Origin of the sequence: Butyrivibrio sp. NC2007, from assembly GCF_000421405.1 — a bacterium.
Lineage (GTDB): Bacteria > Bacillota > Clostridia > Lachnospirales > Lachnospiraceae > Butyrivibrio.
Genome location: NZ_ATWY01000008.1, coordinates 1 through 57,671, shown reverse-complemented (window position 1 = coordinate 57,671; position 57,671 = coordinate 1). Strand labels below are relative to the sequence as shown.

The window sequence follows — 57,671 nt, the reverse complement described above, 5'->3', positions numbered from 1 at the left end:
AGACATGACGTCAATTACTGTATCTATGATGAGATGCTAAGAGAGAATCTTCGCAAGCAGCAGTACGTCATTGACCATATTGATGAGGCAATCGAACAGGAATACATAAAGGTCTTTTACCAGCCCGTGATCCGTGTTAAGACCGGAGAAATCTGTGGCTACGAGGCACTTGTACGCTGGATAGATCCAAGAATGGGAATGCTGTCTCCAGGCGATTTTATCAACACCCTTGAGCAGTTCCATCTGATCCATCTGGTGGATACCTTTGTGGTCAAGCGTGTCTGCAAGGACTACGTGCAGATGAGAGATGAGGGAAAAGAGCTTGTTCCTATCTCTATAAACATCTCAAGACTGGACTTTGAGCTGTGCGACATCTTCGGAGTCGTGGAAGAGACAAGGTCTGAATATGATGTTCCAAGGGATATGCTCGATCTCGAGATCACAGAGAGCTCTCTCAATGAAAACGAGGGATACATAAGGTCTTCCTGCGACAAGATGAGAGAAATGGGCTATCACGTTTGGATCGATGATTTCGGAAGCGGATATTCATCCCTGAACACAATAGCTAACTATAATTTTGATGTCCTTAAGCTGGACATGGTATTTCTTAGAAGCTACGACAACAATCCCAAGACCGGCAAGATCATGGGATATATCATAAAGGGAGCCAAGGCTATGGGTGTTAGCCCGCTCTGCGAGGGCGTTGAGACCGAAGTGCACTTTAACTTCCTTAAGGAGATAGGTTGTGAAAGGGCACAGGGCTACTATTTTGGAAAGCCAATGCCTATGGAAGAGAGCAGAAAGTTCACTTCCGAAAAAGGACTTGTATGGGAAAAGGTGGAGTAAATGCTTGGAGGAATTGAAGCCGGCGGAACCAAAATGGTTGTTGCGATAGGCGATGACGACTGCAATATCATTAAGAAAAAAGAGATACCGACGAAGGCGCCCGAAGAGACCATTCCTGAAATCCTGAAATTCTTTGATGAAAATGATGTCAGTGCCATAGGAATCGGAGCCTTTGGACCTGTCTGCCTTGACAGAGATTCAGAGGACTACGGCAGGATCGGTAAGACACCGAAGCTTTCATGGGTCAACTTCTCCTGGAGTGAAGCCTTTAGAAGCAGTGGGATTCCTGCTGCTGTTGATACAGACGTAAACGCAGCAGTCCTTGGCGAAGTTATCTTTGGCAACGGAAAAGGTTTTTCGGATGTGATCTACATCACCATAGGCACGGGCATCGGAGCCGGAGTATATTGCCGTGGTCAGCTCCTTCACGGAATGCTTCATCCGGAAGCAGGGCACATTCTTCTTATGCTTAATGAGAATGATAAGTTTGAAGGCGCATGTCCCTACCACAAAAACTGCTTTGAAGGACTGGCATCCGGACCTGCCATCAAAAAGCGCTATGGCACAGAAGCCTTTAATCTTATTGACAGGGAGGATGTCTGGGAGCTGGAAGCTGAGTATGTGGCAAAGGCGCTGATGCAGTATATATGCTGCTACAGCCCAAAGAAGATCATTCTTGGCGGAGGCGTTATGCATGTGGAAAAGCTCTTTCCACTTATCAGGAAGAAGACTCTTGAGTACATGAACGGCTACATAGATACTGCGGAACTTAGGGATGTAGACAATTACATTGTTCCGGCAGGACTTGGAGGCGAGCAGGGAATAAAAGGCGCTTTATACCTTGCAAAGGAAAGCTCTGTATTGACAAAACGCTGAAAGAGGCTAATACTTTGGGGAGTATGAAACGCGTAGATTTTGAGAACGGAAAAACTTTTAATAATATTCTGGCCACAGCGATCCCTATGCTTGTGGCTCAGATCATAAATCTTTTGTACAACATTGTTGACAGGATATACATTGCACGTATACCTGAGATAGGAACAGTGGCCCTTGGAGCAGTTGGACTTTGCTTTCCTCTGGTCATACTTATCACCGCTTTTACCAATATGTATGGAAGCGGTGGAGCGCCCCTGTTTTCTATTGCAAGAGGACAAAAGAATGAACAGAGGGCGAGGGAGATTCAAAATACCTCGTTCTTTTTACTGCTTGTAACTGCGATAGTTTTGATGATCGTGGGCGAGGTCTTTGGAAGACCCATTCTGTCAACCTTTGGAACATCTGAAGCCGCCATGGTATATGCGCTTCCATATCTTCGCATCTACCTTCTTGGCACGATCTTTTCAATGATCGCAACGGGACTTAATCCCTTTATCACAGCCCAGGGTTATTCAATAGTTGGAATGACCACCATCCTGGTGGGTGCTCTTGCCAATATTATCCTTGACCCGATATTTATCTTTGTATTTGGCTTAGGACCAGAGGGAGCGGCCATAGCAACCGTGATATCACAGGCTCTTTCAGCCTTTTATGTCCTTAGATTTTTCTTTGGGAAAAAGTGTGCGTATAACCTTAAGATAATGTCTTTTGACGAGATAAAGAAGTGCGGAAGGACAGCAGGATCCATAGCGGGTCTTGGAAGCGCGGCGTTTATCATGCAGTTCACAAATGCTATGGTTTCCGTATCGTGCAACAGTGTTCTCGCTGATGTGGGAGGAGATCTCTACGTCTCCATAATGACTATGGTTAACTCTGCAAGACAGATGATGGAGACTCCTATCCTTGCTATCTCCGAGGGTACATCGCCTATCATCAGCTATAACTATGGCGCTAAGAGGTATGACAGGATAAAGAGATCAATAGCCATAATGGTTGCCATGGACTTTGGCTACACTTTGATAGTATGGCTCTTTATAAGACTCTTCCCGGCAGCAGTCATAGGGGTATTCAGCAACGACAAGACCATACTTGCAGATGCGATACCTGCGTTTAACCTCTATTTTTCAACCTTTATATTTATGACGTTCCAGCATTCGGGACAGGTCGTGTTTAAATCTCTTGGAAAAAAGAACCACGCCATCTTCTTTTCTTTATTCAGAAAAGCATTTATTGTGGTGCCTTTAACATATTTGCTTCCTTATATGTTTAACATGGGAACAAACGGCGTCTTTGCAGCTGAGCCAATCAGTAACGTGATCGGAGGCAGCGCCTGCTTTATTACCATGTTGTTCACTGTAAGGGGCATAATCAGAGCCGGTAAGGCTAACGATTAAAATAAAAAAGTGGCGTAGATGATCTTTTATTCATCCCGCCACTTTTATATTAAGCTTACTGTTATATTCGCGTTTCTTCTCGGCTACAAAGAGTGTGAGGTCGCTGCTTATGCCACTTAAGACGCATCCGGCAGCATTGTACTCGCCGACTTTAAAGAGCCTTACAACCTTGCACTTGACGTTGATCCTCTTCATGACTCCGGTCTTGAAAAAGCTAAGCTCCAGTTCATCGCCTGTGTTTATGGTCTGATCCTTGCCAATAAGAAGAGATATTCCTCTCATGGATATGTCATTGACGATGACGTTTATGGTCTTTCTCTTGTTGACCACTGCCTGGCCCATGACCTGAACCATATATCTTTCGGCTTTCCTCATTCTGGAGGAAAGTAAAATCTCTTTTCCCCTGATGACATGGAAATCGGTGCCGTTAAAATCGGTTCTTGCAATAGAGTCTGACTCGAAGATGTGTACATGGCCTGTTGAAGGATTCTTGTACTCAATCTTTGCATGGGAGCAGTAATCCAGGATCTGATCTCCGAAAGTTATTGGAGTAACCAGGATTCCGTCGCCGTAGGCAGTCAGCACTCTTGTTTTTACCGAGCACTCAGCATCATTATGAACCATTTTTATGGTTATTTCTGCCATTTGTGGTATGTTTGCGATTCTCATGGGGCTTATATTAATACATCGCAAAACAAAAGTCATTAAATTTTTATAAAAATTTTGCCAAAATTCGCTAAATTTGAAACCGAATTTCATTGCCTGTTTGGAAACTGAAACTTTGTTATCAGTATTGCCTTGATTTTGCGGACAAAAGACTCATAATTAGAGTGTTGGAAAGGCGGTAATATATGAAAACAGATTATTCCATAAGAACAGCTACGCCCGAGGATGCAGAAGAACTCGTAGCTATATATGATTATTATGTAAAAGAGACTGCGATCACCTTTGAGTATGAGACTCCCTCAGTGGAGGAGTTTAGAGGCAGAATTGAGAAGGTGCTCACGAAGTATCCTTATATTGTAGTAGAAAGAACTCTTCCTGAAACCGGGGCAAAAGAGATTGTCGGATACGCCTACGCAAGTACCTTTAAGGACAGGGATGCATATCAGTGGAGCGTAGAGCTCAGCATTTATATTCAGAAGGATGCAAGAAGAGAAGGGCTTGGAAGACTTCTATATGAAGAACTTGAAAGAAGGCTCAAGGATCAGGGAATTTTGAACCTCTACGCCTGCATCGGATATCCTGACACGGAAGATGAGCATCTAAATCGTGACAGCGTCAGATTCCACGAGAAACTGGGCTTTTCACTGATTGGAAAATTCAATAAATGCGGCTATAAATTCGGTACCTGGTACAGCATGGTCTGGATGGAGAAGATGATCGGAGAACACAAATGATTGTGTGCGATTTATTGCATTAAAGTGTTTGAATTGATATTATACAACTAACGTTTTTTATTGGAGGGAAATAATGAGCACAATACCTTATAAGATTTACCTTGAAGAATCAGAGATGCCAAAGGCCTGGTACAACGTAAGGGGCGATATGAAAAAGAAGCCTGCTCCGATTCTCAATCCGGCTACGCTAAAGCCCGTAACAATCGACGAACTTTCGGGTATTTTCTGCCGCGAGCTTGCAGAGCAGGAACTCGATGATACATCTACATATATTGAAATACCTGAGGAGATCAGAAACTTCTACAGAATGTATCGTCCATCACCTCTTGTACGTGCTTACTGTCTTGAGGAGAAGCTTCAGACACCTGCACATATCTACTATAAATTTGAGGGCAACAATACATCAGGAAGCCACAAGCTCAATTCAGCAATAGCTCAGGCATACTACGCTAAAAAGCAGGGCCTTAAGGGTGTTACTACTGAGACCGGTGCAGGTCAGTGGGGAACAGCTCTTTCAATGGCATGTTCATACTTTGATCTTGACTGTCAGGTATATATGGTTAAAGTTTCTTACGAGCAGAAGCCTTTCAGGCGTGAAGTAATGCGTACCTATGGCGCTAAGGTAACACCTTCTCCGTCAATGGAGACAGAGGTTGGAAGAAGAATCAACGCAGAGTTCCCCGGAACAACAGGTTCACTTGGATGTGCTATTTCAGAGGCCGTTGAGGCAGCTACAAGCCAGGAAGGCTATCGCTATGTTCTTGGATCTGTACTTTCTCAGGTACTGCTTCATCAATCAGTAATCGGTCTTGAGACCAAGGCAGCTCTTGATAAATACGGAATCAAGGCAGATATGATCATCGGCTGCGCAGGCGGCGGATCAAACCTTGGAGGACTTATTTCTCCATTTGCAGGAGAGATGCTAAGAGGAGAAGCTGACTACGAGATCATCGCAGTTGAGCCTGCTTCATGTCCTTCACTTACAAGAGGAAAATATGCTTACGACTTCTGCGATACAGGTAAGGTTTGTCCTCTTTCCAAGATGTACACTTTGGGAAGCGGATTTATTCCATCAGCAAACCACGCAGGCGGACTTAGATATCACGGCATGAGCAGCGTTGTTTCAGAACTCTATGATCAGGGGCTGTTAAAGGCAAGAAGCGTTGAGCAGACCAGCGTATTTGAGGCAGCTGAGATGTTTGCAAGAGTTGAGGGTATATTACCTGCTCCTGAGAGCAGCCATGCAATACGTGTTGCCATCGACGAGGCACTTAAGTGCAAGGAGACAGGCGAAGAGAAGAACATCGTATTCGGACTTACAGGAACCGGATACTTTGATATGGTTGCTTATCAGAAATATAATGACGGTGAAATGTCAGATTACGTTCCTACAGATGAGGAGCTTGCAAAGTCTTTAGCAAAGCTTCCAAAGGTAGACTAAATCAAATTCGGGAAGGAGAATGTTATGTCAAAGATAGCAAATCCTGAGCAGTATGCACAGTCAACAGAGTCCAAGGGAGAGCTCAAATACAGGGAGCGTAGCAGATGGCTTTTATTCGGCCTTCCATGGACCTTTACCAAATACGAGATCAGAGAGAATGACTTTACCATCATCAAAGGCTTTTTTACCGTGAGGGAAAATGACTGCTACATGTACAAGATCAGTGATGTAGAGATAACAGCAAGTCTCCTTCAGAGGATGGCAGGTCTTTCTACCATCGTGCTCTATACTTCAGATGTTACGGACAGAACCATCGTCATGAAGAATATCAAGCACGGCCGTGAGATCAAGGACTTTATTCTTCAGGCTTCTGAGGCTGCTCGCATCAAACGCCGCACCATGAACATGCAGAATATTGGTTTCGGAGCCAGTGATATTCATGACGTAGATGAAATGGATGATATGGTTTAAACAAAACAAGGGCTTAACATGCTTGCATGTTGAGCCTTCTTTTATGTCAAAAAATTTTTAAAAAATTCTCTTGCTTTTTTTATTTGATTGTGTATAATCTAATTTCGTCAGCGTTCTGCTGATACAAGTCACAGGTATTCGCCTGATGATTTTCCACTATTTTTACTATTAACATGTAGCGGGGAAGTCATGTCTTTCTTTGAGTCCCTTGCTGCCAAAAACAAAGAGGGAGAAGTTATGAGTTTTAAAGAAAGAATGTCAAAACAGAACAATTCAATCAAGGTGCTTTTGCGCAAACTGAAAAGGCACGACACCATTGTTGTTGCTATTGCGGTTGTGATAGCGCTTGCGCTTAGCGGAGGACTTATTTATCTTACAACTCCGGCTGTTACTGCATCTGCCAAACAGGAGCTTGAGCAGACGGAAAAAGAGAACAATGAAAAGACCATTGAAAAGCTGGATGAACTTAGCAGCTACTTGGATGGACTTGATAAATCACTGGAAGAGAGCCAGAAGAGCATCAACTCTTTTAGCGAGCTTAGCAGTGCAGAAAAAGACGCCGTAAAAGAGTATAGCGAGAAGAATACTGAAAAAATTACAAATACAGTTACTGATAAGGTTACAGGGCTTGGCCATGACCTTACAACACTTCACAATACCATTACAAATACACAGACTAACATTGAAAAGCTAAAGGAAACAATCGAGAAGGAATCCGGAGAGATGACCAGTGAGCAGAGTGAGAGCTTTGCTAAGATAAATTCCGACCTTGATAATATAAAAGCAGAATACGGAAAAGCCCAGGAGAATACAAAGAGTCTTATTGAAGAACTTGAAAAGCAGATAAAGGCAGGAGATGAGAGTCTTTCAAAGGATATGGCAGACAAGTATCAGGACCTGCTTGATAATCTCAATGGTATGAATTCTCAGTTTGAGAAAGATAATGCTGCAGCCATTGACAGTTTCAAGAGTGAGCTTGGAAGCCTTGAAACAAAGATAAATGGACTCTTTGAGAAGATTGATGCACAGGTGAGCCAGTCAAACGAGGAGCTTACAAATAAGTTTGATACCAGTTTTAATCAGGTAAACACAACCATCGACAATAAGTTTGAGTCCATGAACGGCTCTGTTCAGGGCAATTTTGAGGAGCTTAAAAATCATATAAATACTAAGATGCAGGACATTGACAATAAGTTTAACCAGGTTTTTACATCTGTGGGTAATGGTAAAAGGCTTTTGGCATCCGCGTTACTCACTAAGAATGTCGTTATAAATGAGGATGCCAGATTTGAAGATATTGCCAGAGCTATTGAAGGGATTCCTGTAGAGATTGTTCTCGACAACGGCGATGTTGCGGGAGAAATTGAATATGACTACCACTTTCACTCAGATGGAACGGGAAATCAGACGAACGAGGATCTTGTCTCTGAGGACAGACAGGGCGGTTGTTATACGGAAGCTAAATATCATGAGCATAACTATGAATGCTATAAAATAAGCTTTAGGTATTATTACTGGACGCCTAATGGGGTAGTGGATCAGGGTGAAGCCTTTACCGGAGGACCGGGTGAGAATTTCCATAAATTCTATTGTCCTTATTGCGGAGCGACATTTTATCGTACAGACCCCGGACACACAGAGGTGACGAGCGATTACAACTATATGATGTCCAGAGGGGGAAGACCTGAGAAGATTGAAGAGATAAGAGATGTGATCTGCGGCAAAGATGAAGGATCCCTGGAAGGCTATAAGACAGCCTGTGGTCTGGTACATGGACAGGTTGTGGCAGCAAGAATCACTTTTGCCAAAGAGTATTCTTCCTATAACACTACACAGCCAAATGCATCAGGTGATGTCAATGATGGTGAAGAGGATGAAGAAACTACAGAGATTACGGAGAATGTAGAGAATGCAGAATCAGCAGGTGAGGAGCTTCCTTGACATTCCCACCCCATCTGCATAGAATAAATGTGTTGTAGTGGTTATAGCACAAAAAATGTGCAGATTGGAGAAAAAATGACAAAGATTGATATTATTTCAGGCTTTTTGGGAGCCGGAAAAACTACACTTATAAAGAAGCTTCTTAAGGAAGCTCTTGCAGGAACTAAGGTAGTTCTTATAGAGAATGAATTTGGTGAGATCGGAATCGACGGAGGCTTCCTTAAGGAGTCAGGAATCGAGATAACAGAGATGAATTCAGGTTGTATCTGCTGTTCACTGGTAGGAGACTTCGAGACATCACTTAAGCAGGTAATGGAGCAGTACGCACCTGAGAGGATCCTTATTGAGCCATCAGGTGTAGGTAAGCTTTCAGACGTTATGAGAGCTATCCAGAACATCGCCGATGCTGATGATAACATGGAGCTTAACAGCGCCGTTACAGTAGTTGATGCAACCAAGGCCAAGGTTTACATCAAGAATTTCGGTGAGTTCTTCATCAATCAGATTGAGAATGCCGGAACCATCATTCTTACAAGAACAGACAAGGCTGATCAGGCCAAGATTGAGACAGCAGTAGAACTTATTCGTGAGCACAACAAGAAGGCAACTATTATCACAACACCTCTTGCTGAGATCACAGGAAAAGAGATCCTGGACACTTTCGAGGGTAACAACGACCTCGAGGCAGAGCTCTTAAAGCTCGTTATGGAGCAGGAACATCATCATCACCACCATCATCACGATCACGGCAGCCACAAGACTGTAGCAGAGGACGGCTCTGTAATCTACAGTGCACATCCCGACGGAGAGTGCGATGATGAGGAGTGTGAGTGCCATCATCATCACCATGATCATGACCATGATGAGCATGATCACGAGCATGAGCATGAGCACCACCATGACCACGACCACGATGAACACGATCACGAGCATGAGCACCACCATGATCATGACCACGATGAGCACCACCATGACCACGATGAGCAGGAACATCATCATCACGACCATGATGAGCATGATCACGACCACGACCATGAGCATCATCACCACCACGATGCAGATGATATCTTCATGAGCTGGGGTATGGAAACTCCTCTTAAGTACACTAAGGAAGAAATCGAGGCAATGCTTTCTAAGCTTGAGGATGAGGAAACTTACGGTATCGTTCTTCGTACAAAGGGCGTTGTTCCCTCTACTGATGGATCATGGATCGAGTTTGACTATGTTCCCGGCGAGTCTGATGTAAGAACAGGAGCAGCTGACGTCACAGGTAAGTTCTGCGTAATCGGCTCAGAGCTCAACGAAGATAATCTTCAGAAACTCTTTAGAAGACTTGCATAAGGTCTTTTGCCAATGATTAGGAGAACCGAATTTATGAAACCTGTATATATTATTAATGGATTTTTGGATGCGGGAAAGACTGACTTTTTCCGCTATACAATAGCTCAGCCCTACTTCAGGACAAAGGGCAAGACCCTTCTTATTGTCTGTGAAGAAGGTGAGAATGACTATGATGAGAAGCTCCTTAAGAGCACCAACACTGTAATCGAGTACATTGAAGAGGAAGAGGATTTTAATCCCAATCAGCTTATCGCACTTGATGCCAAGCATAATCCCGAGCGTATTCTTATCGAGTACAACGGAATGTGGAACTTCAAGGAGATGAAGCTCCCTGTTATGTGGAATCTTGAGCAGCAGATCACAGTTATTGATTGTTCAAGCTTTGAACTCTATTTTAGCAATATGAAGTCTCTTCTTGCAGAGCAGATAAGAAATTCAGACCTTATCCTGTTTAACAGATGCGACGGACTTGCAGATAAACTTCCCGCATACAAGAGAAATGTAAAGGCCATCAATCAGAAGGCAGATATTATCTTTGAGGATCAGGACGGAGAAGTGGACGTAACTCTTGATGAGGACCTTCCGTTCGACCTTAATCAGGATCCTATCGAGCTTAACAACTACGGATACGGTATGTTCTATCTGGATGCTCTTGATCACGTTGAGAGATATGAGGGCAAGAATGTAAGGTTCAAAGGTCTTGTACTTAAGCCAGAAGAGTTCCCGGATAACAGATTCGTTCCGGGAAGAATGGCTATGACATGCTGCGCTCAGGATATGCAGTTCCTTGGATTTGCATGCGAGTATGACAAGACAGCTGAGCTCAATGAGAAAGACTGGGTCACAGTAACTGCCAAGGTAGTTAAGCAGTTCGTTCCCGAATATAAGGGAGAAGGCCCCGTACTTCAGGCTATTTCTGTTGAGAAGACAACAGAGCCTGAGAATCCTGTAATTGATTTTTCAAATCCACAGCAGTGACTCTAGGAGATAGTAATGTTTAATTATCAGCCAATGCAGTGGCTTTTCCTGTTCTTTTTTTACAGCCTTTTCGGCTGGATATTTGAGACAATTTATGTGTCGGTACATGAAGGGCATTTTGTAAACAGAGGGTTCGTTCGCGGACCCTTTTTGCCGTTGTATGGATGTGGGGGAATAATGATGCTCCTAGCATCCAAGCCTTTTTATGAAAATGTGGTCCTGGTCTTTATATCAGGATGCATAGGGGCGACGGCGCTTGAGTATGTAACTGCGGTTGTGATGGAAGCTCTTTTTAAGGTCAGGTACTGGGACTATTCACACAAGAAATTCCATTTTCAGGGACGAATCTCTCTGGAATCAACAATTGCCTGGGGCGTGTGCACGGTAGTGTTTACGCACTATCTGCAGATACCTATTGAGAGACTTCTTTTATCTATTCCGTATAATTTCGTTACCGTGGTGACGACAGTTGTTGTAGTGGTATTTACATGTGACTTCATGCTGGCATTTAAGACGGCACTTGACCTTAAGGATGTTCTTATCTATATGGAGAAGGCTAAGGACGAAATGGCAAGGATGCAGAAGAGACTTGATGTCATCATCGCTTTTAAGGGTGAGGATATGCGTGAGAGCATCGGTGATAAGATCGGTGATATCGGAAACACCGTGGGCAGTACAGTAGGAGCTATTGGATCAGGTATCACAGACAGGCTCGACAGTATCAGCGATTCTCTTGAGAACTCCTTTAAGCTTGTGAAAGACAAGATAAATCTTGATCCTACATCGTATGTAGGTAATGTAAGAGAAGAGGTTTTGGAACTCTATGCCAAGTACAAAGTCATCATGGCAAGATTCACTCCGGGACCTGTTAAGAACTTCTTTGTCTGGTACAGAGAGAGGACCATCGAGGGAAATCCTACTATGTCATCCGATTCCTATAAGGGAAATCTTGAAGAAGTAAAAGAGAAGATAAGAAATATCAGAAAGAAATAAAAAACAAGACCTTAAGCAGCAGCCGTGCTTAAGGTCTTTTCTTTATCGTTATGATTTATGAAAGCTTGTTAACAGCAAGAGCGAGTCTTGAAACTTTTCTTGAAGCTGTGTTCTTCTTGATAACACCCTTTGACTCAGCCTTGTCGATTGCTGATGTAGCAGCAAGAAGTGCCTTAGCAGCCTCTTCCTTGTTACCAGCCTCAACAGCAGCTCTAACCTTCTTGATCTCTGTCTTAACTGCAGACTTGATCATCTGGTTCTGTGCAGCCTTCTTCTCGTTTACTAAAACTCTCTTCTTGGCAGATTTGATATTAGCCATAATTACCTCCGATAATAATCAATGTAATAGTTTTTATTATAATGTTCGTGTGTGCATTAAGCCGGACACGGACAGTTAATGCCACATACGTAGAAATATTTTAGATGAAAATGATGGCGATGTCAATAGAATTAATGTTATAATTCAGCGTACAACATTTATAAAAGAACATACAGAGGAATTAATTGTGGATCAGAGTAAGATAAGAAATTTTTGTATAGTTGCCCATATTGACCATGGTAAGTCTACACTTGCTGACCGTATGATCGAGAAGACAGGTGTCCTTACACTTAGAGAGATGCAGGCACAGGTTCTGGACAATATGGATATAGAGAGGGAGAGAGGTATAACCATCAAGTCCCAGGCTGTAAGAATGATCTATAAGGCGAAGGACGGACAAGAGTATACCTTTAACATGATCGATACTCCCGGACATGTAGACTTTGGATATGAGGTTTCAAGGTCTCTTGCAGCATGTGACGGAGCTATCCTTGTAGTTGATGCAACTCAGGGTGTTGAGGCTCAGACCCTTGCCAACGTATATATGGCACTGGATCATGACCTGGATGTATTTCCTGTTATCAACAAGATCGATCTTCCCAGCGCAATGCCTCAGGAAGCCAAGGATGAGATTGAGGACGTCATCGGAATTGAGGCCCAGGATGCACCACTTATTTCTGCCAAAAACGGCATAGGAATTGAGGAGGTATTAGAGGCTGTTGTTCACAAGATCCCTGCACCACAGGGCGATGCATCTGCTCCTCTTAAGGCTCTTATCTTTGATAGTATCTATGACTCCTACAGAGGAGTTATCGTATTTGTAAGAATTAAGGACGGCGTTGTCAGAAAGGGAATGAAGGTCCGCTTTATGGCAACAGGAGCAGAGGCAGAGGTTGTTGAGGTCGGATATTTTGCGCCCGGAAGCTTTGTTCCAAGTGATGAGCTGACAGCCGGAGAGGTTGGATACTTCACTGCATCCATCAAGAATATTCAGGATACCCGTGTGGGTGATACAGTTACAGATTCTGCTAATCCGTGCGCAGAGGCACTTCCCGGATACAAGAAGGTTATGCCGATGGTTTACTGCGGTCTTTACCCTGCAGACTCCGCTCACTATTCAGATCTTCGTGATGCACTTGAGAAACTGCAGCTTAACGATGCCTCTCTTTTCTATGAACCTGAGACATCACAGGCTCTCGGATTCGGATTCAGAGCAGGTTTCCTTGGACTTCTTCACCTTGAAGTTGTTCAGGAGAGACTTGAGAGGGAGTATGACCTCAATCTGGTAACAACAGCTCCTTCCGTTGTTTACAAGGTTCACAAGACAGACGGAGAGGTGTTTGACCTGACTAACCCCACTAACCTTCCTGATCCATCAGAGATCGATTACATGGAAGAACCTATCGTTAACGGCGAGATCATGGTAACAACAGATTATGTCGGTGCCATCATGCAGCTTTGCCAGGAGAGAAGAGGCAAGTACCTGAGCACCGATTACATAGAGCAGACAAGAGCGATCCTTAAGTATGAGCTTCCTCTTAACGAGATCATCTACGATTTCTTCGATGCTCTTAAGTCAAGGTCCAGAGGCTATGCGTCATTTGACTATGAGCTCAAGGGCTATGAGAAGTCAGACCTTGTTAAGCTTGATATCCTCATCAACAGAGAAGAGGTAGATGCACTGTCCTTTATCGTTCACAAGGATGGAGCGTATGAGCGTGGTCGTAAGATGTGCGAGAAGTTAAAAGAGGAGATCCCAAGGCACCTGTTTGAGATTCCTATCCAGGCTTCAGTCGGTGGCAAGGTCATTGCCCGTGAGACAGTAAAGGCCTATCGTAAGGACGTTCTTGCCAAGTGCTACGGCGGTGATATAACCCGTAAGAAGAAACTTCTTGAGAAGCAGAAGGAAGGTAAGAAAAAGATGCGTCAGATCGGTAACGTAGAAGTTCCGCAGTCCGCATTCCTTAGCGTCCTTAAGCTGGATAATGTGGACTGATGAATAGTATGCTGCAAAAGACTTTGTCTTTATATGTACACATACCGTTTTGTGCGAGGAAGTGCAATTATTGCGACTTCCTCTCTTTTAATGCAGAAAAAGAGCTGATGGATGAATACTTTGATGCTCTGGAAAAAGAGATATCGAAATCAGGTAGGGACTGCAAGGACAGAACGGTTGCCACGATATTCTTCGGAGGCGGAACACCTTCTTTTGCTGATGAGAAAAGAGTATGCGGATTACTGAGAAAAATCAGAGATGAGTTTAACGTTAGCGATGATGCTGAGATCAGCATTGAGGTCAATCCTGCATCTGCCATGAGGGACAAGCTCTTTTCCTATCGTGAAGCAGGTTTTAACAGACTCAGTATCGGCTGTCAGTCACTAAATGATGATGAGCTTAAAGTTCTGGGCAGACTTCATAATGGCAGGCTGTTTGTTGAGACCTATAATAATGCCAGGGCAGCAGGTTTTAACAATATCAACGTGGATGTTATGAGTGCATTACCCGGTCAGAGTCTTGATTCTTATGTGAACACGCTGAACAGAGTGCTGGAACTTAAACCTGAGCACATTTCAGCCTACAGTCTTATCATCGAGGAAGGTACACCTTTTTATGACATGGATCTGGATATTCCCGATGAGGACACCGACAGAGCAATGTACCACGAGACCAAGAGAATATTGAAAGAACACGGCTTTCACAGATACGAGATTTCCAATTATGCCCTTGGTGCTGAGGATGATGATACCTTCGAGTGCCATCATAACAAGGTTTACTGGCAGCGGGGCAATTACCTTGGCCTTGGCCTTGGAGCTGCTTCAATGGTGGACAATGTCAGATGGAGCAATACCCGGGATATTGGCACTTATGTAAAAGAACTTGCGGATGCCGAAAGCTCTTTTGCCAAAATAAGAGAGAACGTTGAGGAGCTAAGTTGCGCGGCTCAGATGGAAGAGTTTATGTTCCTGGGACTTCGACTTGTGAAGGGCGTAAGCGTAGAGAGCTTTAAGGAAAGCTTTGGAAAAGACATCGCAGAAGTTTACGGAGAAGTTATTGATAAGTACCAAAAGATGGGACTTCTGGAGTATGCAGGAGATGGCGAAAAATACCTTTGTTTAACAGATAAAGGACTTGATGTCAGCAATACTGTCATGGCGGAATTTTTGCTATAATGGAAACTAGCATTTGATTATAAATGGGGTTAAGGGGGATTACAATGAACTACAACTTTTTTGCACTTATATCAAGAATGAAATACATCGAGCGCTGGGCTCTTATGCGCAATACCAGGCAGGAGAATCTGTGCGAGCATTCCATGGAGGTTGCCATGATCGCGCACGCTCTGTGCACTATCGGAAATGTCAGATACGGCAAGAATCTGGATGCTAACAAGGCTGCTCTTATCGGGCTTTATCATGATGCATCCGAGATCATAACCGGCGATATGCCAACTCCTGTCAAGTACTTCAACGCTGATCTCAAGCATGCTTACAAAGAGGTTGAGGCTATTGCTGATGAGAAGCTCCTTGAGAAGCTCCCTGATGATCTTCGCCCTTCCTTTGAGGAAATCTTCAGGCCTGCTGATACAGACGAAGAGCGCTATATGAGAAAACTTGTCAAAGCAGCTGACAAGCTCTCTGCACTTATTAAGTGTATCGGCGAGACCAATGCCGGTAACTCTGAGTTCAGGACTGCCAAGGAAAGCACCGGAAAGGCCATTAGAAGCCTCTATCAGGAGCTTCCGGAGGTCCTTGATTTTGTAAACGAATTTCTTGCTTCCTACGGCAGTACTCTGGACGAGCTTACCTGACTTTATATTTTTTCTGTTTAATCGTAATATGATTGATTTTTTGCCGATTTAGCATGATAATTAATATGAACTAGTTTATGCGGCTAGAAATCCTACTTCAATAATCGGAGCAAACAGGATGAAATTCATAAAGTGTGACGAGCTTAAGCCGGGTATGCGCCTTGCGAAACCCATATACAGTAAGAAGGGGGTTCTTTTGTATGATCGTGCTTCTGTCCTTAGGGACATGCAGAGCATTGAGAATATTAAGAGCTTCGGACTTATTGGTCTTTTTATCTTAGAGCCTGCAGAGCCGGTTCCGCCAATGACTCAGGAGGATCTGGAGTTTGAACGATTCCAGACTGTCATGTACAACGAGATCATGGAGGAACTAGAGCGTATCATCAAAAAGCACAAGCAGGAAAAGTTCCCAAATATTGTTGCACAGATAATTAAAAACTATGGAAATCTCCGAAAGAAGATTTCCTTCCAGCAGTCCCTTAGAAGTGCGGATGACTATATTTATAAGCACTCTCTTAATGTGGCTATACTGTCAGCGATGATAACCCACAGCATGAATGTCCCGCTTTCGGAACAGAATGAGGCAGTCATGGCTTCGGTAATACATGACATCGGAAAGCTCACGCTTCCGGTGGAGCTTCAGTCCAAACAGCAGACCACGGAAGATGAGAGAAATATCATCGACGGACATGAGATTCAGGGGTATCCGATAATCGATGAGGCTTTCTCTTCCCAGCCCAATATAAAGAGAACATGTAATCAGGCAAGAAAGATACTCTTTGATTACTGGAATGGAAATCCGATCCAGAATCAGAAGACGCTAATGGCGGCAAAAGTACTGGTAGTTGCCGGAATCTTTGACAAAGAAACCGCTGTGCGAATTGATGATTCACCGGTTTCAGAGGTCAACGTCATCAGAAAGATGATGAGCAGACCTGATGTCTTTGATCCGAGGGTTGTTAAGGGTCTTACCGATTCCCTCAACATCCTGGTACCCGGCGTAAGTGTTGAGCTTAATACCGGAGAAAAGGCGCTGGTCATCAGAACTAACGATGACGATTTCCTGAGGCCGACAATACTCAGCTTTAGGGATAATTCCATAATCGATCTGTCAAACAGAGGAGCCTACGGCAATCTTGAGATCGTGGATATCATGAAGACTCTTGATAACAGATGTGTAATGGATACATCCAAGATGAAGGCTCTTGGCATCAGTGTAGAAGAACCTGAGTACGTTTAAGGAGAGGGTTATGTCACAGATTACTGAAATACTTGAGAAAGCAAAACAGGAGGGAGCATCTGATTTACATATCACCGTTGGTATTCCCCCAAAAATGAGAGTAAACGGAAAGCTTATTACCCTTGATGAGTATGGTAAGATGCTTCCTAAGGATACATCAGCGATAGCAGAAGAGATCATGTCAGAGAAGCAGCTTGCGGCTCTTGAAGATAAGGGCCAGCTTGATATGTCTTTTTCCATACCTCATGTCGGCAGATACAGGCTTAATGTGTTCAAACAGAGAGGTTCAACCGCCATGGCCTTCAGAGTTGTGGCGACTCAGATACCTTCTGCCGAGAGCCTTGGAATCCCTGATTCCGTAATAGATCTTTATCAGAAAAAGAGAGGACTGGTCCTTGTTACGGGACCGACCGGAAGCGGAAAGTCTACAACTCTTGCGTCAATCATTGATACCATAAATACCAACAGGGAAGCCCATGTTATCACGCTTGAAGATCCTATTGAGTTTACCTATCAGCACAATAAGTCCATTGTTAACCAGCGTGAGATCGGCACCGACTCCAACAATTATGCCAGTGCCTTAAGAGCAGCTCTTCGTGAGGACCCTGACGTTATCCTCGTTGGTGAGATGCGAGACCTTGAGACCATCAGTACAGCAATAACTGCAGCTGAGACAGGACACCTGGTACTCTCCACTGTTCATACCATCGGAGCTTCCAATACCGTAGACAGACTTATCGACGTATTCCCGTCGCATCAGCAGCAACAGGTAAGAATACAGCTGGCGGGTGTACTTGAAGCCATTGTTTCTCAGCAGCTTCTTCCTATGACTGACGGCGTTTCAAGAATTGCGGCATTTGAGGTTCTTCACATCAACTCAGCTGTAAGAAACCTTATTCGTGAGGGAAAGAGTCATCAGCTCATCACCTACATGCAGACCTACAGAAAACAGGGCATGATCACCATGGATGATGCGATCCTTGAACTCTACAGAGCTCAGAAGATCGGAAGAGAAGCAGCTCTTACCTTCGCTCAGGATCCTGAGACCATGCAGAATAAGATGCTCAGATAATTAAAAAATTTTTCAATCTTAAGAAAATCTTAAAGATTTTTAATATCGACCTGTTGTATAATCAGCAGGTCGATTTTGTTTTGTCTAAGAAAATTCTTGTAATTTCTATTGTTTGTCTACAAGGGAATCCCATCATTTTGTAGAAAAGAGGAAATTATATGTTTAGTTCGGTTACTTCGGGAGCCGTGGGAGGCATTGCTTCTTACCTGATGCAGGTGGAAGTTGATGTTTCTGACGGACTGCCCAGTTTTAACATGGTTGGATTTATGAGCGGAGAAGTAAGGGAAGCGGGAGAGCGCGTAAAAGTGGCACTTAAGAACGCCGGGACCAAGATTCCGCCCTCAAAGATAACCATCAATCTTTCGCCGGCAGATATAAGAAAGAGCGGCGTTGTAGTTGATCTTCCCATCGCTGTTGGCATCATGGCTGCCATGGGTGAGATAGACATGGAGTCATTGGAAGATACTGTTGTGCTCGGTGAGCTGGGGCTTGACGGAGAGGTCAAAGCTGTCAAAGGCATACTGCCCATTGTCACCAGGGCAAAAGAAATGGGATATAAACTGGTTATCCTTCCTGAGGAAAACGCCAGAGAAGGTGCTGTTGTAGATGGCATAAAGATAATAGGTGTGAGCTCCCTTCAGGAGGTGGTGCAGTATCTGAATGCTCCGGGAGAGGAGAGAGATCACCTGATTCCGCCCACACATGTGGATGTAAAAAAGCTTTTCGAGGATGCTGAGTATCTGGATGAAACCCTGGATTTTGCAGATATAAACGGTCAGGCAGCAGTTAAAAGAGCTACTGAAATAGCTGCGGCGGGATTCCATCATATCATGCTCATTGGTCCTCCCGGTGCAGGAAAGAGCATGGTGGCAAAGAGGATTCCGACGATACTTCCGCCTCTGTCTCTGGAGGAGAGCCTTGAGGTTTCAACCATTTATTCCGTTGCCGGAATGCTGTCCGACAAAGAGGCTCTCATAACAAGAAGACCTTTTATGAGCACTCACCATCTGGTTACGGAGACTGCCCTTGTGGGAGGCGGAACAACGCCCCGCCCCGGCATAATATCCCTGGCTCACAGAGGAGTTCTTTTCCTGGATGAAATGCCTGAGTTTCCCAGAGCCAAGCTTGATCTTCTGCGCCAGCCCCTTGAGGACAGAAAGATCCACATTGTAAGAAACAGAGGAACCTATACCTATCCTGCGGATTTTCAGCTGGTGGGAGCGCTAAATCCCTGTCCATGCGGATATTATCCCGACAGAAACAAGTGCAAGTGCACACCTGCAGATATCAAGAGGTACCTCGGACACATATCGGGGCCTATCCTTGACAGGGTAGACATTTGCGTAGAAGCACCGAGGGTAGATATAGCAGATCTTGCAGTCAAGAATAAGAATGCCAACGAGAGCAGCAGGGCTATAAGACAAAGAGTGCTTGAGGCAAGGAAGATCCAGGAAAAGAGATTTGAAGGTGCCGGAATACAGTTTAATTCAGAGATGACACCCGGTGACATCGAAAAGTACTGCAGGCTTGGAGCAAAGGAACAGGCTTATCTGGAAAACGCCTTTTGTACCATGGAACTCAGTGCCAGGGCATATCACAAGATACTGCGCGTTGCGAGGACCATTGCTGACATTGACGGATCTGAGGAGATCAGACAGATCCACCTTATGGAGGCGGTCGGCTACAGAATTACAGACGGAAAATATTGGCATCAGATGGAGGAATGAGAATGGAATTAAGTGAAAAAGACTATGCCTACTGGCTTTTTAACGTAGAAGGTGTTGGAAATGCCAGTGCAGATAAGCTTCTTTGCAGCGGCCTTAGCTGCAGGGATGTCTATCGGATGAACTCAAAGGAACTAACAAAGCTCCTTTCAAGAAAGAAGGCGGAGAACATTGAAAAATCAAGATACAGCTGGGACTTTGAGGCTGAGAAGAAAAAGCTTGAAGCAAAAGGAGTTCGCTTTGTATCAAGAATAGATCCGGAGTTTCCGGAGAAACTAAAGAATATCCCGGGAGCACCCTTTGCAATATACGTAAAGGGCGCACTTCCCGACCCGGCAATCCCTTCCGTATCAATTGTCGGGGCAAGGATGTGCTCTGAGTACGGCAGGTATATGGCAAGGCAGTTTGGAAGAGGACTTGCACTGGCGGGAGTACAGGTGATAAGCGGAATGGCCAGAGGCATCGACGGAATAGCTCAGGGAGCTGCCATTGAAGCCGGAGGAAAGTCCTTTGGCATCATGGGATGCGGCGTTGATATCTGTTATCCGCCGGAAAACAAGGTGATTTATGATGCACTTCTTAAAACAGGAGGCGCAATCTCTGAATATCCGCCGGGAATGGAGCCACAGGCAAGGTTCTTTCCCATGAGAAACAGGATCATCAGCGCTCTTTCCGACGTGCTTCTTGTGGTGGAGGCAAGGCAGAAATCCGGGACCTCCATCACCGTGGATACTGCCCTGGAACAGGGGAGAGAAGTCCTTGCTGTTCCGGGAAGAGTTACTGATAGACTAAGTGATGGCTGCAACTATCTCATAAGCCAGGGAGCAGGAGTGGCCATCAGCGTGGAAGATGTGCTGGACCGTCTTTGGAGCATAAAGGGGGAAACTAAGCCTTCCCTGCAGACTGCTTCTGTTTTGGAAAATCCGGAAAAAGACACTGATGATGAGATGGAAGTTAATAAAGAGTTAACGCTGGAAGAGAAAATTTTGGAAATTGTTGACATCATTCCGGTATCGACTTCTTACATTGCAGAAGAGCTCTTTAAAAAGGGCGAAAACCTGTCTATGCCTGCGCTAATGACCACTTTGATGGACATGACATGTTGCGGAAAAATTGCGCAAAATGGTGCATATTATCGCAAAATTGCGTAGCGTAACCGAGTGCGCAAAACGTTACCGACAACGTTTCCGGAAACGTTCCCACTAAAATAGTCAATGTGCAATTTGTATAATTTTTTGGCAAAAATATGTGACATAATTCTTAATTGACAAAATATTGCACAAAGCATAGACTCATTAATAGAGCAACCGATTGCGCAAAGTTGCGCAGTCATTTTTAAACAAACGGAGGGATTAAAATGAAAAAGAAATTGGTATCTGTTTTAATGACAGCTGCTATGGGTGCAACACTCCTTGCTGGATGTGGAAGCGCACAGGAAGCAGCACAGACAGCTCAGGACACAGCAGAGACTGTTGCAGAGACTGCTACAGAGGCAGCTGAGGTTGTTGAAGAGGCAGCTGAGGCAGCTGAGGAGATCACAGATTACGGCACAGGTGACATCAAGATCTGGGTTGCTGATAACGTAGTTGATTTCACAAACGAGCAGATCAAGGCATTCCAGGATGCACACCCTGAGTTCTCAGGATACACATTCACAGTTGAGGCTGTTGGTGAAGGTGATGCAGCCGGCAACATGATCACAGACGTTGAGGCTGGTGCAGACATCTATGCATTCGCTCAGGACCAGATCGCAAGACTTGTTACAGCAGGTGCTCTTGAGGTCGTTGAGGATTCAAACGCTGAGGCAGTTAAGGCAGAGAACGATGCCGGTGCAGTTGGCGCAGCTACAGTTGGTGGCACACTTTACGCTTATCCTATTACATCAGATAACGGATATTTCCTTTACTACGATAAGAGCGTAGTAACAGATCCTTCAACTCTTGAAGGCATCATCGCTGATTGCGAAGCAGCAGGCAAGAACTTCTACTTCGAGATCAACTCAGGTTGGTATCAGACAGCATTCTTCTTCGGAGCAGGTGCTGAGCTTACATACGATACAGACGATTCAGGTAACTTTACAAAGTGCAATTCTACATACGCATCTGATGCAGGTGTAGTTGCTCTTAAGAAGATCGCAGAAGTTGCTTCTTCAAAGGCTTTCCAGAACGGTTCAGCTATTTCTAACGCAACAAACGTTGGTGCTATCGTTGATGGTACATGGGATGCACAGGCAGCTAAGGACCTCTTCGGTGACAACTACGCATGTGCTAAGCTTCCTACATTCGAAGGCGCTGATGGCAAGACATACCAGATGAGCGGCTTTGGTGGATTCAAGCTCCTTGGTGTTAAGCCTCAGGAAGATGATCTTAAGCTTGCAGTATGTGATGCTCTTGCAGCATTCCTTTCAAGCGAAGAAGTTCAGCTTGCAAGATACAACGCAGTAGGTTGGGGCCCTTCAAACCTCAATGCTCAGAAGTCAGACGCAGTTCAGGCTGACGAGGCTCTTTCAGCTCTTGCAGATCAGCTTCAGTACACAATCCCTCAGGGACAGTATCCTGGAGACTACTGGTCACTTGCAACATCACTTGGTGATTCAATCATCTCAGGCGAGATCAAGGCTGATGCATCAGATGATGACTTCATGAAGGCTCTTACAGACTTCCAGACAACTTGCGAAAGCTACGCTAAATAATTTCGGTAGCTAAATTAAAATAACGCATTAAATATCAGGCCCGGATTCAGTAGGTTTCCGGGCCTGTATTAAACTAAAAACCTATGCGCATTGTTAAAAGGAGGCTTGTGGTATGGCGAAGGGCGCGAACAATAAGAAAAAGAATGCTGCGTCTTTGTTCTTTGAGGCTATAGGAAACGGCTTTAAGGAAATAGGGGTGACATTTGCAGAGGGTGATATTAAGACAAAGCTCTCATTTTTGATCTTCGGACTTGGTCCGATACTTAGAGGACAGATACTCATAGGAGTAGCACTGCTTCTTTGCGAAGTGCTGTTCTTCTATTTTATGGCCGGCTTTGGATGGCAGTATTTATCCAAGTTTTCAACACTAGGAACTGTAGCTACCAAGAAAGTCGGACGTAAGACTGTTTACGGTGATAACAGCTTTTTGATTCTGCTCTTTGGTGTTTTATGCATCTTTGCCATTATTGCATTTATTGCGATCTGGTACATCAATGTGAAAGAGAATCGCAAAGAAGAGCTTCTTTTAAAAGCAGGTAAAAAGCTTCCTTCCAACAAAGATGTTTTCATGTCTCTCTTTGACAAGAACTTCCATAAGACACTTTTAGCACTTCCCGTAACCGGTATTTTCGTGTTCACGGTTCTGCCGATTGTGTTCATGATCTTGGTGGCCTTCACCAACTATGACAAGAACCATCAGTCCCCATCCAACCTCTTTACCTGGGTAGGACTTGATAACTTTAAAAATCTTGTTTCTTTCTCGGGAGCAGGCATTGGACCAACCTTTTTACAGGTCCTTCTCTGGACTTTGGTCTGGGCTTTGTTTGCTACATTTACTAACTATTTCCTTGGTCTTGCTGTTGCTATGCTGATCAACAAAAAGGGAATAAAGTTCAAAAAACTCTGGAGAACAATCCTGGTTCTTACCATCGCTGTTCCTCAGTTCGTTTCACTTCTTTATGTTATGAAAATGTTCGCCAATGACGGACTTATCAACGGATACCTGATCAAGTGGGGAATAATCAAGTCATACATTCCTTTCTGGACAGATCCGATGCTGGCAAGGATCACCATTATCGTTGTCAATATCTGGATCGGTATTCCGTACATGATGCTGATTGCAACGGGACTTCTCATGAACATCCCCGAGGATCTTTACGAGAGCGCAAGGATCGACGGTGCAAACCCCTGGCAGATGTTCAGAAGCATTACCCTTCCATATATGCTGTTTGTAACAGGACCTTTCCTGCTCACACAGTTTACAGGAAACCTCAACAACTTTAACGTTATTTACCTTCTTACACAGGGTAAGCCACAGTCTGTAAATCTTGCAGAAAAAGCCGGCAATACAGACCTTCTTATCACCTGGCTCTACAAGATGACTGTAAATGACACCAACTACAGGATGGCAGCAGTAATAGGAATCATGGTATTCGTGGTTACAGCGGTTATTTCACTGGTTGTTTACAACATGCTTCCGTCAGTAAAAGATGAGGAGGGCTTCCAATAATGAAATCTTACAAGACGAAAAGAGCCATTGGAAACATCATTGGCTATATCATATTGATACTTATCAGCATTATCTGGCTGTTCCCTTTTGTGGGACTTGTACTTCAGAGCTTTAGATCATACGCCACAGAGTATGGCGGAATGGTTGACTATCTTGTGCCCAAGCAGTTTTCATTGGACAATTACAAGTTCCTGTTTGATACAAGCCAGAACAACTACCTGTTATGGTACAAGAACACTATTGTTATTGCTGTATTTGTCTCAATTTTCCAGACTATCATACAGCTCTGTGTCAGCTATGCTCTTTCGAGAATGAGATTTGCAGGAAGAACCTTCCTTATGAGATTCTGGCTGATCCTTGGAATGTTCCCGGGATTCCTTACAATGATCTGTCTGTACTTCCTTTTGAAGCAGTTTGGACTTACTCAGGCAGGTGCTATCCCTGGTCTTATCCTTGTGACCGTTGCCAGCTGCGGAATGGGATACTACGTATGTAAGGGCTACTTTGATACCATTCCTAAGGCTCTTGATGAAGCTGCCATGATCGATGGTGCAACAAGGGCAAGGATATTCTTTACAATGATTATTCCTATGTCTAAGCCTATCATTATCTACACAGCGCTGGTTGCTTTCATGGCACCATGGTGTGATTACGTATTTGCTTCATATGTAGCTTTCGGACATGATACCAGCTACAACGTGGCAGTAGGTATGACAAGATGGGTATGGACCAATGACTATCAGGGATACTTCACCAGATTCTGTGCAGGTGGTGTGCTTGTAGCAATCCCTGTAACACTTCTGTTCATGTTCCTTCAGAAATACTATGTTGAAGGTGTAACGGGCGGTGCAGTAAAAGGTTAAGAAGGTTATCAATATGGCGGATGGCAAAATTACTATCGATGACGTCGCTAGGGCCCTGGGCATCTCCAAGACCACTGTTTCCCGTGCTATTTCGGGAAAGGGAAGGGTTGGAGATGACACCAGACTAAAGGTCCTTGAGTACATCGAAGAACATAATTACAGACCCAATCTTATGGCCAGAGCACTGGCACAGCAAAAGACCTATAACATCGGCGTAATATGGCCGGATGATTATAACGCTGTGGACCTGCCCTTTTTCCAGCGCTGCATGATCGGAATGAGCGAGGTTACATCGGGATATGGGTACGACATCATGGTGTCGCTGGTTAGCGGCGATGATTTTACGGGGCTCAGAAGAATAATAGACAACCACAAGGTTGATGGTATCATCCTCACAAGAACTCTTGTGCATGACAGGCCGGCAAGGTTTCTTAAGGAGAGCGGAATTCCTTTTGTTGCTGTAGGAAGCACAGATGACAAGGACATAATTTATGTTGACAATGACAATTATTCCGCCTGCAAGGAGCTTACTTCAATCCTCATTGCCAAGGGGCTTAAGAGACTTGCGCTTATCGGAGGTTCAACCGAGCATATCATAACAAGTACCAGATACAAGGGCTTTGCTGATGCCTTTGAGGAGGCAAGAGTAAACATCGACAGCGGACTCATATATCTTGACGTTGAGTCTATGTCCAAGATAGGCAATATCCTTAAGGACCTTCGCAAGAAGAACATAGACGGTGTGGTCTGCATGGATGACAATATCGCCGGCGAAGTTATTTCAAGATGCAGGGATGATCATGTTAAGATCCCTGATGATTTAAGAGTTGCTTCTTTCTACAACAGCTCAATACTTGAGAGTGCAATACCATCAGTGACATCACTTAATTTTAACGACAGAAATCTTGGAGCTGTGGCTGCCAAGACACTTTTGGATATTATCGACAATGTACCTGTTACCAGTAAAATGCTGAGAGGATATGAGGTAATACTGAAAGAGAGTACGAAATAAGAGGAGTTTTTATGAAAATTACATCTAAATCGAATATTACCTTCGATCCAATCAGTCTGATCGTCGATGGTAAGCGCGTTTTCCCCATGATGGGAGAGATGCATTTTTCCAGATACCCCCGTAAATACTGGGAGGAAGAGCTGCTCAAGATGAAGGCGGGAGGAATCGATATCGTATCCCTCTATGTCATTTGGATCCATCACGAGGAGATTTGTGGAGAGTACGATTTTACCGGAGACAGAGATCTTAGAGCTTTCCTTGAAACAGTGAAAAAATGCGGACTATACAGCATCTTGAGGATTGGTCCCTGGGCTCACGGAGAGGCGAGAAACGGAGGTTTCCCTGACTGGCTCTTAAAGGATGCTAAGGACAAAGGATATGAGACAAGAACCGATGCTCCTTTGTATCTTGAGCACGTAAGACGATTTTATGAAAAGACCTATGAACAGTCCAAAGGTTTCATGCTTAAGGACGGCGGACCTGTAATAGGCATTCAGATTGAGAATGAATACGGCCACTGCGGTGGAAAGACCGGAGAAGAAGGCGAGCAGCACATGAGAACCCTTCTTGCCATGGCAAAAGAGATCGGGTTTGAAGCTCCTATTTATACCGCAACAGGCTGGGGCGGTGCTGTCACAGGTGGAATGATCCCTGTAATGGGCGGATACTGCGAGGCTCCGTGGGATCAGAGAACCACAGAGATTGAGCCCAGTGGAAACTATGTATTTACAAGAGAGAGGAACGATCACAATATAGGCTCAGACCACGGTCTTGGCGTAGGAATCACCTTTGATATGGATAAGTTCCCGTATCTTACAGCTGAGCTTGGTGGAGGACTTCAGGTTACAAAGCACAGAAGACCTATCGCCACAGGCACCGATACTGCAGCCATGACCATGGTTAAGCTTGGAAGCGGAGCTAACCTTCTTGGCTACTATATGTATCACGGTGGAACCAATCCTAAGGGTAAGCTCACGACTCTTCAGGAAACCAGAGAGACAGGCTATCCCAACGATCTTCCTGAGTGTTCTTATGATTTTAACGCACCGCTTCGTGAGTACGGACAGATGGAGGATACCTACCGATATGTAAGACTTCTTTCAACCTTCATCCACGATTTCGGCGATGAGCTTGCTGATATGACCTACACGGAGCAGCCGGGAAATCCCGACAAGCCGGACGATTTTACCTCCTTAAGGAGTGCTGTCAGATTTAAAAGAGCTATAGCAGCGGATGGCAATTCTTATCCAAGCGGATATTTCTTTGTAAATAACTATCAGCGAAGATATGAGATGGCACTTCACAAAGATGCTTCTCTTAAAGCTTACGCTGAGGATGGAAAAGAAGTTCTTGCCACATTCCCAAACAGAGATGTTGCGGACGGTGACTATTTCTTTTATCCTTTCGGAATGCCTGTTGGAGAGAAAGCTCTTTTAACCATTGATGCAACACCTGTATGCATCCTGAAAGGCGCAGGTGAGGGAGGAAAAGATGCCTACGTATTCTATACGGACGCTGACAGACAGGCAGCTGCCGATATCAAGGGAGAGCTTGACGGAAACAGCATAATCGTCCTTACGGCAAACGAAGCTCTGCATTCATCTAAGGTATCTATTGATGGAAGAGAGCACCTTATAATCTCAGAGGGTGAAGCAGTAACTGATGCAGAAGGACATGTTCAGCTCTATTATGAAGTGTCCGGCAAGGAAAAGTACAAGACTCCTGAGTTCAGGATCTATCCCGACATCGAAAATGTGCCTCTCGGATTTGAAAGAGAAAAGAGCGCAGGTGATACAAAGGACTTTGCAAGCGGAGATGCCTTTGCGCTCTACCGCGGCAAAAACAGGATCGAATGCGACCTTACTGCTGAGTTTAAGAAAAAAGATGAGATTACCTACGAGATAAAGCTTCCCGGTAAGCTTGACGGCTTTAATGAGATCTTTGCCTGCCTGGAATATGAGGCAAACACTGCAAGACTCATTAAGGATGGCGAGGTTGTTGATGACAACTTCTATACCGGACAGGACTTTGAAGTAGGTCTTAAGAGGTACTTTGACAGATTCGGAGAAAGTGATGAGCTCACCTTTGATCTTGAACTTGAACCTCTCTATGAGAATGACAGGATATATCTTCAGAACTGGCCAACCATGCGGGATGGCAAGGTTTGTCAATTAGTTAATATACTTTTAATAGTTCAATATTGTATCAAAATATCATAACTTGACGTATAATAGTGTTATCGGGTGCTATGCCCTCCGATAACACTATTTTTATGGGATTAGTAAGGCAAAAATATGCAGTATAATTATTACTTTGATATTTGCGCTTTATGCATATTGGGAACAGTTGCTGCAACCTCTCTGTCAAGACGCTGGGTACCGGCTTACAGGCAGAGAGCTTATGTCATGCTCTTTATTGCCACAGCCGTGGCTACGTTTTCTGAGAGAGTAGAGACGTTCCTTCAGATGAATCCGTCTTCCGCCTTTTGGTATCACCCTCTGGAGATGCTGTTTGGCTCATTGTATTTCATTGGCCATCTTGGCACGGGCTTTTGTTATCTCAGATATATCCTCGCGGTTTTAGATATTTATGTTGATAGAAGAAGAGTTTCTGATCTTATAGGAGTTCTTCTTGGCTACTATGTCGGTATAGGACTGGTTGTCATAAATCTCTTTGTCCCGATCCTCTTTAGCTACAGGGAGGACGGTCTTTATCAGAGAGAAAGCCTTATCGTACTCTATTACGTCCTTGCAATGTACTACATAGTCTATGGAGTCTCACTTCTCTTTAGATATAAGATTTTGATGCGCATAAGAACCAAGGCAGTTGTCATATCTTATGTTGTTCTTGCCATGATGGGTATGATAATACAGTTTGTATGGCCTACGATACTCATTGAGAATTTCCTCAGCACCATAGGTATAACACTTGTATATATCTCTCTCCAGAACCCTACCGAAATGGTTGATGAGCGACTGAATATACTGAACAGAAAGGCTTTTCTTGAGGGGCTTGATCTTAAGACAGGCAGAAATGCTTCTCAGAGTACAATCTTTGTGACTATAGATAATGTCAGGGCGCTGAGTGAAGAAATTGGCTACTCGCAGGCTCAGGCGGTTCTTAAGAAGATTGCGAAATATCTTAAATATGTAGGAAGGCTTGAGCAGAATCTGCCTTGTTACGCATACAGATATGCTGAGTATGTCTTTGCCATTAACGTACACACTGTTGACAAGAACAGGGTTCTGGCTCTGCTTCATCGTATTTCAAAGAGACTGCGTCAGTCCTGGAGCTTTTCAAACATGGCCATCAAGGTAGAGGCGCATTGCTTCCTTATGGAATATCCTGAGCATTACAAGACTGCAGCAGATCTTGTTTCAAGGGTTGATCTTATCGTTGAGCATGCGGCAAAAGACATGGATCATATAATCGATGTTAACAAGCCTGAGTACAATGAGCTCAAGAGGATAATAGACTATGACATACTCGCCAGGGAAAATCTGGATGCTAAGAGTTTTGTTATCAGATACCAGCCTATTTTGTCAAAGGTATATAAGATAAACTACAGCGCTGATGTTTTGTGCTTTTTAAAGGACGGATACGGAAACGAGATGGATATGCGTGGTAAGATCCCGGATGTAAATGCCACTCAGGCTCTTATGGATACCGATGAAATGGTATACAGAAGGGCATGCAGGGCTCTGGCTTTCTGGAATGCCGGAGATAAGAACGGTAAGTACAGAGCAGTGGTTGGAATGTCACAGGGAGAAATCTCAAAAAGTGATTTCGTTCGAAGGATCAAAAAGATTGCCAGGGAAGAAAAGGCAGAGTGCTCCTGGATAACATTAAAGCTTACCGAGACCACGATCACAACAATGAACACCGTGGCAGAGAATAATATAAAGCTCCTCGGGGAGCAGAAATGTTCAATCATCGTTGATGAGTTCGGAAACGGATATGGCGATATGGACAAGATACTGGCGCTCCCTGTTTCTCAGGTCAATATTGCTCATTCAATCCTGGCTAAAGCAGTAGAGTCGGATAAGATGAAGATTGTTGCCAAAGGTATAGTCAGTCTTTTTCATGACATCAGCATTTTTGTCGGGGCCAAAGATATTGAAAACGAGACTGAAAAGCTCATGGCAGAAGAGCTTGGCTGCGATTTCCTTGTCGGTGATTATATGGGCTATCCCATGAAGGACAGCTCCTTTGTAAAATATATAGATGCTTATTTTGAAGAGGGATAAAGGTGGGACTTATCTTAAATCCTGAACATAATAATGTCTGCTTCTGCATCGCATCCCTGCTTTTGATTGTTGTGGTTATGATTATTCATGTGTCGGAGGAAAACCACAACAATAAGCAAAAGCGGATATTTGGGATGATTATTTTTGATGCCCTTTTACTTAATTCAGCAGGCCTTTTGCATAACATCTGGCTCTACAGTGATCTCTTTAAACAGCTATTATCCCCTACGGGAAATGACTGTCTTGTTCTGCTGGAAAAGATATGCTCATATATACTGGCTTATCTTTCAATGATCTATGTCATGACCATTTTCAGAATTGAACTTGATTCTTCCTTCAGGAATATACTTCTTTTCGTGCCGACTATATTCTCTGTGCTGTTTTTCTTAAGCGGACTTATCAGTGACTTCTTCTTTACGTTTTCATCTGATGGTGAGCTTGAATACAACTATCCTCAGGGAGCGCTGGTCAACTTCTCGTTGTATGTATACTTTGTTTATGCTGCGTATCTGTATGTGAGGTATGCAAGGTCACTGAGCTCTGAAAAGTTCATATCTCTTGTTATCTATTATCTGCTGATGCTTGCAGCTGTTCCGATCAGGATTCTGACCAAATCCAGCGCAATATTTGAGTTTGGCGTATCGCTGGCTCTTTTGCTCTGTGTATACACGTTCCAAAATCCGGGTGAGTTCCGGGATGGAGTCAGCGGAGCAGGAACCAAGAATGCTCTTAACTTTGATATTTCAAGCTCCCTTCTTCAGAAAAAGATATTTACCGTATATGGAATTGCTATTGAGAGGCTGGATGCTATCATCAGCGGAGAGTCACTTGAAACAGTAGCAGATTTCCTCTCTCAGATAACCTCTTATCTCAGAAAGTTTAGTCCAACAGGTGAAGTGTATTTCACTGATGACGGAAATTACCTTATGATCTTCCCTGACGTTGATCCGGATGATGATATCATTATGAAGGCTTACGAACAGATAAGAAAGAGATTCAGAGATCCTTGGATCATGAAGGGCAAGGAGATCAAAGCTTTCCAGAGTCCTTATGTCATTGGATTCCCTGATGAAGTGGACTCTCTTGAGAAGTTTAATGAGGTAAGAGATGTAATCAAGAAGACTCTGCGCCATCACAACAGAGATATCCTCAGGGTTTCAGACTTAAATCTCAAGCATATTGAGCATGATAAAAAGATTGATGCCATAGTTAAGCATGCTCTGGATGATGACCTGTTAGAGGTTTATTATCAGCCTATTTTTGATTCCAAAACGAATAAGTTCTCATCCTGCGAAGCACTCCTTAGGCTTCGCAATCCTCAGATGGGATTTATTTCACCTGCCGTATTTATGCCGGTTGCAGAGAGAAACGGTATGGTTGTATCAATTGACAGTTTTGTGCTTGATGAAGTCTGCGACATGATCTCAAGCAGCGATGCAATGCAAAACGGCCTTGATTATGTGGAAGTAAACCTTTCTGTTGTTGACTGTATTCAGGCCAATCTTGCCGACAACATTATAAAGACCATTGAAAGGCACGGCGTTAAGCCAAATCAGCTAAACTTTGAGATAACCGAGACCTTTGAAGAGGGTATAACTTCAGCTATGGATGAAAATATCGGAAGTCTTATCAGCTATGGAATACCATTCTCAATGGATGATTTCGGAACGGGTTACTCAAACATTGCAAGAATTTCTACACTTCCCGTGGAAATCTTTAAGCTTGATAAGAGCATAGTTCAGTCTGCATTTGAGTCAGAGACTTCCTATATGGTTATGCTTAATCTTGTCAAGATCATCAAGAATCTGGGAAAAGAGATTGTGGCTGAGGGGGTTGAGACCAAGGAACAGGCTGAGCAGATCATAAAGCTTGGCTGCGATCACATACAGGGATTTTACTATGCAAGGCCTATGCCCAAGGATCAGTTCCTTGAATTCCTAAAAGAGAATAATAAGCATTAAAACGCTTGTGCTAACTTCTAAATAATAGTAAAATCTAGCAGTATATAGTATTTTGGAGGTTTTTAAGAGATGGCACTGGTTAAAAAGCCCGTTACGGGCATGAAGGATATACTTCCTGCTGAGATGCAGCTCAGAGATTACTGCATTGAAGTTATTAAAAAGACCTACGGTGAATTTGGTTTTACATCCATCGAGACACCTGCGGTTGAATCCCTTGCAAACCTTAACAGTAAGCAGGGCGGAGAAAACGAGAAGCTTATTTTCAAGGTTATGAAAAGAGGCGAGAAGCTTAACCTGGCAGAAGCTAAGGAAGAGAATGACCTGACAGATTCAGGTCTTCGCTATGACCTTACGGTTCCGCTGGTTCGTTTTTATGCAAATCACGCAGGAGAGCTCCCATCACCTTTTAAGGCACTTCAGATGGGTAATGTATGGAGAGCTGACAGACCCCAGAAGGGCAGATATCGTCAGTTCATGCAGTGTGATATTGATATTTTGGGAGAGGCTTCAAATCTCGCTGAGATCGAGCTTATCCTTGCTACTACAACAACACTTGGAAGACTCGGCTTTAAGGACTTCAAGATCAGAATAAATGACAGAAGGATCTTAAAGGCTATGGCTGCCTACAGCTCTTTTCCTGAGGAAGAGTATGACAACGTATTCATAACCCTTGATAAGATGGACAAGATCGGAATTGAGGGCATTGCAGAGGAGCTTGTTAAGGCAGGCTTTGCACAGGAGAGCGTAGATAAGTACTTGGATCTCTTCAAGGCAGCAGAGGGAAAAGACTCTCTTGAGGGACTTAAGGTTATCGCAGATAAGATAGGTGACTTCCTTGATGCGGATACCAAAGAGGGACTTTCAGAGATCATCAGCTCTGTAGAGAGCACCAAGACCGCTCAGTTTGAGATGGTCTTTGACCCGACTCTTGTTCGTGGCATGAGCTACTACACAGGAACAATCTTTGAGGTTGCAATGCCACAGTACGGCGGAAGCTGCGGTGGTGGCGGAAGGTACGATAAGATGGTCGGCAAATTCCTTGGACAGGATACTCCTGCCTGCGGATTTTCCATCGGATTTGAGAGAATCATCATGATCATGATGGATGAGGGCTTTAAGATTCCGGGAGCTGATCAGAAGAAAGCTTTCCTTATTGAAAAAGGAATCGCAGGAGATAGACTGTCAGAGATCATTAAGGAAGCTCAGGATGAGAGAGCAAAGGGCTCTCAGGTTCTGGTTGTACGCATGAACAAAAATAAGAAGTTCCAGAAGCAGCAGCTTACCGAACAGGGCTACGAGGACTTCAAAGAGTTCTACCTAAACCCCCTTAGTTGATTTGTGACGGGCGAAGGGGGCTTCCACAGGGGCCGGCGACATATATTTATTGTGATTTTCTCATTGTCCTAAGCGCTCCGGTGAGCCCTGGGCATCAATTTCATCGTGTATTGACACTCGAAATTGATAGGTCTCACCTCCACAGGACAACAATCGAAAACCCCAATAAATATATGCCGCCGGCCCCTGTGGAAGCCTCCCTTCGCCCTGTGTACTATAACAATATAATGAGGAGAATATTTTGGACGTTCATTTGGTTAGAATAATCATATTGGTTTTGCTGGTCTTGTTATCTGCTTTTTTTTCGTCGGCAGAGACAGCTCTTATGACTTGCAATAAAGTTAAGATGAAGGCACTTGCTGATGAGGGCAACAGAAGAGCTACGAGAGTTTTAAGGATATGCGAAGATACGCAGAAGATGCTTTCTGCGATATTGATTGGAAATAACATTGTAAACTTAAGTGCTTCGGCGCTTATGACCGTTCTTGTAACGGATATGTTCGGAAGCTTTGCCATAGGAATCGGAACCGGCGTGCTTACCCTTGTTGTTCTGATCTTTGGTGAGATCATTCCTAAGACTATAGCTACCGCTTATGCGGAGAATATTTCTCTCTGGTACTCGGGGATAATTGTGGCGCTCATGGCCATCATGGTGCCCTTTAGCTTTATCATCAACGGTATTGCCACAATTATATTGAAGATTCTTCATGTGGATACCGATAACCGTCAAGCTATGACCGAGAACGAGCTCAAGACTTATGTTGATGTAAGTCACGAGGATGGTGTCATTGAGAGCGGAGAGAAAGAGATCATCTACAACGTATTTGACTTCTCTGATGCCGTGGCAAAAGACATCATGATACCCAGGATCGATATGAGCTGTGTGAGCACACAGGCTACCTTCGACGAGGTCATGAAGGTCTTTAAGGAAAACATGTACACCAGAATTCCTGTTTATGAGGGAAATGAACAGGATAATATCATAGGACTGATAAATGTTAAGGACCTAATCCTTCTTCAGGATAAGGAGAACTTCAAGATTTCGGATCACTTAAGAAAAGCCTATTATACCTACGAGTTTAAAAAGACTGCGGACCTTCTTGTTGAGATGAGAGAAAAGTCCCAGAATGTTGCATTTGTCCTGTCTGAGTACGGAGCAACGGTAGGTATGATCACACTTGAGGATCTTCTTGAGGAGATCGTCGGAGAGATCCGTGACGAATATGATTCTGATGAGATCAATCTCATCAAAAACATGGGTGGAAGGCGTTACCTGGTAGAGGGTAACATGAAACTTGATGATATAAATGATGAACTTGGTACAGATCTTGATTCCGAGGACTATGACTCCATAGGTGGTCTTATGATCGAAGCTCTGGACAGACTTCCGGGCTACGGGGAAACAGTCACACTTGATAACGGAATCACCCTTACAGCAAGGGGAATCAAGGGAAATCGTATCACTAAAGTTTTAATAAAAATGCTTTAACTATTCCGTAATCTATGATATACTGAATCGACATAAAAAAACTTAAGGTGCATTAATTGGCATTTCAAGTAGGAGGCAATATTATGAAGCATGTAAAGTCATTAGTAACAAGAAATCTTAAGGAATCAATGAAGAAGGGCGGATGCGGCGAGTGCCAGACATCATGCCAGTCAGCTTGCAAGACTTCCTGCACAGTAGGTAACCAGAGCTGTGAGCAGCTTAGCAAGTAATCTTTACCGATAAGTTAAGCAAAAATGCCGGGCAGCGACCCAATAATCGGTCGCTGCCTATTCTTGCGTTATATGATTTTATTTAGTTAGGAGTTTTTATTTTTATGGTTCACGCGTACACAAACAACGGCTACAACATAGTCCTGGACGTGAATTCAGGCTCTGTTCATGTTGTGGATGACGTTGTTTTAGACCTTGTATCCATCGTTGAGGAGAAGCTGATAAGCTACTACGGCACAGCAGCTGCACGCGAAGGTGAGGACAAGGAAGGAGATGAGGATTTCCAGAAGCTCTTTAATGAGATAATCCTCATGCCTGAGATATCCGGCAAGTATTCACCTGAGGATATCGGAGAGGCAATTTCAGAGCTCTTGGAGCTCAGGGCATCAGAAGTTCTTTATACCGATGATGTTTATGAAAATTATGTCGAGGACTTCCAGGAGAGAGATACCGTTGTTAAGGCACTGTGCCTTAATATCGCTCACGACTGTAACCTCAGATGCAAATACTGCTTTGCGGATGAGGGTGAGTACCACGGAAGACGTGCTCTTATGAGCGAGGAAGTCGGCAAGGCAGCCCTTGATTTCCTGATTAAGAATTCCGGAAACAGAAGAAATCTTGAAGTGGATTTCTTTGGCGGAGAGCCTCTCATGAACTGGGAGGTAGTCAAGAAAATAGTAGAATACGGTCGCAGCATTGAGAAGGAGCATGACAAGAACTTCAGATTTACCATTACCACCAACGGAACCCTTCTTACTGATGAGATCCTGGATTATGTAAACAAAGAGATGGGAAATATAGTTCTTTCCATCGACGGCCGCAAGGAAGTAAACGACTTCATGCGTCCCAGAAAAGGCGGACAGGGATGTTACGATGACATAGTTCCCAAGTTCAAGAAGGTTGCAGAATCCCGTCATCAGCTGCGTTACTTCGTAAGAGGTACCTTTACTCACAACAACCTCGATTTCTCAGAGGATGTTAAGCATCTGGCAGATCTTGGATTTAAGCAGATTTCTGTAGAGCCTGTTGTTGCTAAGCCTGAGGACTGGTACGCACTTAAGGACGAGGATATACCAAAGCTCTGTGAAGAGTATGATAAGCTTGCAAAGTTCTATTTAGAGAGACGTAAAGAGGGAAGAGGCTTTAACTTCTTCCACTTCAATATAGATCTTGAGGGCGGCCCTTGCGTAGCCAAGAGACTTTCAGGCTGCGGATCGGGATGCGAATATTTGGGTGTTACTCCCTGGGGAGATCTCTACCCATGCCATCAGTTTGTAGGCAATGAAGACTTCATTATGGGAAATGTCTTCGAGGGCATTAAGAGAGACGACATCCGCGAGATGTTCAAAAAGAGTAACGTATACTCAAGACCCGAGTGTGAGAAATGTTTTGCAAGATATTATTGCAGCGGCGGTTGTGCTGCCAATGCTTATAATTTCAACGGTGACATCAATACGACATATAAGCACGGATGTGAGCTTCAGAGAAAGCGCATCGAGTGTGCGATTATGATAAAAGCAGCATTAGCTGAAGAAGGTTAAATGGAGGAATAATTAGTCATGAAAAGGTTAAAGTATGTATTGGCGCTTATCCTTGCCCTGGGACTTCTTGGGGGACTCGGATACTCAGCAGTTTACGGACTTGGCGCCGACAAGTCAGGATCACTTGACAGTATTGATCTTGGACTTGATCTCGCAGGTGGTGTCAGCATCACTTACGAAGTAGTTGGTGAGGAGAATCCTTCCAAAGAGGATATGTCAGATACCATCTACAAGCTGCAGCAGCGTGTGCAGCAGTACAGCACAGAATCTCAGGTTTACCAGGAAGGCGCAAACCGTATCAACATCGAGATTCCGGGTGTATCAGATGCTAACAAGATCCTTGAGGAACTCGGACAGCCCGGTAATCTGTACTTTATAGCACAGACAGATAAGGATGGTAACGAGAACTACACATACAGCTCAGGTTTTTCATATGATGCTGACGGAAACATCGTAATGGATGAGAACCCTGTGTTTGGATATGTTCTTAACAAGACAATAGATGAGCTCAAGGCAGACGGTTCAATCGTACTTGCAGGTGAGGATGTTGCAGCTGCTCAGGCAGGATATCAGCAGGACTCATATGGCGCACAGGAGCCGGTAGTATCTCTTGAGTTTACAGAAAACGGAACAAAGGCATTTGCTGATGCAACAACCAAGGCTTTTGCAAATGGTGAGAGCATCGGTATTTACTATGACGGACAGTTCATCAGTGTTCCTAATGTTCAGGCAGCTATTACAGACGGTAAGGCTGTTATCACAGGAATGAGTTCATTTGAGGCAGCAGATAACCTTGCTTCAATGATCCGAATCGGTGGACTTAAGCTTCAGCTCAACGAACTTCGTTCAAATGTTGTAGGCGCTCAGCTCGGTAGCAACGCTATCAGAACCAGCCTTATAGCAGCAGCTGTAGGATTTGCACTTATTGCAATCTTCATGATCGTATTCTTCAGACTGCTCGGTGTATCAGCTACACTTGCACTTGCTTTCTATTCAGGACTTATGGTGTTCCTGTTATCTGCATTTGAGATGACACTTACACTTCCCGGAATCGCAGGTATCATCCTTTCAATCGGTATGGCGGTTGACGCAAACGTTCTTGTATTCTCCAGAATCAAGGAGGAGATCGCTTCCGGTAAGGCTGTTGATGAGGCGAGAAAGAACGGATATAACAAGGCTCTTTCATCAATCCTTGACGGTAACATTACAACACTTATCATTGCTGCCGTATTGTTATGGAAGGGTACAGGAAGCATCAAGGGATTTGCTGAGACACTTATTCTTGGTATCATCCTTTCAATGTTTACAGCTCTTGTAATTACAAGACTTATCACTTCAATCCTTTACGGAATCGGACTTCAGAGTCCTGTTCTTTACGGAAAGGCTAAGAAGATTAAGAAGTTTGACTTCATTGCAAAGAGAAAGATATTCTACGGAATTTCCTGCGCAATCATCGTTGCCGGAATCATCGTTATGGCAATCAACTCATCAGCAGGAAAGGGTGCATTCAACTACAGTCTTGACTTTGTAGGTGGAACATCAACAACTGTTACATTTGACAAGGAGTACACTCTTGCAGAACTTGAGTCAGGAGTTAAGGAAGACATCAAGAGTGCAGCCGGAATCAATGAAGTTCTTATCCAGACTGTAACAGGTACAAACCAGGTTATCTTTAAGACATCAACTCTTACAGTTGCTCAGAGAGAGGCTGTAGATCAGGCACTTGAGACTAATTACGGTGTATCACCTGAGAACATCGCAGCTGAGACCATCAGTGGTGTTATCAGTTCAGAGATGAGAACAGATGCTATTGTAGCTCTTGCTATCGCTTTAGTAGCAATGCTTATCTACATCTGGATCAGATTCAAGGATATCAAGTTTGGCGCAGCAGCTATCATTGCTCTTGCACATGACGCACTGATCGTAATTGTATCTTACGCATTTACAAGACTTGCTGTTGGTAACACATTCATCGCAGTAGTACTTACAATCATCGGTTACTCCATCAACGATACCATCGTTACCTTCGACCGTATTCGTGAGAACCTGCATCTTGCTACCGGCAGGAAGGAGCTTGAGGATCTGGTTAACACCAGTGTTTCCCAGACTGTTACTCGAAGCCTCTTCACATCAGCAACTACATTCTTCACAGTATTTGCTCTTTACATCTTCGGTGTAGCTGATATCAAGGCATTTGCTCTTCCTCTTATGGTTGGCGTAATCTGTGGTACATACTCATCAATCTTTGTTGCATCACCTATGTGGTATGACCTCAAGACAAGCTTTAAGAACTTTATTGGAAGCAAAAAAGCTGAATAAGGTATAAAAATAGGACACCGTTCATGTTTATAATAATATGAACGGTGTTTTTTTACCCTTTTGAGCATTTATTGCAAGGGTATAGACATCTTTTAGTATGGATTTGGGGAGTATTTATATGTCAAAATGGATGGTGAAGATGAAGAAGGCAGATTTTGATGCCATTGCCGAGAAATTCGGTATCAGCAGGATAACTGCCAGACTTCTGACCAATAGGGGACTTACTACAGACGAAGAGATAAAGAGCTACCTTTCAGGGGATGCGTCAATGCTCCATGACCCGGCAGAGCTTGCTGACATTGACAGAGGCGCTAAGGTCATGCTGGATCGTATCTCAGAGGGTGCCAGGATCAGGGTTATAGGAGACTATGATGTAGACGGAATATGCTCTTCATATATTCTGGTCAAGGGCCTTGAGCTCTTTGGGGCAGATGTGGACTATGTCCTTCCCGACAGGGTCAAGGACGGATACGGCCTTAGCATCAAGCTGGTGGATCTTGCCATTGCCGATGGCAGAGATACCATCATTACCTGTGATAACGGAATTGCAGCTTACGAACAGATAAGACATGCCAAGGACGAGGGGCTGACAGTCGTAGTAACGGACCACCATGAGGTGCCTTTTGAAGATGGCTCTGATGGGGAAAAAGAGATTCTTCCTCCTGCAGACGCAGTCATAGATCCTAAGAGAAAGGATGGCAGCTGCTCATTTAAGGAAATCTGCGGAGCTGTAGTGGCATACAAGTTTCTTCAGATGATGGCGAGAATATCAGGACAGGCAGAGGATCCGAAGGTCAAGGCTTTCTTTGACGAGATGCTCATTTTTGCCGGAATAGCCACAGTCTGTGATGTTATGGAGCTTCGTGATGAGAACAGGATCATTGTCAAGGAGTCCCTTAGGAGAATTTCGAATACAGAAAACGCAGGCCTTAAGGCGCTGATAAACGTTAATGGTCTCGATGCCAGGAATATGTCAGCATTTCATTACGGCTTTGTAATAGGACCATGTCTTAATGCTACAGGAAGGCTTGATCTTGCATCCCGTGCACTTTCTCTTTTCCTTGAAAGAGATGTCAATGAAGCTGCCAAAATGGCACAAGATCTGAAGGATATGAACGACTCCCGCAAGACTCTGACAGTTCAGGGAGTGGAAGAGGCAGTTTCAGAAATTGAGAAAGAAGCTGCAAAGGGAGAACTTCCCAAGGTTCTTGTGGTATATCTTCCTGAAGTTCAGGAATCCATTGCCGGCATCATAGCAGGAAGGATCAAGGAGAAATATTACAGGCCTACCATCATTCTCACCAATGGAGCGGAAGGCGCCAAGGGGTCGGGAAGGTCAATCGAGAGCTACGATATGTTTAAGGCTCTTTCCACCTGCAAGGAGCTTTTTACCAAGTTTGGCGGACACAAGATGGCAGCGGGACTTTCGCTTCCTGTCGAGAATATTGATGAGCTGAGGACCAGACTTAATAATGAGTGCACACTCTCTGAGGAGGACTTTGTGCCGGTGCTTAAGGTTGATATGGTTCTTCCGTTTAGATATGCAGACATGGATTTTGTAAAAGAGCTTGAGATGCTTGAACCCTTTGGCAACGGCAATGAGAAACCAATATTTGTCCAGAAGGATATAAGGCTCTTATCCGGAAGGATTTTGGGCAAGAACAAAAACTGCGGAAAATACAGGGTCTGTGATGAAACTGGTACAGCCTGTGATATGATGTATTTTGGAGATCTGGAAAACTTTAACCGGTTCCTTGAGGATGAATACGGAGCCGGAAGAGTAGAAGCTCTCTATGCCGGAGAGTCCGGACAGACCATGACCATCAAGGCGGCTTTCTATCCGAATATTAACAGCTATATGGGAAGAGAGAGCGTTCAGCTGGTCATGAGTGATTATTCAAAAAATACCCCATAAACCACAAAAACACACGCAGGGGCGTGTGTTTGCGGTTTCTTATGAGGGGGAGATGTGAGCTAGTTCACATCTATAAGAATAATATAATACACATTTGTGTCGAAAATGTGACAAAAAAATTAAATATTGGAGGTCGACAAATGAAGCTAAGTAAACTGCTGGAAGGGCTTGAATACAGGATTACTGCGGGTAACAGCGATGTGGAATTAAACGCAGAGAGTATTGAGGTCAAGAATGTAATAAATGATAACAGGAAGATAGAGGAGGGTTCTCTTTTTATCTGTATTAAGGGTGCAAACTTCGATGGACACTCCTGTGCAGCAGACGCAGCAGAGAAAAAGGCCGCTGCGATCGTGGCAGAAGCAGAGGTTGAGCTTCCTGAAGATTCCAAACTTCCTGTTATAAGAGTTGCTGATACCAGATATGCAATGGCATTTATTTCAGCAGCATATTTTGATCATCCGGCTTCCAAGCTTAAGACCATCGGTATAACCGGAACAAAGGGTAAGACCACTACCACATATCTTATCAGGAGCATGCTTGAGAATGCAGGCTACAAGGTAGGTCTTATCGGAACAATTGAAGTAATAATCGGCGATGAGCACATTCATGCTGAGAATACAACTCCCGAGTCATACACTCTTCAGGAATATATGGCTAAGATGGTAGAGGCAGGCTGTGATGCGGTAGTTATGGAGGTTTCTTCCCAGGGACTTATGCTTCACAGAAGTCAGGGATTTATCTTTGATATCGGAATCTTTACCAACATCGAGCCCGACCATATAGGACCCAATGAGCACAAGGACTTCGAGGATTACATGCACTGCAAGGGACTTCTGTTTAAACAGTGCAAGGTTGGTATCTGCAACGGAGATGATATCCATACAGATGACATCTTAAAGGGACATACCTGTGAGGTCGAGACTTACGGCTTCAACAAGGATGTTGATATTCGTGCCATCAATCTTGCATATATCAGAAAGCCCGGCAATCTCGGTGTATTCTTTGACACAGAAGGACTTATCGAAATGCATGCAGAGATAACAAATCCCGGCAAGTTCAGTGTATACAACGCACTCTGCGCAATAGCTGTTGCAAGGCACTTTGGCTGCAGCCCTGAGCAGATTGCACCTGCGCTTAAGGGTGCCAAGGTTAAGGGCAGGATCGAGATGGTGAAGGTTTCAGATGAATTCACTCTGATGATCGACTATGCACACAATGCAATGGCTCTTAAGAGTCTTTTGACAACACTCCGTGACTATCGTCCAAACAGGCTTATCTGCCTCTTTGGCTGTGGCGGTAACAGAAGTAAGCTCCGCCGCTTTGAGATGGGCGAGGTTTCAGGAAGATATGCGGACTTTACAATTATCACATCTGACAACCCACGTTTTGAGGAGCCATTGGATATCATTGCCGATATCGAGACTGGCATCAAGAAGACAGACGGCAAATATATCAAGATCACAGACCGTAAGGAAGCCATAGCCTACGCCATCGACCACGGCGAGCAGGGCGACATCATTGTCCTCGCCGGAAAGGGCCACGAAGACTATCAGGAGATCAAAGGCGTCAAATACCACATGGACGAGCGCGAACTCATCCAGGAAATCCTTGACGAGCGCAAATAAGAAGAATTTGGTTTGGCTCCGCCTGGGGGCTCCCGGCCAATATATGTGATCATTTTCTCGTTGTCCTAAGCGCTCCGATGAGCCCTGGACATCAATCTCTGCGTGCATAGGCACTTGAGATTGATAGGTCTCATCTCCACAGGACAAACTCAAAAATGCTCACATATATTGGCCGGGAGCCCCCAGGCGGAGCCTTCTTCAAATAATTTACGTTATGATGCGGGTGTCAAAGGGATTAGATTAGGGCGTGGTATAATAGTCTGAAAGGTTTTTGTAGGGGATTGAATGGAAAATACTTCAGTATTATACGCGAATATAATAATTGATATATCTCATGAGAAGGTGGATAGGCTTTTTCAGTATAGAGTTCCGGACGGCCTTAAGAGTAAGATCCAGGTCGGGGATTGTGTTGTTGTGCCCTTTGGTAAGGGAGATACGAAGCGAAAGGGTTATGTTATTGAGCTGACTGACAAGGCTAATTGGGATCCGGACAAGATCAAGGAGATACTTGGCAGATCAAGTGAAATGACTTCTGCTGATGATATTTCAATAAAGCTCGCAGCGTGGATGAAGAGAAACTACGGCGGAACCATGAATGCGGCTCTTAAGACGGTGCTTCCATCCGGTAAGAAGATGAAGAGGCAGGTGCACAGGTTCGTGTCACTTCGCACGTCTTTGGAAGATGCGAAAGAGACGTATTATGAGTGCATGAGCAAGAAGCAGAAGGCCAGAGAGAGGATTTTAAAAGAGCTTATAGAAAATGCCGGAGAGAGAATTCCTTATGAACTGATTACGGATAAGCTCGGTGTCAGCTCTCAGACTCTTAAGAGCATGAGCGAAGCCGGAATCATCAGGATTGACAGCGAGGAGTATTTCAGAAATCCAATCGCCGGCACTACCACAAGATATGAAGATAAGGTGCTTAGCCCTGAGCAGCAGAACATTGTAGATACTGTTAGCAGAGACTACGATGAGGGCAAGAGAGATACCTATCTGATCCATGGAATAACGGGCAGTGGCAAGACTGAAGTTTACATTGCTCTTATTGATAACATGATAAAGCGCGGGAAGCAGGCTATTGTTCTGATTCCTGAGATAGCTCTGACCTACCAGACACTGATGCGCTTTTACAGGCACTTCGGAGATAGAGTTTCCGTAATGAATTCATCACTTTCTCCGGGAGAGAAGTTCGACCAGATGGAGAGGGCAAGGCAGAATGATATCGATATTATCATAGGGCCGAGGTCAGCTCTTTTCACACCGTTTCCAAATACGGGGATAATCATCATAGACGAGGAGCATGAGCAGACCTACAAGAGCGACAATGCTCCCAAATATCATGCAAGGGAGACGGCAATAGAGCTTTCAAGGCTCCTTCCCGATGGGGCCTGTGTTGTGCTGGGCTCAGCTACCCCTTCCCTTGAGTCCTATTACAGGGCAACTACAGGGGAGTATCATCTCTTTGAGCTGAAGAGAAGACTTACGGGAGGAACACTTCCGGAGGTTGAGATAGCTGACCTAAGAGAGGAACTAAGAGCCGGTAACAGATCAATTTTCTCATTAAGGCTTCAGGAGCTTATGGCGGACAGACTCTCAAAGGGCGAGCAGGCGATGCTCTTTATCAACAGAAGAGGCTTGGCGGGCTTTGTTTCCTGCAGAGCCTGTGGACATGTCTTTAAGTGCCCTCACTGTGATGTGTCTTTGTCCGAACACAGAGGCGGAAGGCTTGTGTGTCACTACTGCGGACATGAGGAAGTAAGGCCAAGAATCTGTCCCAAGTGCGGCTCGAAATATGTCTCCTCCTTCAGGGCTGGAACCCAGCAGATTGAGGATGAGGTTAAGAAGTACTGGCCACAGGCCCGTGTCCTTAGAATGGATGCCGACACCACCAGAACCAAGGGAAGCTTTGACCGGATCCTTTCATCATTTGCAAATAAAGAGGCTGATGTCCTTGTCGGAACACAGATGATCGTAAAGGGACACGACTTCCCGGATGTTACGCTGGTGGGAATTTTGGCTGCGGATATGTCTCTTTATGCCAGTGACTTCAGAGCCAGCGAGAGGACCTTCCAGCTCCTTACCCAGGCGGCGGGAAGAGCCGGAAGAGGTACAAGGCCGGGGAATGTAGTTATTCAGAGCTATCAGCCTGAGCACTACAGCATTCAGACGGCATCAAGGCAGGATTATGCTTCTTTTTACGAGGAGGAGATATCCTACAGGAAGATGCTGCGCTATCCACCGGTATCGCATATGCTCTGCGTTCAGCTCTTTAGTAAGGATGAAGATGAAGGAATGCAGTTTGCCACCAGACTCCGTGCAGTCATGGAGCAGCGAAAGGTCCCGGGAGCGGTCTTTATCGGACCGGCTTTTGGCTCAATTGGCAAAGTGAATGATGTGTACAGGATAGTCATCTATGTTAAGCTCGCTGACTATGACGTTTTAGTCGGCCTCAAGGATATGCTTGAGGGCTATATAAAAGAGCTTGAGGCAATGGGCAAGTTAAAGACCATAACCGTTCAATTTGACTTTGACCCCATGCATACCGTATGATTAGGTTACGTACAATCAAATTAAAATATCAGTTTTTATATAGGAGTAGGAAATGGCTTTAAGACAAATCAGAGAATATGGAGACGACGTCCTTGCCAAGGAGTGCAGGGAGGTAAAAGAGATAACACCCAGAGTTCGAGAGCTGGTAGAGGATATGCTCGATACCATGTATGAAGCGAACGGCGTGGGACTTGCAGCACCACAGGTTGGTGTGCTTAAGAGAATAGTTGTAATTGATGTATCACCTGAAGCTGATCAGCCACTTGTAATGATCAATCCGGTTATCGTTGAGAAGGATGGAGAGCAGACAGGATACGAGGGATGTCTTTCACTTCCCGGCAAGTCAGGTATCGTAACCAGACCCAATCATGTAATAGCAAGAGCTATGGACCTTGATGGCAATGAGTATGAGATAGAGGGCGAGGAGCTCCTTGCAAGAGCCATCTGTCATGAGCTCGATCATCTCGACGGTCACATGTATGTTGAGAAGGTAGAGGGAGATCTTGTAGATAACGAGGATCTCGTGGCACAGCAGGAACAGGAATATGAGGACAATGCGGAGTAATACGTCGCAATAAAAAGAGACCAAAAGGTCTCTTTTTTTATTGCGCATTTTCTATGGAACCTGTCGATTGTCTGTAGATGACATCTGTTTCGATATAGGTCTTTTTGTAAGGCATGCTTGGATTTGCGATTCTGGCAAGTAAGAGATCGGCAGCGGTATAACCCATGGAGCTGCTGTGAATCTTAACTGTAGTAAGGTTTGGCTCAATTATGGTTGCCTCAGGTGAATTATCAAAGCCACAAACGAGAACATCTCCCGGTATGTTCTTTCCCATCTGCTTAAGAGCCTTCATGGTGGAGGTTGCAAGGAAATCATTGGCACAGAAGAAAACCTCCGGAAGAGCCTTAAAGGAGCGGATCTTTTCTGCTATGAAATCCGGATCAAAATAGGGACTTGAGTCGTCATCAAGTATGCACAGATCTGTTCTTACTGCGATACCATTGTCGGCAAGTGCCAGTACGTAAGCCTGCCATCTCTCATTAAATGACTGACAGTGGAATCTGTCTCCGACAAAAGAGATATTTCTTTTTCCTGCATGGATCAGAGAGCTTATCAGGCGGTAAACACTCGAGAGGTTTTCCATGTAGAGTGTATCAGCCATGAGAGAGCTCTTTTGCATAATAGGAGTATCAACGAACAGGATAGGAATATTCTGCGAACACAGGAATCTGCTGTATTCCATGGAAAAGAGCTCGATGCATAGAATTCCTGCGATGTTATCGAGGTTTATGTTGGACGGAAAGCACAGATTTTCTATCTCGTAGTCCTTAATTATATTTATTGAAAGCTTGTAGCCAAGAGAATCAATCTTGTTCTGAAAGGCTTCAAGGAGCTTGGTTCCGGAGTGAGATGCTCCGGGAAAGGAGTGCGTAAAGAGCGCAATCTCCATCTTGTCTTTATTTGCAAAAGAAGCGCTTCCCGTCTGGACCGGAGCGGATTCAATTGTTGTGAACTGCTTATAGCCCATGGCAGTAGCCATCTGGCATATCTTATTCCTGGTATCGGCTGATACACTTCCTGAGTTGTTCAGTGCTCTTGATACTGTGTTTCTTGACATTCCCAGGGCGTCAGCTATTTCCTGCAGTGTTACTCTGTTTCCCATAATTCCCCCAATATCTTTCTTTACTGTTTAATATGATACCTTGAATTGATGTAATGTGTCAAATGTAACATTACGCCGATTACAAGATGTGCAAAATGCACAAATTAGACCTGCATAAAAAGTGGTATTACACGAAAATGTGTGACAAATGCACTTTTTAATTGATACAAATGAAACATAATGGTATTATAATGCTGTCAAAAGATGGTGCAAAAGCACCAAAGGAGGAACAATGAGAAAGATAAAGACATTTATTATAGCGGGGATTGTTGCAACTTGCCTATTGGGATGCGGAACTGAAGAAGTAGCAAATGCAGCAGAGGAGAGTGCATCAGATGAGAGGTATCTAGGGGAGAGCATAGAAGATCATGTGCTGTTTCCTACGTCAAGCGAAGGTCTTATCGGCGATACGATGCCTTTTTATGACGACGGAAACTTTAATGTTTTCTTTCTGGCAGATCAAAGGGACGGAAAGCAGGGCTACCACCCATGGGGGCTTTTAAGGACAAAGGATTTTACCGCCTATGAAGATAAGGGAGTTGTCATAAACTACGCGGATGATGTGGAGGCTCAGGATATAGCCCTCGGAACCGGAAGTGTGATAAAGGGAAGCGACGGCAGGTATCACGCTTTCTACACAGGACATAACGATATGTTTGAACCCAAGGAAGCAGTTATGCATGCTGTCAGTACGGACCTTGAGAACTGGGAGAAGATACCAGAGGATACACTCTATGCAAACGAGAATTATTCTCAAAATGATTTCAGGGATCCTTACGTATTCTATACAGATTCCAAGAACTGTTATTCAATGCTGGTTGCTACAAGGAAAGACAACATCGGTGTAATTGCAAGATATACATCAACAGATCTAAAGAGCTGGGAAGATGCCGGAGTCTTTTTTGAAAATGATATGGGCACGGATTCAAACCTGGAGTGTCCATCGGTTCTTTTGTATAAGGGGAAATGGTATCTGTCTTTTTCAGATCAGTGGCCCAACAGGCTGGTGCATTACAGAATAGCAGATAATTTCGACGGACCTTTTAAGATTCCCGAGAGAGACATATTTGATTGCAACGGCTTTTATGCCGGAAGGATGGAGACGGATGGCGAGAAGCTCTATATAGTCGGTTGGAACGGAACCAAAAAGAGCCACACAGACTCAGAGGACTATGACTGGGGCGGTAACATGGTAACTCATCTTCTGATGCAGCACGAAGACGGAACACTTAGTCCGGTGCTTAATCCGGAGGTGGAAGCTCTTTTATCAAATGAGCTTGAGATACAGCCGGTTAAGATGGCAGAGTCGGGTGAATTTGAGGATGGATGCATCTCTTTTGCCGGAGATAAGTATGAGATGGCGGGATTTAAAGAGCTGTCGGGAAGCTATTTATTTAAGACCACGATCAGGGACTTTGATAAGGACGGAATGTTCGGATTTTGCTTTAACACCAATGAGGAGAGTGTGGGACGACTAAACATTGTCTTTGATGGAGCAAATGGCAGGATAGATTTTTACAACGGCAGCAACATCATGGAGAGAACGGCTCAGTCCTATGTGCCATACGACATCAGTGATAAGGATGAATTGGATGTTTCAATGCTGATAGCTGACGGTGTTGTGAGCATGTATGTAAATGATGAGATCGCATTTACTGCAAGAATGTATCTGTCGCAGGCTTCGGACTTTGGAGTGTTTGGGGTCGGTTCAAAGGTGCGCTTTGAGGATATAAAGATTTATAAATAAACGATCAGTCTTTTAGGGAGGTAATCATGGGGGACTTTTTTAAAAAGGTATTTGGTATGATCGCAGGTCATAAAACAATATCCGGAGTTGCTTTTGCCTGTGTGGTGGCTTTTACTGCAACTGCATGTGCGATGTTTTCAAAAGAAGAAAGCAGAGTGATCGTAAATATCGAAGATGAAATAATGGCACTTGCAAATGCATGGCCTGCCTCTTTTAATACGGATAACTATGTTGAACCGGAGTTTACGGACGATCCGGAAAGGACCAACAATGCATTCAATGTTGCAGACTTCGGGGAGCAGGGACAAAACGGGTGGTTTTACAGATACGGTTCTTCTTTGGACCCCGTTAAGTCAAAGAGAGTTGAAAACTTTGACGGCGACAGATACTTTCAGCCCGGAAAAACCGGACTTGAGATAAAATCAAACTTCATTCATACGGCAGAGGGAACTTCACCAATTCTTGAATGGAGGGCTGCTGAGAGCGGTGATATTAACATTGAACTTGCCTATGTAAAAAATGTAAACAATGACAAGAATCCAAATTACCCTGACGGAGTAACGCTTTATGTTTACAAGGGGGAAGAGGCTATTGCAAGATACTCCGTTGATGCCAGGACAGACAGGGAAGAAGTTGTGGAAGAGGCGCTAAAGGACATCCATGTTGAAGATTTAGAGAGCCTTTACTTTGTTGTTGATCCCAACATGAATAATGCCTATGACGGCGGATCTTTGTATGTGGCAATCTCAGATGTTAATGCAAAGGGCCCGGAAGCTGTAAGAGACGGAAAGAGAATTGATAACAACGCATACTTTGCAGATGACTTCGGCGTTCAGGGAAGCAACGGCTGGACTTATATGTGTGGTAAGAGCGTTACTGATGCAAAGCTTGTATCTACTGAGAAAAACGGTGAATACATGAACTGCACTTCGCCAAATCTTACCATCAGTCAGTTCTTTATTCATCCGGCCATAAATGATGCAGCGATGCTTTGCTGGCAGCCATACTCAGACGGAGCTGTTGAAATCAGGGGAACTTACACCAAGTTTGAGCAAAATGATGGAAACCCAGACTGGCCTGATGGCGTTGTGGTTTCAGTATATAAGAACACTCAAAAGCTCTTTTCCAGGAAAGTTGCAGCTCCTGCCAAGGGAACAAATGAGATTTCCTTCAGAGAAAAGAATGTTTCTCTAAGCACAAAGGACAGGCTGTACTTCGTGGTGGAAGCCGGAGGTAATGCTTCTTACGACGGCGGAAGTTTTGATATTTCCATTTTTGACAGGTCGAATGTTAAGACTGAAAACGATGTGATCATCGAGGGAAATGATACAAGAGAAAACTACGCAGATGTAAAGTATGACTTTGGAAAGCAGGGTGAGAACGGCTGGTTTTATCAGGAGGGATTTGAGGACGAACCGGTTGGCGCCATTAACATGGCCAGGTTCGAGGAAGCGGATTACAGATATTTTGACAGCACTTATCTGGAGATCAAAAACGACTTTGTCAATCCCGGAAGAGGCAAGTCTGCGGTTATCAAGTGGAAGGTTGCCAGGGACGGAAACATTAAGATCGATGCTTCCTACACCAAGTTTAAAAATGAGGACAAGAATCCGGGCTACCCCGATGGAACAAGGGTTACGCTCTATCATAACGATACCGTTCTGGTGCGCGAGGAGTTTGCTGCCGACAGAAAGCAGGAAGTGACAAAGCGCCTTGATGTGGCTGCACTTCCTGTCAAAAAAGATGACTGCATAACAATGGTGATCAACGGAAAGACCAATAATGCCTATGATGCCGGAAACTATGAGTTCTCGATTTTTGACCTTTCAGGGGCTGTCACAGAGGAGGACGTGGAGATCGATGAGAGCGAGACCAGGCAGAACTTTGCTGATGTGAAGTTTGACTTTGGGCAGCAGGGTGATAACGGATGGTTCTATCAGGAGTCTAAGGGCGATGCACCGTTTGTTGCCTACAATATGAGAGGTTATGACCCGGGAGAGGAGCGCTACAAGGATAAAAGAGATCTCGAGATCAAAAGAGATTTCGTAAACCCCGGAAAGGGCAAGTCCGCCGTTATCAAGTGGAAGGTAGCCCAGGACGGAACCATTAAGATAGATGCTTCTTACACCAAGTTTAAGAACGAAGACAAGAATCCCGGCTGGCCAGATGGAACAAGGGTTACTCTATACCACAACGAGGAAGTGCTGCGTCAGGAGGAGTTTTTAGCTGATACTGAAAAAGAGGTAACGAAGAGGCTGGATGTGCCGGCCATTGATGTGTCAAAGGATGACTACATCACCATGGTTGTCAACGGCAAAGAAAACAATGCCTACGATGCCGGTAAATTTGAGTTTTCGATAAAAGGTCTTTCACCTCTTACGGGACAGACTGAAAGCAATGTAATAGACTGGGGCAGAGTGCGCACCAACAATGCTTCTGCAGTAGATGACTTTGGCTCTCAGGGAAATAACGGCTGGTGCTTCCAGTCGGGATACTATCTGGATCCTGACTTTGCAGTTAATGTGGAGAGGTTTGTGGATGGCGATAAGTACACCACAAAGGACGGAATAGAGATAAAGCGTGACTACATCATGCCTGCCAATAAGGGAAGATCAGCCAACGTGAAATGGGTTGCAGCTCAGGATGGAAAAATCGATATTATGGCATCATATACCAAGCTCAAGAATGAAGATGCAAATCCCGACTGGCCTGACGGCGTTACGGTATATCTTTACAAAAACGGCGATGTCCTAAAGCGCGAGGATTTTGATCCTCTTACGGACAGAACTGTTACAAAGGATTTTAATGTAGAGGGGCTTGATGTACGAAAAGGAGATAAGATCACTCTTTTAGTGGATGGAAGATCCAATACTGCTTACGACGGAGGCAATTACACCTTTGTGATCGAGGACGCTGAACTAAAGACCATGAAGATGGTCAATGAGAGCGGTGAAAACCGTGCAAACCTGGCCTTTGACTTTGGCGAGCAGGGAAGCAACGGCTGGTATTACCTTGAGGGACGAAGCATAGATCGCGCTGAGGTCCTCTCAGTTAAGACCACTGATAACTCCGGTTTCGTGTCAAGAAAACAAAAGGGACTTGAGGTTAAAAAAGACTTTGTTCAGCCAAGGTTAAATGCCGATGCAATGTACAAATGGGTAGTAGCTGCTGACGGAAATATCGATGTGACTGGGCAGTATGTAAAGTTTGGACATAATGATCCAAACGCCTCATGGCCTGATGGTGTAACTGTTAATATCTACAAGAATAAAACTAATATCTATAATGCAGTTGCCGGCTGCTACAAGGGCGAAGGTAACGACAATGTTAAAACCATAGATATTAAAAATCTCCAGGTGAAGAAAGGAGACATCTTAACCTTTGATGTAGGATGCAACAGGAACAACGCCTGGGACGGCGGAAGGCTGGAAATCGACATCGCCGATTGCGAGGCTAAAAAGGTTGTGGTTGGTGATGAAGTAAGGTCAAACAGGACTGTTCTCGGAAAGCTTGAGAACTTCGAGCAGGGGGCAGACGGCTGGTGGTTCCTGGAGGGAACAGATTTAAGGAATGCAAGAGTTCTTTCATACATGAACGAAGACAAGACTGCATTTGTATCTCCGACAAATAACGGCCTTGAGATGAAAAAAGACTTTGTTCATCCCGGTGAAAAGAAAGCGGCCATTTACCAGTGGGTTGTATATGAGGACGGACAGATCGATGTGCTGGGGGATTACACCAAGTTCGGACATAATGATGAGAATCCGGATTATCCTGATGGAGTAAAGTTTAGTATTTTCCTGGGTGACGAGGAACTTAAGGCTGTAGACGTCAAGGCATTTGCGGGTGATGGCAATGACAACAAGGTAAGCTTCATGATGGACAAGCTTGATGTTAAAAGAGGAGATAAGCTCTCGTTCGTTATCGATGCGGGAAGCAATATTTCTTTTGACGCAGGAGGACTCTCAGTCAGCATTTATGAAGCAAAGCAGAAGCCGGAGGGAGAAGAGGCAAGGACCAACTACACTAATCTGTATGATGCCTTCGGTGAGCAGGGGTCAGACGGCTGGTACTACGGAATGTGTGACTGGAACGGTGCAAATTTCGAAGAGCTTGAATACGACAGTGAAGCAGGCAGGTACTACAATGACGGAAAGCCTGAGCTCAAGGCTGATTTTGTAGAACCCGGAAACGGCAGGAATGCAGCTTATCAGTGGGTAGTTGCACAGACCGGCACTATCAGGGTTAAGGGTGAGTATACCAAGTTTGCCAACGATGAGGATCCTGAAGCTAACGGCGTCTGCATGAGGATATTCATTAACGGCGAAGAGAAGAAGTGGCTCGGCGGCGAAATTCAGGGGAACTTCAGTGGCGTAGCTGTTAAGGGCTTTGATGAGCAGTATACGGTTCATGAGGGAGATATTCTTATGTTTGCGATCGATCCGGACGGGAATGATTCCTACGATGGCGGAAAGCTATCTGTCACCATTGAAGACGCTGATGGAATCGCAGGAGATGATCCTGAAAAAGATCCTGATGAAGAGCCTGATGATTCGGAAGATGATGGCAGGACCAATAACACAAATCTCCGGGATGCTTTTGGCGAGCAGGGGTCAGATGGCTGGTACTACGGAATGTGTGACTGGAACGGAAGCGGATTTGAGGAGCTTAACTTTGACAGCGAAGCCGGAAGATATGCAGGTGACGGAAAGCCTGAACTTAAGGCTGATTTTGTAGAACCCGGCAATGGCAGGAACGCAGCTTACAGATGGGTTGCAGCAAGGAACGGAGCTGTTAAGGTTTATGGAAGCTACACCAAGTACGCCAACAGTGATGATGCTGACGCCAACGGAGTTTGCATGCGAATATTCTTAAACGGCGAAGAGAAGAGATGGATTGGCGGTGATATTCAGGGCAACTTTGATCATGAGGTGGTAAAAGAATTCTATGAAGAATTCACAGTATCAAAGGGCGATGTTATCATGTTCGCCATAGATCCAGACGGAAATGATGCCTATGATGGCGGAACATTATCTGTGACAATTGAAGCGGTTCAATAATAAGGAGTCTTGGTCTCATTTCAGAAATGGGACTAAGGCTTTCTTTTTGTGATATAATTGAGTCCGACGTAAAGGAGAATTTTGCATATGAAAATTGTATTTATGGGAACACCTGATTTTGCCAGGTCAGCCCTTGAAAAAATAATTGAAGCAGGACATGAGGTGGTTTTGGTTGTGACACAACCCGATAAGCCAAAGGGCAGAAGCGGAGAGCTGCAGCCCTGCGATGTTAAGGTATGTGCCCTTGAGCACAACATTCCGGTTTATCAGCCGGTGAAGATCAAACAGCCGGAACACGTAGAGTATCTTAAGACAATTGATGCGGATATATTTGTAGTCGCTGCCTTTGGCCAGATCCTCTCACAGGAGATCCTTGATATTCCAAGGTTTGGCTGCGTCAACATTCATGCATCCATTCTTCCTGAGTACAGAGGCGCAGCGCCTATCCAGCAGGCAATCATTGATGGTAAGAAGACCACCGGAGTTACCATCATGCAGATGGCAGCCGGAATGGATACAGGGGACATCCTTCTTCAGAGAACAATCAAGATTGATGAAGAGGAGACGGGAGGAAGTCTTTTTGACAAGTTATCAAAGCTTGGCGGAGAGCTTATTGTAGAGGCACTTCCCAAGATTGAAAAGGGTGAGATAACTCCCATTCCGCAGGATGAAGCTCTTGCAACCAAGTGTGGCAAGCTTTCCAAGGATATGGGAAGGATCGATTTCTCAGAGGATGCAGAGAGTATCAGAAATCTTATACGCGGCCTTAATCCATGGCCCTCAGCTTTTACATATCTGGGAGGCAAGATGCTCAAGATCTGGCATGCGAAGGCTCTTTCTCCTGTTGATTTCGGAGCACTTTGCAATAGCCTGAGTCCCGAGGCTGGAGCCAGGGCAAAAGAGATTGCAAGTACAAAAGCGTATGGCAGCATCATTGCAGTTTTAAAAGATTCGTTTGTTGTCCTTACAGGTGATGGATATCTTCAGATTACAGAAGTTCAGCTTGAAGGCAAAAAGAGAATGGATGTTAAGGCGTTCCTGTTGGGAAATAAGCTTGAGATCGGAACTGTTCTCAAGTAATGAATTATTGAATTGAAAAGAGGTGATTTATCACTATGTATTACGGAATGGGAAGAATGGGATATGGACTTGGCATAGATCCAATGTATATCCTGACAATAATAATGGCTATCGTATGTATGATAGCCAGTGCAAGGGTTTCATCAGTTTATAAAAAATATAACAGAATACGCAGTATGAGTGGAATGACCGGAGCTATGGCAGCCATGGAGATCCTCAGGAGAAACGGGATTACAGATGTTGCAGTACAGCATGTTCCGGGAAATTTAACAGACCACTATGACCCAAGAACCAAAACGGTGAATCTCTCCGATGCTACCTATGGTTCAAATTCAGTTGCTGCAGTTGGTGTTGCTGCTCATGAATGCGGCCATGTACTTCAGCATCACACGGGATATGTTCCGTTGCAGATAAGGTCGACCATATTACCTGCGGCGAACATTGGCTCTAAGGCCGGAATACCGATCATAATCCTTGGATTGTTCCTGAGCTTTTCGCCTCTTATCACCATCGGAATCTGGGTGTTCTCACTGGCAGTTCTGTTCCAGGTTGTAACGCTTCCCGTGGAGTTTAATGCTTCCCACAGAGCGTTGGTGATGCTTGAAGATTACGGAATACTCGGACCTGAAGAAGTGGATTCTTCAAGGAAGGTCTTAAGCGCAGCAGCCATGACTTATGTGGCAAGTGCTGCATCTGCAGTGGTACAGCTCTTAAGGCTCGTGCTCCTTAACAACAGAAGAAGATGAACAATTTGTGAAGCCTGCGGAATAACCGCCGCGGGCTTCTTTTTTTATGCTAGTATAAATTGAGTGTAAAATCCGCTCAAATCAGTGTATGGGGACACAATTTAAGGTTTGAGTGGTAAATTGTATATTCAAGGAGGAATAAAAAGATGAGTGTTAATGAAAGAAAAAAGTTGTATGTCTTTTTGGCTGTAGCCTTTGGTATGACAGCGCTGATGAGCATATTTATGTTCCTGGGACTTAAGGGGGACAAAGACCTGACGGCCTTTGTCAATGCGATGATGACTTACCCGGCTTGCGGAGTAATAATCGGTATGCTGTTATTTGACAGGAAAGAAAAGAAACTTCCGATGGTTGGATTTATCGCGTTTCTTGTTACATCAGCGATCATGGTTATAATGGCAGTAATATCTGCTTTTGCACCACAGCAGATGATTGACAGTGGCGCCGGAATGGTCTCTAACTGGAATCTGTACAGTCAGTACATTCTTTTGATTGGAAGTGTTGTTGCTTATATAGCATTCTGGGCTTGTGGAAGAGAAAAGAGGGAGAATACGGGACTTTGCAGAAAGAATGTTTTGCTTAGTATAGTGATGATCCTTGTGTTTGTTGTACTTTTCTTTTGCAGATTCTATATTGCACAGCTTTCGGCCAACATAGCAGCAGGAGAGGGAATCGGTGATTTTTCTGAATTAAATGCAATGACCTTCAATCCCATGAACTGGTTTAGTGCAGTAATGATCATGCTGAATTTCCCAATAACCATGATTGCTTTTCTTGGTGAAGAGTACGGCTGGCGCTATTACCTGCAGCCAATCATGCAAAAGAAGTTTGGCCTTAGACTTGGTGTTATTCTCGTGGGTGTTGTATGGGGAATCTGGCATACAGCTGCTGATTTCATGTTCTATTCAACTACTTCAGGTCCGCAGCTTCTTGTCACACAGATTATAACCTGTGTAACAATGGGAATTTTCTTTGGCTATGCATATATGAAGACTCAGAATATCTGGGCTATAGCAATAATGCATTTTATCAATAATAATTACGTTGTTATATTCACAGGCGGAGATGTTAACGTGCTTCAGAACCAGAGCCTGACCTGGTCTCAGATTCCGATAATGCTGATCAGAAGTCTGATCTTTACTCTGTTCATCTTCGCACCTATCTTCAATAAGAAAAAGGTGGCTGAGGAAATCAACACTTTAGACACAGCAGTTTGAGTCACCGGGGACGTTTCAGATTGACTCAAAATGAGACACTGGAGACGTTTCACTTTGACTCATTTTGAGACACTGGGGACGTTTCAAATTGACTCAAAAACTGACAATTTTGCGGGGGTTAGCTTATTGGCCCGCCGCCAATAGATAGTTGCTCATAAAGATACCGGAGCCAAGGGCTGCCCGGGCGCCAAAGAGCGGCGCCCAGCGTACTGTCCCTTGACTCCGGTATTTTTATGAGCGCTCAGTCACTAAGGCGGGCAGGATAAGGAGATGCTGATAACTACATAATTACAATTAGTTTATCCGGGGGAGATTTCGCTGTTACAGTGCATCACAACAGGCTGATAATTTAACCATGGTTGGAAACGTAATTTCGACCACCCCACAATTTTCTCCTATACGAAAAATAGTTGGAAAGTTCAAAAAAGATTTTTGGGCTTCCATAAACAATTACATCACATGGCATCCGTAGGCCAAGTGTTGTGATGTAGGATGAGCGTTAGGAATCAAATTATTTTGATCTGTGGCTTGGAAAAGAGCTTGTAATTTCCAACTATTTTTTTATATAGCTATTTTTGTGATGCATTTCAAAAACAAGCTCCAACCAACATAACTTTATAGAAGGTTTTGTGATGCACTTTCCGTCCCATAATTCCCCGCACATAAAAATAAGTCAAAAGAACCGTCCTCCTGACTTAAAAAGGAGTCAAAGAGAACCGTCCCCATTGACTCAAAATGAGACAAAGTGAACCGTCCCCATTGACTCAAAATGAGACAAAGTGAAACGTCCCCATTGACTCAAAATGAGTCAAAGTGAACCGTCCCCATTGACTCAAAATGAGTCAAAGTGAAACGTCCCCGGTGACTCATGTTTGACAAAATTCCATAATACATCAGATAATTGAATATATATAAGTACTTGGAGAAAAACATGGCAAATATCAGAGAAATAGTTCTGGGTATCCTTATTGAATACGACAGGGATGGCGTTAGAAAGCCATCCCTTTTAAAGGACTG

41 protein-coding genes (1 of these 41 running past the window's edge) are annotated in these 57,671 nt (G+C 44.3%); 38 read left to right on the top strand and 3 right to left on the bottom strand.

Annotated features, from left to right (window positions below):
* The 3 genes in view from G632_RS19310 to G632_RS0108005 are tightly spaced (at most 23 nt apart) and all read left to right on the top strand, a layout consistent with a single transcriptional unit that may run on beyond the window.
* Positions 1-846, top strand: the end of a protein-coding gene (locus tag G632_RS19310) for a GGDEF and EAL domain-containing protein (RefSeq protein ID WP_022768502.1). 891 nt of this gene lie to the left of the window's left edge; the window shows 846 of its 1,737 coding nt (coding positions 892-1,737); the start codon falls outside the window, past its left edge; its stop codon occupies positions 844-846.
* Positions 847-1,722, top strand: coding sequence for an ROK family protein (locus G632_RS0108010; protein WP_022768501.1), 876 nt, complete (start codon positions 847-849; stop codon positions 1,720-1,722).
* Positions 1,723-1,745: 23 nt separating this feature from the next.
* A complete protein-coding gene (locus G632_RS0108005; RefSeq protein ID WP_022768500.1) occupies positions 1,746-3,116 on the top strand; it encodes an MATE family efflux transporter in 1,371 nt (456 codons plus the stop codon).
* Positions 3,117-3,146: 30 nt separating this feature from the next.
* On the opposite strand, the gene G632_RS0108000 is transcribed toward G632_RS0108005, so the two are convergent.
* Positions 3,147-3,740, bottom strand: coding sequence for a PilZ domain-containing protein (locus tag G632_RS0108000; RefSeq protein ID WP_196802279.1), 594 nt, complete (start codon positions 3,738-3,740; stop codon positions 3,147-3,149).
* A gap of 227 nt (positions 3,741-3,967) precedes the next feature.
* Between G632_RS0108000 and G632_RS0107995 the strand changes: the two genes are divergently transcribed.
* The 7 genes from G632_RS0107995 (at position 3,968) to G632_RS0107965 (ending at position 11,681) form a co-directional block, all read left to right on the top strand.
* Positions 3,968-4,516: a GNAT family N-acetyltransferase gene (locus G632_RS0107995; RefSeq protein WP_022768498.1), complete on the top strand. Its 549-nt coding sequence runs from the start codon at positions 3,968-3,970 to the stop codon at positions 4,514-4,516.
* A gap of 73 nt (positions 4,517-4,589) precedes the next feature.
* On the top strand, positions 4,590-5,957 hold the full coding sequence (locus G632_RS0107990; RefSeq protein WP_022768497.1) for a TrpB-like pyridoxal phosphate-dependent enzyme: 1,368 nt from the start codon (positions 4,590-4,592) through the stop codon (positions 5,955-5,957).
* A 24-nt stretch (positions 5,958-5,981) separates the two neighbouring features.
* Positions 5,982-6,428: a PH domain-containing protein gene (locus G632_RS19305; protein ID WP_022768496.1), complete on the top strand. Its 447-nt coding sequence runs from the start codon at positions 5,982-5,984 to the stop codon at positions 6,426-6,428.
* Between the two features lie 237 nt (positions 6,429-6,665).
* Positions 6,666-8,369 carry a mitofilin family membrane protein gene (locus tag G632_RS0107980; protein ID WP_155828866.1) on the top strand — a complete coding sequence of 568 codons (1,704 nt, stop codon included), beginning with the start codon at positions 6,666-6,668 and terminating at the stop codon, positions 8,367-8,369.
* 75 nt (positions 8,370-8,444) lie between these two features.
* Positions 8,445-9,710, top strand: coding sequence for a GTP-binding protein (locus G632_RS0107975; protein ID WP_022768494.1), 1,266 nt, complete (start codon positions 8,445-8,447; stop codon positions 9,708-9,710).
* A gap of 33 nt (positions 9,711-9,743) precedes the next feature.
* Positions 9,744-10,688, top strand: a complete 945-nt coding sequence (locus G632_RS0107970; protein ID WP_026512469.1) for a TIGR03943 family putative permease subunit — start codon at positions 9,744-9,746, stop codon at positions 10,686-10,688.
* A 15-nt stretch (positions 10,689-10,703) separates the two neighbouring features.
* The gene (locus G632_RS0107965) at positions 10,704-11,681 is read left to right on the top strand and encodes a putative ABC transporter permease (RefSeq protein ID WP_022768492.1); all 978 of its coding nucleotides are present in this window, start codon (positions 10,704-10,706) and stop codon (positions 11,679-11,681) included.
* Positions 11,682-11,736: 55 nt separating this feature from the next.
* Here G632_RS0107965 and rpsT read toward each other — a convergent pair whose 3' ends face one another.
* Complete coding sequence (rpsT, locus tag G632_RS0107960) at positions 11,737-12,000, bottom strand: 30S ribosomal protein S20 (protein WP_022764139.1); 264 nt, start codon at positions 11,998-12,000, stop codon at positions 11,737-11,739.
* Positions 12,001-12,184: 184 nt separating this feature from the next.
* Here rpsT and lepA point away from each other — a divergent pair, with 184 nt between their 5' ends.
* The 23 genes from lepA (at position 12,185) to def (ending at position 45,702) form a co-directional block, all read left to right on the top strand.
* Complete coding sequence (gene lepA / locus G632_RS0107955; protein WP_026512468.1) at positions 12,185-13,996, top strand: translation elongation factor 4; 1,812 nt, start codon at positions 12,185-12,187, stop codon at positions 13,994-13,996.
* Complete coding sequence (hemW, locus tag G632_RS0107950; RefSeq protein ID WP_022768490.1) at positions 13,996-15,171, top strand: radical SAM family heme chaperone HemW; 1,176 nt, start codon at positions 13,996-13,998, stop codon at positions 15,169-15,171. The genes lepA and hemW overlap by 1 nt, the downstream gene beginning before the upstream one ends.
* 44 nt (positions 15,172-15,215) lie before the next feature.
* A complete protein-coding gene (gene yfbR / locus G632_RS0107945; RefSeq protein ID WP_022768489.1) occupies positions 15,216-15,809 on the top strand; it encodes a 5'-deoxynucleotidase in 594 nt (197 codons plus the stop codon).
* 118 nt (positions 15,810-15,927) lie between these two features.
* The gene (locus G632_RS0107940) at positions 15,928-17,049 is read left to right on the top strand and encodes an HD-GYP domain-containing protein (protein ID WP_022768488.1); all 1,122 of its coding nucleotides are present in this window, start codon (positions 15,928-15,930) and stop codon (positions 17,047-17,049) included.
* A gap of 10 nt (positions 17,050-17,059) precedes the next feature.
* Entirely contained in the window at positions 17,060-18,121 is a 1,062-nt protein-coding gene (locus G632_RS0107935; RefSeq protein ID WP_022768487.1) for a type IV pilus twitching motility protein PilT, read from the top strand.
* A gap of 158 nt (positions 18,122-18,279) precedes the next feature.
* Positions 18,280-19,848, top strand: a complete 1,569-nt coding sequence (locus tag G632_RS0107930; RefSeq protein ID WP_022768486.1) for a YifB family Mg chelatase-like AAA ATPase — start codon at positions 18,280-18,282, stop codon at positions 19,846-19,848.
* A gap of 2 nt (positions 19,849-19,850) precedes the next feature.
* The gene (gene dprA / locus G632_RS19300; protein ID WP_022768485.1) at positions 19,851-20,996 is read left to right on the top strand and encodes a DNA-processing protein DprA; all 1,146 of its coding nucleotides are present in this window, start codon (positions 19,851-19,853) and stop codon (positions 20,994-20,996) included.
* A 206-nt stretch (positions 20,997-21,202) separates the two neighbouring features.
* Positions 21,203-22,537: an extracellular solute-binding protein gene (locus G632_RS0107920; RefSeq protein ID WP_022768484.1), complete on the top strand. Its 1,335-nt coding sequence runs from the start codon at positions 21,203-21,205 to the stop codon at positions 22,535-22,537.
* Between the two features lie 112 nt (positions 22,538-22,649).
* The gene (locus tag G632_RS0107915; RefSeq protein WP_022768483.1) at positions 22,650-24,047 is read left to right on the top strand and encodes a carbohydrate ABC transporter permease; all 1,398 of its coding nucleotides are present in this window, start codon (positions 22,650-22,652) and stop codon (positions 24,045-24,047) included.
* Positions 24,047-24,910 (top strand): sugar ABC transporter permease, encoded by an 864-nt coding sequence (locus G632_RS0107910; RefSeq protein ID WP_022768482.1) that lies wholly within the window; start codon positions 24,047-24,049, stop codon positions 24,908-24,910. Before G632_RS0107915 ends, G632_RS0107910 begins: the two co-directional genes overlap by 1 nt.
* 13 nt (positions 24,911-24,923) lie before the next feature.
* Positions 24,924-25,922: a LacI family DNA-binding transcriptional regulator gene (locus G632_RS0107905; protein WP_022768481.1), complete on the top strand. Its 999-nt coding sequence runs from the start codon at positions 24,924-24,926 to the stop codon at positions 25,920-25,922.
* Between the two features lie 11 nt (positions 25,923-25,933).
* On the top strand, positions 25,934-28,141 hold the full coding sequence (locus G632_RS0107900; protein ID WP_022768480.1) for a beta-galactosidase: 2,208 nt from the start codon (positions 25,934-25,936) through the stop codon (positions 28,139-28,141).
* A 75-nt stretch (positions 28,142-28,216) separates the two neighbouring features.
* Positions 28,217-30,169: an EAL domain-containing protein gene (locus tag G632_RS0107895; protein WP_022768479.1), complete on the top strand. Its 1,953-nt coding sequence runs from the start codon at positions 28,217-28,219 to the stop codon at positions 30,167-30,169.
* Between the two features lie 2 nt (positions 30,170-30,171).
* On the top strand, positions 30,172-32,130 hold the full coding sequence (locus G632_RS0107890; RefSeq protein ID WP_022768478.1) for an EAL domain-containing protein: 1,959 nt from the start codon (positions 30,172-30,174) through the stop codon (positions 32,128-32,130).
* Positions 32,131-32,199: 69 nt separating this feature from the next.
* The gene (gene hisS / locus G632_RS0107885) at positions 32,200-33,465 is read left to right on the top strand and encodes a histidine--tRNA ligase (RefSeq protein WP_022768477.1); all 1,266 of its coding nucleotides are present in this window, start codon (positions 32,200-32,202) and stop codon (positions 33,463-33,465) included.
* A gap of 241 nt (positions 33,466-33,706) precedes the next feature.
* A complete protein-coding gene (locus G632_RS0107880) occupies positions 33,707-34,954 on the top strand; it encodes an HlyC/CorC family transporter (protein WP_026512465.1) in 1,248 nt (415 codons plus the stop codon).
* A gap of 83 nt (positions 34,955-35,037) precedes the next feature.
* Complete coding sequence (gene scfA / locus G632_RS19295; RefSeq protein WP_013281386.1) at positions 35,038-35,184, top strand: six-cysteine ranthipeptide SCIFF; 147 nt, start codon at positions 35,038-35,040, stop codon at positions 35,182-35,184.
* Between the two features lie 104 nt (positions 35,185-35,288).
* The gene (gene scfB, locus G632_RS0107870) at positions 35,289-36,725 is read left to right on the top strand and encodes a thioether cross-link-forming SCIFF peptide maturase (protein WP_022768475.1); all 1,437 of its coding nucleotides are present in this window, start codon (positions 35,289-35,291) and stop codon (positions 36,723-36,725) included.
* An 18-nt stretch (positions 36,726-36,743) separates the two neighbouring features.
* Complete coding sequence (locus tag G632_RS0107865; RefSeq protein WP_022768474.1) at positions 36,744-39,044, top strand: protein translocase subunit SecDF; 2,301 nt, start codon at positions 36,744-36,746, stop codon at positions 39,042-39,044.
* A gap of 118 nt (positions 39,045-39,162) precedes the next feature.
* A complete protein-coding gene (gene recJ, locus G632_RS0107860; protein ID WP_022768473.1) occupies positions 39,163-40,959 on the top strand; it encodes a single-stranded-DNA-specific exonuclease RecJ in 1,797 nt (598 codons plus the stop codon).
* Positions 40,960-41,099: 140 nt separating this feature from the next.
* Complete coding sequence (locus G632_RS0107855) at positions 41,100-42,587, top strand: UDP-N-acetylmuramoyl-L-alanyl-D-glutamate--2,6-diaminopimelate ligase (RefSeq protein ID WP_022768472.1); 1,488 nt, start codon at positions 41,100-41,102, stop codon at positions 42,585-42,587.
* A 285-nt stretch (positions 42,588-42,872) separates the two neighbouring features.
* Positions 42,873-45,137 (top strand): replication restart helicase PriA, encoded by a 2,265-nt coding sequence (gene priA / locus G632_RS0107850; protein WP_022768471.1) that lies wholly within the window; start codon positions 42,873-42,875, stop codon positions 45,135-45,137.
* Positions 45,138-45,189: 52 nt separating this feature from the next.
* Positions 45,190-45,702, top strand: coding sequence for a peptide deformylase (gene def, locus G632_RS0107845; protein ID WP_022768470.1), 513 nt, complete (start codon positions 45,190-45,192; stop codon positions 45,700-45,702).
* A gap of 37 nt (positions 45,703-45,739) precedes the next feature.
* Here def and G632_RS0107840 read toward each other — a convergent pair whose 3' ends face one another.
* Complete coding sequence (locus G632_RS0107840; RefSeq protein ID WP_022768469.1) at positions 45,740-46,804, bottom strand: LacI family DNA-binding transcriptional regulator; 1,065 nt, start codon at positions 46,802-46,804, stop codon at positions 45,740-45,742.
* A 232-nt stretch (positions 46,805-47,036) separates the two neighbouring features.
* On the opposite strand from G632_RS0107840, the gene G632_RS0107835 reads away from it, so the two are divergent.
* From G632_RS0107835 to G632_RS0107815, 5 genes are all read left to right on the top strand, one after another.
* Positions 47,037-48,551 carry a glycoside hydrolase family 32 protein gene (locus G632_RS0107835; protein ID WP_022768468.1) on the top strand — a complete coding sequence of 505 codons (1,515 nt, stop codon included), beginning with the start codon at positions 47,037-47,039 and terminating at the stop codon, positions 48,549-48,551.
* Between the two features lie 26 nt (positions 48,552-48,577).
* The gene (locus G632_RS0107830; protein WP_022768467.1) at positions 48,578-53,611 is read left to right on the top strand and encodes a hypothetical protein; all 5,034 of its coding nucleotides are present in this window, start codon (positions 48,578-48,580) and stop codon (positions 53,609-53,611) included.
* Positions 53,612-53,698: 87 nt separating this feature from the next.
* The gene (gene fmt, locus G632_RS0107825) at positions 53,699-54,691 is read left to right on the top strand and encodes a methionyl-tRNA formyltransferase (RefSeq protein ID WP_022768466.1); all 993 of its coding nucleotides are present in this window, start codon (positions 53,699-53,701) and stop codon (positions 54,689-54,691) included.
* A gap of 35 nt (positions 54,692-54,726) precedes the next feature.
* Positions 54,727-55,437, top strand: coding sequence for a zinc metallopeptidase (locus G632_RS0107820; RefSeq protein ID WP_022768465.1), 711 nt, complete (start codon positions 54,727-54,729; stop codon positions 55,435-55,437).
* Positions 55,438-55,583: 146 nt separating this feature from the next.
* Positions 55,584-56,654, top strand: coding sequence for a CPBP family intramembrane glutamic endopeptidase (locus G632_RS0107815; RefSeq protein ID WP_022768464.1), 1,071 nt, complete (start codon positions 55,584-55,586; stop codon positions 56,652-56,654).
* Positions 56,655-57,671: the final 1,017 nt, after the last annotated feature.

Excerpts from the sequence above, each read along its gene's own strand:
- fmt (WP_022768466.1), top strand. The coding sequence starts at position 53,699 with ATGAAAATTGTATTTATGGGAACACCTGATTTTGCCAGGTCAGCCCTT.
- G632_RS0107970 (WP_026512469.1), top strand. The coding sequence starts at position 9,744 with ATGAAACCTGTATATATTATTAATGGATTTTTGGATGCGGGAAAGACT.
- rpsT (WP_022764139.1), bottom strand. The coding sequence starts at position 12,000 with ATGGCTAATATCAAATCTGCCAAGAAGAGAGTTTTAGTAAACGAGAAG.
- G632_RS0107865 (WP_022768474.1), top strand. The coding sequence starts at position 36,744 with ATGAAAAGGTTAAAGTATGTATTGGCGCTTATCCTTGCCCTGGGACTT.
- G632_RS0107895 (WP_022768479.1), top strand. The coding sequence starts at position 28,217 with ATGCAGTATAATTATTACTTTGATATTTGCGCTTTATGCATATTGGGA.
- hemW (WP_022768490.1), top strand. The coding sequence starts at position 13,996 with ATGAATAGTATGCTGCAAAAGACTTTGTCTTTATATGTACACATACCG.
- G632_RS0107995 (WP_022768498.1), top strand. The coding sequence starts at position 3,968 with ATGAAAACAGATTATTCCATAAGAACAGCTACGCCCGAGGATGCAGAA.
- G632_RS0107820 (WP_022768465.1), top strand. The coding sequence starts at position 54,727 with ATGTATTACGGAATGGGAAGAATGGGATATGGACTTGGCATAGATCCA.
- G632_RS0107980 (WP_155828866.1), top strand. The coding sequence starts at position 6,666 with ATGAGTTTTAAAGAAAGAATGTCAAAACAGAACAATTCAATCAAGGTG.
- priA (WP_022768471.1), top strand. The coding sequence starts at position 42,873 with ATGGAAAATACTTCAGTATTATACGCGAATATAATAATTGATATATCT.
- G632_RS0107965 (WP_022768492.1), top strand. The coding sequence starts at position 10,704 with ATGTTTAATTATCAGCCAATGCAGTGGCTTTTCCTGTTCTTTTTTTAC.
- G632_RS0107990 (WP_022768497.1), top strand. The coding sequence starts at position 4,590 with ATGAGCACAATACCTTATAAGATTTACCTTGAAGAATCAGAGATGCCA.
- G632_RS0107900 (WP_022768480.1), top strand. The coding sequence starts at position 25,934 with ATGAAAATTACATCTAAATCGAATATTACCTTCGATCCAATCAGTCTG.
- G632_RS0107815 (WP_022768464.1), top strand. The coding sequence starts at position 55,584 with ATGAGTGTTAATGAAAGAAAAAAGTTGTATGTCTTTTTGGCTGTAGCC.
- G632_RS0107855 (WP_022768472.1), top strand. The coding sequence starts at position 41,100 with ATGAAGCTAAGTAAACTGCTGGAAGGGCTTGAATACAGGATTACTGCG.
- recJ (WP_022768473.1), top strand. The coding sequence starts at position 39,163 with ATGTCAAAATGGATGGTGAAGATGAAGAAGGCAGATTTTGATGCCATT.
- G632_RS0107935 (WP_022768487.1), top strand. The coding sequence starts at position 17,060 with ATGTCACAGATTACTGAAATACTTGAGAAAGCAAAACAGGAGGGAGCA.
- scfA (WP_013281386.1), top strand. The coding sequence starts at position 35,038 with ATGAAGCATGTAAAGTCATTAGTAACAAGAAATCTTAAGGAATCAATG.
- G632_RS0107840 (WP_022768469.1), bottom strand. The coding sequence starts at position 46,804 with ATGGGAAACAGAGTAACACTGCAGGAAATAGCTGACGCCCTGGGAATG.
- hisS (WP_022768477.1), top strand. The coding sequence starts at position 32,200 with ATGGCACTGGTTAAAAAGCCCGTTACGGGCATGAAGGATATACTTCCT.
- def (WP_022768470.1), top strand. The coding sequence starts at position 45,190 with ATGGCTTTAAGACAAATCAGAGAATATGGAGACGACGTCCTTGCCAAG.
- yfbR (WP_022768489.1), top strand. The coding sequence starts at position 15,216 with ATGAACTACAACTTTTTTGCACTTATATCAAGAATGAAATACATCGAG.
- G632_RS19305 (WP_022768496.1), top strand. The coding sequence starts at position 5,982 with ATGTCAAAGATAGCAAATCCTGAGCAGTATGCACAGTCAACAGAGTCC.
- G632_RS0108005 (WP_022768500.1), top strand. The coding sequence starts at position 1,746 with ATGAAACGCGTAGATTTTGAGAACGGAAAAACTTTTAATAATATTCTG.
- G632_RS0107905 (WP_022768481.1), top strand. The coding sequence starts at position 24,924 with ATGGCGGATGGCAAAATTACTATCGATGACGTCGCTAGGGCCCTGGGC.
- G632_RS0107835 (WP_022768468.1), top strand. The coding sequence starts at position 47,037 with ATGAGAAAGATAAAGACATTTATTATAGCGGGGATTGTTGCAACTTGC.
- G632_RS0107830 (WP_022768467.1), top strand. The coding sequence starts at position 48,578 with ATGGGGGACTTTTTTAAAAAGGTATTTGGTATGATCGCAGGTCATAAA.
- G632_RS0108000 (WP_196802279.1), bottom strand. The coding sequence starts at position 3,740 with ATGGTTCATAATGATGCTGAGTGCTCGGTAAAAACAAGAGTGCTGACT.
- G632_RS0107915 (WP_022768483.1), top strand. The coding sequence starts at position 22,650 with ATGGCGAAGGGCGCGAACAATAAGAAAAAGAATGCTGCGTCTTTGTTC.
- G632_RS0107910 (WP_022768482.1), top strand. The coding sequence starts at position 24,047 with ATGAAATCTTACAAGACGAAAAGAGCCATTGGAAACATCATTGGCTAT.
- scfB (WP_022768475.1), top strand. The coding sequence starts at position 35,289 with ATGGTTCACGCGTACACAAACAACGGCTACAACATAGTCCTGGACGTG.
- G632_RS0108010 (WP_022768501.1), top strand. The coding sequence starts at position 847 with ATGCTTGGAGGAATTGAAGCCGGCGGAACCAAAATGGTTGTTGCGATA.
- G632_RS0107940 (WP_022768488.1), top strand. The coding sequence starts at position 15,928 with ATGAAATTCATAAAGTGTGACGAGCTTAAGCCGGGTATGCGCCTTGCG.
- G632_RS0107930 (WP_022768486.1), top strand. The coding sequence starts at position 18,280 with ATGTTTAGTTCGGTTACTTCGGGAGCCGTGGGAGGCATTGCTTCTTAC.
- dprA (WP_022768485.1), top strand. The coding sequence starts at position 19,851 with ATGGAATTAAGTGAAAAAGACTATGCCTACTGGCTTTTTAACGTAGAA.
- G632_RS0107920 (WP_022768484.1), top strand. The coding sequence starts at position 21,203 with ATGAAAAAGAAATTGGTATCTGTTTTAATGACAGCTGCTATGGGTGCA.
- G632_RS0107975 (WP_022768494.1), top strand. The coding sequence starts at position 8,445 with ATGACAAAGATTGATATTATTTCAGGCTTTTTGGGAGCCGGAAAAACT.